Origin of the sequence: Xanthobacter autotrophicus ATCC 700552, from assembly GCF_043194565.1 — a bacterium.
In the GTDB taxonomy this organism is placed as follows: Bacteria; Pseudomonadota; Alphaproteobacteria; order Rhizobiales; family Xanthobacteraceae; genus Xanthobacter; species Xanthobacter autotrophicus_F.
Genome location: NZ_JBAFVS010000009.1, coordinates 110412 through 168082, shown reverse-complemented (window position 1 = coordinate 168082; position 57671 = coordinate 110412). Strand labels below are relative to the sequence as shown.

The following is a 57671-nucleotide window of genomic DNA, read 5'->3' as shown; positions in this document are numbered from 1 at the left end:
TCGGCCGCGGCCGCATAGTCGGCGATGCGATCGGACTGGCGGAAGGCGAGGTCGGGGGCGATGCCCAGCCATGCGAGATCCGCCGCGATGGCATCGGCATATTCCGTGCGGGAGCGGGCGGCATCGGTATCGTCGAAGCGCAGGATGAACGTGCCGCCGGCGCGCCGGGCGAGGAGCGCGTTGAGGAGGGCCGTGCGGGCATTGCCCACATGGATGAGGCCCGTGGGCGATGGCGCGAAGCGCAGGACGGGAGGGGATGGCACGGGGCTGGATGGAACAGGGCTGGATAGAACAGGGCTGGACATGGGGAGCCCATAGCCCGACGCGGCCGGCCCGTCGATAGGGGGCCTCGGGGGAGACGGGGTTTCGGGGGAGGATGAGTCTCGGCGTGTGGCCGAAAGAAAGAAGCCCGGCCGTGATGGCCGGGCTTCGGTTGGTTCAGCGGGGCGGCGGGCAATCCGGCCCGCGGCAGTCGGGCCGTCCGCCCTGGGGCCGCTGCTGAGGCTGGCCCTGAGGCTGCCGCTGCGGCTGTCCCTGAGGCGGCTGAGCCTGGGGCTGGCGTTGCGGCTGGCCCTGGGGCTGGCCCTGCTGCTGCGGCGGACGCTGCTGCTGAGGCGGGCGCTGCTGCTGGAACTGCTGCGGCGGACGCTCCTGACGCTGCTGCTGCTGCTGTTGCGGCCGCTGCTGCTGGTACTGCTCCGGCGGGCGCTGCGGGCGCTGCTCCGGCGGGCGCTGTTGCTGTTGCTGACGCTGCAGCTGTTGCTGCTGACGCTGCTGGTTCTGCTCCTGCTGACGCTGCTGCTGTTGCTGACGCTGCTGCATCTGTTCCTGCTGGCGCTGCTGCTGTTGCTGGCGCTGCTGGATTTGCTGCTGCTGGCGCTGTTGCTGCTGCAACTGCTGGCGCTCCTGTGACGTCGGCGGGCGGTTCGGCAGGCCGTTCGGTCCGGGGCCACCGGGGCGACCCGGCTGGCCAGGAACGACGCCGGGCTGTCCCCCAGGCTGGCCGGGGCCACCCTGCTGACCGGGCTGGCCGGGGCCACCGGGACGACCGGGGCCACCGGGACCACCCGGCTGGCCGGGAACGACGCCGGGCTGGCCAGGACCACCGGGACCGCCCGGCTGACCGGGCTGACCGGGGCCACCCGGACGACCGGGACCACCGGGGCCACCCGGCTGGCCGGGAACGACGCCGGGCTGACCGGGGCCACCGGGACCGCCGGGCTGGCCGGGACCACCGGGACCACCCGGCTGGCCGGGCTGACCGGGGCCACCCGGACGACCGGGGCCACCGGGGCCACCAGGACCACCGGGACCACCCGGCTGGCCGGGAACGACGCCGGGCTGGCCCGGGCCACCGGGACCTCCCGGCTGGCCGGGACCACCGGGACCACCGGGGCCACCAGGGCCGAAGTCACCCGGTCCACCGGGACGGCCAGGACCACCGGGACCTCCCGGCTGACCGGGACCACCGGGACGGCCAGGGCCGCCGGGATAGCCGGGCCCACCGGGACGGTTCCAGCCAGGCGGAGGCATCGGGGCAACGGGCGGGGGCGGCTGCATGCCGGGGGGAGCGATATAATTGTTGCGCCACCAGCCGGGCTGGCGCGGCCCGGGAGGCGGGGCATACCAGCCGGGCCGCGGCCGCGGCGCATAGCCTTCCCAGCGGTACCGGTCGGCGTACCAGGGCTGGTTCACATAATAGGGCCGGCCCACATAATACTGGTTCCAGTACTGGGAGGCGGCAAACGCCACGACGGGCACGCCGACGGCCGCCACGCCCCAGTCGGGAAGCACGGCAGTGCGGCCCTGCTGCTCGGAGCCGAGATATTCACTGTAGACCCAGCCGCGGTAATCCTGCCAGATCACGTCGCACCAAGATTCATCCTCCAGGCAGCCCTCGATTTCGAGCGGCGAGCCTTCGGGGATGACGCCCAGGCTGGGAAATTCGGTATCCGGGCCGGTGCGGATATTCACGTTCGCGGTGGAAAAGGCCGGTGCCGCTTGGGCCGCCGACACCATTCCTGCCATAGCCAGGCCTGCGACCCAGCCAGCCAGTCTGAGCACCCTCATGGATCACTCCCATTCGACTCGATAGAGAGTCGATGTTCTTAGTGTATCTCCGCCCTCATGGCGTTTCATGTGCCAAGGCAGGGTCATTCCTAAGCGGCAGGAAGGCGCAATTGCGTCAGGAGATGGTAAACGGAACGATATCCCGCACGTTCTCGTCGATGCGGATCTCCCGATCCAGCGGCGGGAAGGCCCGCAGGTCGCAATCGCGCCTCGGGCAGATGCGGCAGGAGACGCCAAGCTTGGCCACCGGCGCGGCCTTGAGGTCCAGCCCGTCCGCATAGACGATGTCGTGGGCGAAGGCGACCTCGCAGCCGAGCCCGAAGGCATAGGCTCGCGAGGGCTGGCCGTGACGCAGGGAGGGGCTGACCACGGCGCGGGCGAGGCAGATGTAGCGCGCCCCGTCGGGCATCTCGCCCACCTGCACCAGCGTGCGCCCCGGCATCTCGAACGCCTCGTGCACATTCCAGGCGGCACAGGCCCCGCCGTGGCGGGCGAACTGGAAACGCGTCGCCGAATGACGCTTGGTGATGTTGCCGGCGCGGTCCACCTTGGCGAAATAGAACGGCACGCCCTTGGCTCCCGGCCGCTGGAGCGTGGACAGGCGATGGCACACCTGCTCCAGGCTGGCGCCGGTCTCCAGCACGATGCGGTCGATGTCATGCCGCAGCCGCCGGGCCAGATCGTGGAAGTGGCGATAGGGCAGCATGAGCGCGCCAGCGAAATAATTGTGCAGCGCCAGCCGGCAGATTTCCGCTGCCGTCTGGCTGCGGAAGGCGCCGGAGGCCACCGTATCCTCCACCAGCGCGCCATGCTCCAGCTGGGCGATGGTGGCGGCGATGCGGAACGCCCGCGTCGGCGCCGACAAGACCCCCGACAGCACCAGCCGCCGCAGGCGCGGATCGAAGCGCGACAGCGGCGCATCCGGGTCCGCCGGCCCCACCTCCACCTGCACGCCGTGGTGGCGCGCGAGATGGGCGGCGAAGGCGGCGGCGGGGTCCGCGCCTTCCAGGATGCCGAGGCTGGCGGCGGCCTGTTCCGCGGCCCGGTCGAGGGGGTCCACGTAATTGTCGATATAGTGGAAGAAGTCCCGCACTTCCTCGTAGGGGATCAGCTTGGCCTCGTCCGCCCCCGGCGTGACGCCGGCGGTGAGCATGTCGTCGAGGGAGGCGCGCCACTCCGCCGTGCGCCGCAGCGCCACGTGCATGCGCAGGAAGGCATGGGCGAAGGCGGGGGAGAGATTGGCCACCGCCTTCATGTCCTGAAGGCCGAGGTCGAGATCCTTGAACAGCGGGTCGGCCGCCGTCTCGCGCAGGTCCGCCACCAGCCGGTCCAGGTCCTCCGCGCCAAAGGAGGTGATGTCCACCGCGAATGTGCGCGAGATGGCGATGAGAATCGAGGCCGTGAGCGGGCGCTGGTTGCTCTCGATCTGGTTGATGTAGGACGGCGAGACGGCGAGGCGCTGGGCCAGCTCGCTCTGCTTGAGCCCCAGCTTTTCCCGCAGCCGCCGTACCGCATGACCGGCATAGATCTTCTGACGCATGGGCGGCCCCGACTTCGGGATTGCAAATTCTTCACAATAAACAACGTGAATTTTTCACATATTCCCAAAGCCCGCAACTCCTGTTAGCCGACAGCAGCGTTCGGGAGCAGAGGCAGCGCAAAGCTTGGGCTTTCGCCACCTTTGAAGCCTCGATAGTCTCGTTTCACAAACACAGTTCCAAGCACGTACCTGGGGAGCGCTCGGCATGAAGGACATCCTCGAAGAGCTCGAAAGCCGGCGCTCGGTCGCCCGGCTCGGCGGCGGGGCACGGCGCATCGAGGCCCAGCACGCCCGCGGCAAGCTCACTGCCCGCGAGCGCATCGAGCTTTTGCTCGACCGCGGCACGTTCGAGGAATACGATACCTTCGTGCAGCACCGCTGCGTGGACTTCGGCATGACCGACCAGAAGGTCCCCGGCGACGGCGTCGTCACCGGCTGGGGCACGGTCAACGGCCGCAAGGTGTTCGTCTTCGCCAAGGACTTCACCGTGTTCGGCGGCTCCCTCTCCGAGGAGCACGCGCGCAAGATCACCAAGATCCAGGATATGGCGCTGAAGACCCGCGCCCCCATCATCGGCCTGTTCGATGCCGGCGGCGCCCGCATCCAGGAAGGCGTGGCGGCGCTGGGCGGCTACGGCGAGGTGTTCAAGCGCAACGTCATAGCCTCCGGCGTCATCCCGCAGATCTCGCTGATCATGGGCCCCTGCGCCGGCGGCGACGTCTATTCCCCGGCCATGACCGACTTCATCTTCATGGTCCGCGACACCTCCTACATGTTCGTGACCGGCCCCGAGGTGGTGAAGACCGTCACCAACGAGACCGTCACCTCCGAGGAACTGGGCGGCGCCAAGGTGCACACCACCAAGTCCTCGGTGGCCGACGGCTCCTACGAGAACGACGTGGAGATGCTGCTGGAGACCCGGCGGCTCATCGACTTCCTGCCCTCCAACAACCAGGAGGGCGCGCCCGAGTGGCCGTCCTTCGACGATCCGGGCCGCTACGACGAGAGCCTCGACACCCTGGTCCCGGACAATCCCAACAAGCCCTACGACATCAAGGAGCTGATCCTGAAGGTCGTGGACGAGGGCGACTTCTTCGAGATCCAGGCCGCCTACGCCCGCAACATGGTGACCGGCTTCGGCCGCATCGAGGGGCGCACGGTGGGCTTCGTCGCCAACCAGCCCATGGTGCTGGCCGGCGTGCTCGACAGTGACGCCTCCCGCAAGGCGGCGCGCTTCGTGCGCTTCTGCGACGCCTTCGAGATCCCCATCGTGACCTTCGTGGACGTGCCCGGCTTCCTGCCCGGCACGGCGCAGGAATACGGCGGCCTCATCAAGCACGGCGCCAAGCTGCTGTTCGCCTATTCGCAGGCGACCGTCCCGCTGGTCACCGTCATCACCCGCAAGGCCTTCGGCGGCGCCTATGACGTGATGGCCTCCAAGCATGTGGGCGCAGACGTGAACTACGCCTGGCCCACCGCCCAGATCGCGGTGATGGGCGCCAAGGGCGCGGTGGAAATCATCTTCCGGGCCGACATGGGCGACCCGGAGAAGATCGCCGCCCAGACCAAGAATTACGAGGAGCGCTTCCTCTCGCCCTTCGTGGCGGCGGAGCGGGGCTATGTGGATGAGGTGATCATGCCGCATTCGACCCGCCGGCGCCTCGCCCGCGCCCTCGCCATGCTGCGCACCAAGAAGCTCGAGCAGCCCTCGCGCAAGCACGACAACATGCCGCTTTAAGCGGCTTCCAAGCGGCACCGACGCTCCCCCTCTCCCCTTGCGGGAGAGGGTTGGGGTGAGGGGTGTGGCGCCAGTGGACCCGGCGCCGGGCAGACCCCTCACCCGCCTTCGCTTCGCTCCGGCACCCTCTCCCGCAAGGGGAGAGGGGTAAGGGGCCACACCGCACCTATCTCCGCGCCGATGGCGCCCAAGGAACCCGCACCATGTTCACGAAGATCCTGATCGCGAACCGGGGTGAGATCGCCTGCCGCGTCATCAAGACGGCGCGCAAGATGGGCATCAAGACCGTCGCCGTCTATTCCGACGCCGACAAGGACGCCCTCCATGTGGAGATGGCCGACGAGGCGGTGCATATCGGCCCGCCCCAGGCCGCCCAGTCCTACCTGATCGCCGAGAAGATCGTGGAGGCCTGCAAGCTCACGGGCGCCGAAGCGGTGCATCCCGGCTACGGCTTCCTCTCCGAGCGCGCCTCCTTCCCCAAGCTTTTGGCCGAGCACGGCATCGTCTTCATCGGTCCCAACCCCCACGCCATCGAGGCCATGGGCGACAAGATCGAGTCCAAGAAGGCGGCGGCGGCGGCCCATGTCTCCACCGTGCCCGGCTATCTGGGCGTGCTGGAGAACGGGGTCGAGGCGGCCCGCATCGCCGACGAGATCGGCTATCCGGTGATGATCAAGGCCTCCGCCGGCGGCGGCGGCAAGGGCATGCGCATCGCCTATTCCCGCGATGAGGTTCAGGACGGCTTCGACCGCGCCAAGAGCGAGGCCAAGTCCTCCTTCGGCGACGACCGCGTGTTCGTGGAAAAGTTCATCGTCGATCCGCGCCACATCGAGATCCAGGTGCTGGGCGACAAGCACGGCAACGTCATCTACCTGGGCGAGCGCGAATGCTCCATCCAGCGCCGCAACCAGAAGGTGGTGGAGGAAGCCCCCTCCCCGCTGCTGGACGAGGCCACCCGCCGGAAGATGGGCGAGCAGGCCGTGGCCCTCGCCAAGGCCGTGGGCTACGACAGCGCCGGCACGGTGGAATTCGTGGCCGGGCAGGACAAGAGCTTCTACTTCCTGGAGATGAACACCCGCCTGCAGGTGGAGCATCCGGTCACCGAGCTGATCACCGGCATCGACCTGGTGGAGCAGATGATCCGCGTCGCCGCAGGCGAGCCCCTCACCATCACCCAGGACGACGTGAAGCTCACCGGCTGGGCGGTGGAAAGCCGCATCTACGCGGAAGACCCCTACCGCAACTTCCTGCCCTCCACCGGCCGCCTGGTGCGCTACCGTCCGCCGGCGGAAGGCAAGGACGGCCCCATTACCGTGCGCAACGACACCGGCGTCTATGAGGGCGGGGAAATCTCCATCTTCTACGATCCCATGATCGCCAAGCTGGTGACCCACGCCCCCACCCGCGCCATCGCCATCGAGGCGCAGGCGGACGCTCTGGACGCCTTCGCCATCGACGGCATCGGCCACAACATCCCGTTCCTGTCGGCGCTCATGTCCCATCCGCGCTGGCGCGAGGGCAATCTCTCCACCGGCTTCATCGCCGAGGAATATCCCGACGGCTTCCATGCCCGCGCGCCGGAAGGCGAGCTGGTCCATACCCTGTCGGCCGTGGCGGCGGTGATCGACCACATCCACAATGCCCGCAAGCGGCACATTTCCGGCCAGACCTCCGGCGTGCCGGTGGCCTTCGCCAAGCGCCGCATCGTGCACCTCTCCGCCGCCGAGGAGACCCTTTCCACCCCGTGCGAGGTGGAAGCGGTGGACGGCGGCTACAAGGTGCAGATCTTCGACGCCGACGGCACCGCCGGCCACACCCACCTGCTGCGCTCCACCTGGAAGCCGGGCGACGTGGTGTGGACGGGCACCATCGACGCCGACCAGGTGGCGGTGCAGGTGCGCACCATCCCCAACGGCTACCTTTTGGCCCATCGCGGCATCGCCACCAAGGCGCGGGTCTACACCGAGCTGTCGGCCTCGCTTGCGGCGCTGATGCCGAAGAAGGAAACCGCCGGCGGCGGCAAGGAGCTTTTGTGCCCCATGCCGGGGCTGGTTGTCTCCATCGCCGTCACCCCCGGCCAGGAGGTGAAGAACGGCGAGATCCTCGCCATCGTGGAAGCCATGAAGATGGAGAACGTGCTGCGCGCCGAGCGCGACGGCGTCATCAAGGCGGTCCACGCCAAGGCCGGCGACAGCCTCGCCGTGGATGCGGTGATCCTGGAATTCGCGTGATGGGTGCGGCGCGGCTTGTTCCTTCTGGCCTTGAGGGGCTACCAAGAGGGGGCGGCAGCCGCGCCGCATTCTTTGCGGCCGGGGGCGGGGCCATGGCTCGCGGGCTCAGGATGGGGCGTAGGGCATACGGCGTGTTCATCGCGGTGTACGTGCTCGTGTGGGGCGGACTTATCGTGTGGGGCGTTGGCCAGATTCCCACCGTCGCGCTATTGAGCCTGCCACTTCTTCATTTCATTGCCTCTGCAGCCCGGCTAGCGGACACGGGTTTAAATTTCTGGTTCAGCCTACTTGTACTTCCCCTTGTTAACTTCGGAGCCCCGATAGGCATCTTGTGCATTTTGGTGGTAATTAGTAATTCTCATCCACCCTCGGGAGAGGCGATATTATACTTAATAATAATCGGCATCCCTCTTTTCGTTTTGTTCAACTTACTCATTTCAATCTTCTGCGCCGAGTTTCGACGACCTCAGCCCGTCCGGGGTGCCCAGCCAGCTGTCGTTCCGCAGACGCCGCAACCACGGCAAGGACCCACATGGGTTGACACCGGGGACGGTCAGCGTCTTTGGGTCGATACGTCAAACGAACCGTGAGCCCATTGATGCGCCTCCTCTCGCACCTCCTGAACCGCTTCGTGGAGAAGGGCAGCCTCACGGTGATCACCGCCGACGGGCAGCGCCATGCCTTCGGCTCGGGGGTGGATGGGCCCTCCGTCACCGTGCGCATGCATGACAGGAAGCTGGAGCGCGACCTGTTCTTCAATCCGGAGCTGGTGGCGGCGGAGGCCTATATGGACGGCCGCCTCTCGTTCGAGGACGGGGCGGGGGCGTTCGAGCTGCTGTCCCTGTTCTCGGTGAACCGCAAGGGGCTGGGCAGCCACCCGGTGCAGCAGGCGCTGCGCAAGGCGTGGCGCTCGGTGCGGCGGTTCCAGCAGGCCAACCCGGTCGCCAAGGCGAAGGAGAACGTCTCCTCCCACTACGACCACCCGGCCGCCTTCTACCGGCTGTGGCTGGACGAGACCATGGCCTACAGCTGCGCCTACTTTCACGAGCCGGACCAGCCGCTGGTGGAGGCGCAGCGCAACAAGTTCCGCCACATCGCCGCCAAGCTGAATGTCGCCCCCGGCATGCGGGTGGCGGAGATCGGCTCCGGCTGGGGCGGGCTTGCCATCTACATGGCGAAGGAATGCGGCGCGCAGGTCACCGCCATCAACGTCTCGCCGGAGCAGCTGGCCGAAAGCCGGCGGCTCGCGGAGGCGGCGGGCGTCGCCGGCTCCATCGACTTCCGCGAGGTGGATTATCGCAACCTGAAGGGCAAGTTCGACCGCGTGGTCTCCATCGGCATGATGGAGCATGTGGGCGTCTCGCACTTCGACGACTACTTCACCACCATCCGCAACCTGCTGGATGAGGGCGGCTTCGCGCTGGTGCACGCCATCGGCCGCATGTCGCCGCCCGGCACCACGGCGCCGTTCATCCGCAAGTATATCTTCCCCGGCGGCTATGTGCCGGCGCTGTCGGAGGTGTTCGCCTCCACCGAGCGCACGCACCTGTGGGTGGATGATTGCGAGGTGCTGCGCCTGCACTATTACTGGACCATCCGGGCGTGGCGGCGGAACTTCATGGCCCGCCGCGCCGAGGTGGACGCCATGATGGGCGAGCGCTTCGGCCGCATGTGGGAATTCTACCTCGCCGCGGTGGAGCTGGGCTTCCTGCACGGCTCCAACATGGTGTTCCAGCTGCTGCTCTCCGAGAAGCGCGACGACGTGCCGGTGCTGCGCGACTACATGTTCGACGCCGAGCGCGCGCTGGCGGCCCGGGAGGGGCGGTGATGGGCGCCTGTTTCGCCGATCCCCGGCACAGCGCGGCTCCCCTCTCCCCTTGCCGGAGAGGGGGTGGGGGTGAGGGGCCGCTGACCTCTCGTCCGGCGCTCGCGTCGACCCCTTGCGCATCCCCTCACCCCGGCCCTCTCCCGCTAGGGGAGAGGGGGCGCAAAGCCCAAGGCCGGTGCACGGCGCCCCGATCTCGCTCCCGGCGGCGGGTTGCGGATGCCCGGCATGACGCTGCCTCGAAGCGCAACATTTCTCTCCTGTTCCCTCTCCCGGAGGTCCGCTCATGACCGCCCTGCCCTTCGCGACCAACCTTGCCCCCGTCACCCGCGAGGACTGGCTGAAGCTGGTCGAGGGCGTGCTGAAGGGCGCGCCCTACGACAAGCGCCTCGTGACCCGCACCCTTGAGGGCCTTGCCCTCGACGCCCTGCCCGAGCGCAAGCCGAACGCCCCCATCGTGGCAGGACGGCCGGCGGGCGCGCCGTGGATCATCAGCGCGCGGGTGGACCAGAGCGACCTTGCCGCCGCCCACGCGCAGGCGCTGGAGGATCTGGACGGCGGCGCCTCCGGCCTCGCCCTGGTCTATGCCTCCGCGCCTTCGGCCTACGGCTTCGGCCTGCCGGACGGCGCCGACCTGAAGGTGGTGCTGAAGGACGTGCTGCTCGATCTCATCGAGACGCGCATCGAAAGCGGCGCGTTCCAGGGCCGCGGCGACGACCTCGCCTTCGCCGACCATGCCGAGGCGGCGGGCTTCGATCCCAAGGGCCTCGCCGTCTCCTTCGGCCTGAACCCGCTGGGCGACTTCGCCGCCGCCGGCACCCTGCCCATGGCGTGGCCGCTGCTGGCCAAGCGCTTCGCCGAGACCTCCGCCATCCTCGCCGCGCGCGGCTTTGCCGGCCCGTTCGCGCGGGCGGACGGCGGCGTGTTCCATGCCGCCGGCGCATCCGACGCGCAGGAGCTGGCGGCCGTGCTGGCCACCGCCGTGGCTTACCTGAAAGCCTATGGCGAGGCAGGCATCGCCCTGTCGGAGGCGGCGGCGCGCATCGAGGTCGCCCTGGTGGCGGACCTGAACCAGACCGCCACCATCGCCAAGTTCCGCGCCATCCGCCTGCTGTGGGGCGCGGTGCTGCGCGAGTGCGGCCTGCCGGAGACGGCGCTGAAGGTGCACGCCACCACCGCATGGCGCTCCCTGACCCGGCGCGACCCTTATGTGAACCTGCTGCGTAATACGGTAGCGGCGTTCGCGGCCGGCGTGGGCGGGGCGGACAGCCTCACAGTGCTGCCCTTCACCCAGGCCTTGGGCCTGCCCGACGCCTTCGCCCGGCGCCTCGCCCGCAACACGCAGGTGATGCTGCTGGAGGAGAGCAACGTCCACCGCGTGGCCGATCCCGGCGCCGGCGCCGGCGCGGTGGAGGCCCACACGGACGGGCTCGCCGAAAAGGCCTGGGACCTGTTCCGCACCATCGAGAAGCGCGGCGGCATGGCCGACGTGCTGGAAGACCGCTGGCTGAAGGCCGAGATCACCGAGGTAAAGGCCCGCCGCGACAAGGATGTGGCCACCCGCAAGGCGCCCATTACCGGCACCTCGGAATTTCCCATCCTGGTGCAGCAGGCGCCGGAAGTGCTGGCGCCCCTGCCCGCCACCTTCGAGCCCGTGGCCGACGGCGCGCTGACGCCCCATCGCACCTCGGAGCCGTTCGAGGCCCTGCGCGACAAGGCGGAAGCCGCCGCGAAGGCCCCGGCCGTCTTCCTTGCCACGCTTGGTCCCGTCGCCGCATTCACCGCGCGGGCGGGCTTCGCGCGGAACTTCTTCGAGGCCGGCGGCATTGCCGCTCCAGTACCGGACGGCTTCGCCGACCGCGACGCGTTGCTCGCCGCCTTCAAGGCTTCGGCCACGCCCTTCGCCTGCCTCGTCTCCTCCGACGAGGTCTATGCAGCGGAGGGGGCAGCCACCGCCGAGGCCCTGACGGCCGGCGGCGCCAGCACCGTCTGGCTCGCCGGCAAGCCGGCCGAGCTGGAAACGGCGCTCAGGGCAGCCGGCGTCTCCGGCTTCATCTTCGCCGGCTGCGACGTGCTGGAGACGCTGGCGCGGGCGCAGAGCGCGGCGGGACTGGACTGAACCGAAGGACGGGAACGAGCCATGCTGCACAAAATTGCTGGCCTCACCGCCATGGCGCTGCTCGGCGCGGCGATGGCGGCTGTTCCCGCCCGCGCCGACAACGCGAAGCGCTTCGACGGCAGCTGGGTGGTGCGCACCTCCGCCGAGGAGGGCAAGTGCAACAAGAATTTCGACTTCAAGCTTGCCGTGAAGAATGGCAAGGTCACTTACGCGGGCTATTGGCCGGTGAAGGCCGCCGGTGGCATCAGCAAGCTTGGCTTGGTGCGGATGACCTTGATCCACGGGCAGCGCAAAGTCACCGCCACCGGGCTCGCCGAAGGCGATCAGGCCTCGGGTGACTGGTCCTCGCCCCAGCCCAAATGCAACGGCTCCTGGTTGGCCCGGCGCGCCTGAGCCAGAACCCGCCAAAGCCAGAACCCGCCAAAGTCACGTCCCGCCCATGCCACCGCGGCCGATTTCGAGGGAACAGAAGATGAGCCGGATCCCCAACTTCGCCGACATCGATTGGCGCGCGCCGGAGCTGGTCGCCCCCTGTGCGGCCGCCGCCCCCTGGACCACGCCCGAGGGCATCCCGGTGAAGCCGCTCTACGGCCCGGCGGATATCGAGGGGCTCGGCTATATCGATACCTACCCCGGCATCGCGCCCTTCCTGCGCGGGCCCTATGCCCCCATGTACGCCACCCAGCCGTGGACCATCCGGCAATATGCCGGCTTCTCCACGGCGGAGGATTCCAACGCCTTCTACCGCCGCAACCTCGCGGCCGGACAGAAGGGCCTCTCGGTGGCCTTCGACCTTGCCACCCATCGCGGCTATGACAGTGACCACCCCCGCGTCGCCGGTGACGTGGGCATGGCCGGCGTCGCCATCGATAGCATCTACGACATGCGCACCCTGTTCTCCGGCATCCCGCTGGACCAGATGAGCGTGTCCATGACCATGAACGGCGCGGTACTGCCCGTGCTGGCGCTCTATGTGGTAGCGGCGGAAGAGCAGGGCGTCGCCTCGGCCAAGCTTTCCGGCACCATCCAGAACGATATCTTAAAAGAATTCATGGTGCGGAACACCTATATCTATCCGCCCACCCCTTCCATGCGCATCATCTCGGACATCTTCGCCTTCACGTCCAAGGAGATGCCGCGCTACAACTCCATCTCCATTTCCGGCTACCACATGCAGGAAGCCGGCGCGACGCAGGACCTGGAACTGGCCTACACGCTGGCGGACGGCGTGGAATATGGCCGCGCCGGTGCAGCGGCGGGCCTGCCCATCGACGTATTCGCGCCGCGCCTCAGCTTCTTCTGGGCCATCGGCATGAACTTCTACATGGAGGTGGCCAAGCTGCGCGCCGCCCGCCTCCTGTGGACGCGGCTGATGACCGACCTCGGGGCCAAGAACCCCAAGTCTTTGCCCCTGCGCACCCATTCGCAGACCTCCGGCTGGTCGCTCACTGCGCAGGATGTGTTCAACAACGTCATGCGCACCGCCATCGAGGCCATGGCGGCGACCCAGGGCCAGACCCAGTCGCTGCACACCAATGCGCTGGACGAGGCGCTGGCCCTGCCCACCGACTTCTCCGCCCGCATCGCCCGCAACACCCAGATCCTGCTGCAGCAGGAGAGCGGCACCACCCGCCAGATCGACCTGTGGGGCGGCTCCTACTTCGTGGAGAAGCTCACCGCCGATCTCGCCGCCAAGGCCTGGGCGCACATCCAGGAGGTGGAGGCGCTGGGCGGCATGGCCAAGGCCATCGAGGCCGGCATCCCCAAGCTGCGCATCGAGGAAGCCGCCGCCACCACACAAGCCCGCATCGACGGCGGGGCGCAGACCGTGGTGGGCGTCAACAAGTTCAAGCCCGAGCGCGACCGCATGATCGACGTGCTGAAGGTGGAGAACGCCACCGTGCGCGCCGCCCAGATCGACAAGCTCAACCGCCTGCGCGCCGAGCGCGACCAGCATGAGGTGGACGGCAAGCTCGAAGCCCTCACCAACGGTGCGGCCGGCAACGGCAACCTTTTGGCGCTGGCCATCGACGCGGCGCGGGCCAAGGCCACGGTGGGCGAGATTTCCGACGCGCTGGAGAAGGTGTTCGGCCGCCACCGCGCCGAAATCCGCGCCATCTCCGGCGTCTACAAGCGCGAGGCGACGGCCATGACCGACAAGGTGGGCAAGCTGCAGAAGCTGGTGGAAGCATTCGAGCAGGCGGAAGGCCGCCGGCCGCGCATCCTCGTCGCCAAGGTCGGCCAGGACGGCCACGACCGCGGCCAGAAGGTGATCGCCTCCGCCTTCGCCGACCTCGGCTTCGACGTGGACATCGGCCCCCTCTTCGCCACCCCGGAGGAAGCCGCCCGGCAGGCGGTGGAGAATGACGTGCACGTGGTGGGCATCTCCTCGCTGGCCGCCGGCCACCTCACCCTCGTGCCGGCGCTGAAGGCGGCGCTGGAGGCGGAAGGCCGGGGCGACATCATGGTGGTGGTGGGCGGCGTGGTGCCCCCGCAGGACTATGACGCCCTGAAGGCCGCCGGCGCCGAGGCCATCTTCCCCCCCGGCACGGTCATCGCCGATGCGGCGAAGGAGCTGCTGCATACGCTCTCGCACCGCCTCGGCCACACCCTCGAAGCGGCAGAGTGAGCGCGGGCGCGGAGGTGACTCCGGCGCCCCTCGGCTCCACGCTCCGCGTGTTGGAGCCGGCCCCGCATGTGCTCGCCTTTTATGACGGGCGCGTGCCGGGGGTGCGGCTGCACGGCGCCCATGAAAACTGGCTGGATGACGGCGCCTATGCCCTGGGCATCGCCTCCTATGCGGTGCGGGATGGCGACGAGGCGCTGGTCTACGACACCCACATCTCGCTGGCCCACGCCCGCATCATCCGCCACACATTGGAACAGCGCGGCGCCCGGCGCATCCGCGTGGTGCTGAGCCACTGGCACGACGACCATGTAGCCGGCAACGAAGTGTTCGCCGATTGCGAGATCATCGCCAACCGCGAGACGGCCGCCCTGCTCGCCCTCCACAAGGAGCGCCTGGAGGCGAGCGACCCGCCCATCCGCCCGCTGATCCCACCCAACCTTCTGTTTGAAGAGCGACTTCAGCTGAACATCGGTTCGGTTCCGGTGACGCTTGTCCACATGGATATCCACAGCCGGGACGGCACGGTCGCGCTGCTGCCCGACGGGCTGCTGCTGGCCGGCGACACGCTGGAAGACCCCGTCACTTACGTGGACGAGCCCGACCGCCTCGCCGTCCACCTCGCCGGACTGGAGCGGCTCGCGGCACTGGGGGCGACGCGCATCCTGCCCAACCATGGGGCGGAGGATGTGATCGCCGCCGGCGGCTACGGGCCGGAGCTCATCACAGCCACCCGGCTTTACGTGGAGCAGTTGTTGCGGCTGAAGGACGAGCCGGAGCTGGCGCGGCTGGACTTGCGGACGTTCGCGGCAAAGGCGTTCGCGACCGGGGCGGTGACGTATTTCGCCCCCTATGAGGCGGTGCACCGGCGGAATGTGGAAGCGGTCGCTGGGGTAGAATTGATACACTTTTGACGTGTATTCATGCCAATTCTTGTGCAGGCAAGATGCGCACGGAGAGCACGTCCAATGCGATGGTTGAAATCCCTGTTCGGACAGCGCAAGCCCACCGAAGACCCACAGGTGGCCGCTCGCATTCGGCAGGAGGCCGATTGGCAGAGGCTGCTCGCGGACTGGCCCTATCCGCTGCGCCTCGTCCCCGGAGCGCAGGCGGCGGCGGTATGGCAGGACGAGGCCGCGATCGGGGCGCGCGAGGGCTTCTCCCCGATCATCATCACCCCCGGGACACCGCAGCTGCCCAAAGAGCCGGCTGATGAGGCCGACACTCCGATCGAGGCGCCGGATGCCATCGTGGATGCCTATGTCCGCAGCCTGATCTACGAGAATTGGGCCTTGAAACGGCCCGGCGTGACATCCCAGTTTCGCAATGCCTTGCCGGAAGAGGTCGCTGCGGCACTGGCGTCGAATGCGGACTATGCAAACGGCGGCGCCTACGCTTATGAGGCAGCAGCATTCGAAAATACCACCGAGATACCTCCACCCCCGGCCGAGCATCTGACCTTCGAATCTCTGAGGTCACATGAGCTGAACGGGCCATTCCCTCAGCTGGCGATCACCCGGCTGCCCGTTGCCGAAAGCTGGCGGGCGGCTCTCCTGTTCCAGTTTGGCGGCTGGAATTCGGCTCCTGGCCCGAAGGAGGTCGCGGCCTTTGCCCGGCGCTGGAAACAGCTTCACGGCGCCAACATTGCCTGCATCACCGATGACACGCTGGAATTGGCCGTCGAGCACCCGCCGACGACCTTCGAAGCAGCAAAACGCCTGGCGCAGGAGCACATGCTTCTCTGCGGCGAGGGTTTGGCCGATGTCGATTTAAATTATTATATCGCCACGCTGCGCTCCCGGCGCAGCTGGTTCTTCTGGTGGGACTGAGAGCCGCCCCTCACCCCGCCCGGTGCAGCCCCAGCCCGGCCTTCGCCTTGCCCATCAGTCCCTCCACCTTGGCCACGATGGCGGCGGCGTCGAGGCCGGCGGCGGCCAGCTGGCGGGCTTGGGTTTCCTGGTCGATATAGATGTCCGGCAGGACCATGGCGCGCACCTTCACCGTGCCGCGGTCCAGCAGGCCCTCGTCGGTGACGAGCTGGAGCACATGGCTGCCGAAGCCGCCCACCGAGCCCTCTTCCACCGTGACCAGCGCGCCATGGCCGGCGGCGAGCTTCAGCACCAGGTCGCGATCGAGGGGCTTGGCGAAGCGGGCGTCGGCCACGGTGACGGCAAAGCCCGCCGCCTCCAGCCGCTCGGCCGCGTCAAGGCAGGCGGCAAGGCGGGTGCCGAGGGAGAGCAGGGCCACATCACCGCGCGGATCTGCGCCCTCCCCGGTTCCATGCACGATCCGGCCCTTGCCGATGGGCAACACCTCGCCCCGGTCGGGCCGCTCCACGCCCACGCCTTCGCCCCGGGGGAAGCGCACGGCGATGGGGCCATCATCATAAGCCACGGCAGTGGCCATCATGTGCACCAGCTCCGCCTCGTCGGCCGGGGCCATCACGGCCATGCCGGGCAGGCAGGCGAGGAAAGCGATGTCGAAGGCACCCGCGTGGGTCGCCCCGTCCGCGCCCACGAGGCCGGCGCGGTCGATGACGAAGCGCACCGGCAGGCCCTGCAGCGCCACGTCGTGCACCACCTGGTCATAGGCCCGCTGGAGAAAGGTGGAATAGAGCGCGCAGAACGGCTTGAAGCCTTCCGCCGCGAGCCCGGCGGCGAACGTCACCGCATGCTGCTCGGCGATGCCCACGTCGAAGGTGCGCTCGGGATAGACCTGCCCGAACAGGTCCAGCCCCGTTCCCGAGGGCATGGCGGCGGTGATGGCGACGATCTTGGGGTCGCGCCGCGCCTCCGAAATCAGGCTCTCCGCGAACACGCGGGTGTAGGAGGGGGCGTTGGACTTCGCCTTCATCTGGGCGCCGGTCACCACGTCGAACTTGACCACGCCGTGGTACTTGTCGGCACTGGCCTCGGCGGGGGCGTAGCCCTTGCCCTTCTGGGTCACCACATGGACCAGGATGGGGCCGGTCTTGGCGTCCCGCACGTTCTTCAGCACCGGCAGCAGGTGGTCGAGATTGTGCCCGTCGATGGGGCCCACATAATAGAAGCCCAGCTCCTCGAACAGGGTGCCCCCGGTCCAGAAGCCGCGGGCGAATTCCTCGGCCCGCGCCGCGCCGCGCTCCACGAACTTGGGCAGGTGGCCGGCGATCTGCTTGCCGATCTCCCGCAGCGAGCGGTAGGTCTGCCCGGAAATCAGCCGCGCCAGGTAGGCCGACATGGCCCCCGTGGGCGGGGCGATGGACATGTCGTTGTCGTTGAGGATGACGATGAGCCGGCTATCCATGGCGCCGGCATTGTTCATGGCCTCATAGGCCATGCCCGCCGACATGGCGCCGTCGCCGATCACGCACACGATGTTGCGCTCCTCCCCCGAGAGGTCGCGAGCCACCGCCATGCCAAGACCGGCGGAGATGGAGGTAGATGAATGCGCCGCCCCGAACGGGTCGTATGCGCTCTCCGCCCGGCGGGTGAAGCCCGAGAGGCCGCCGCCCTGCCGCAGGGTGCGGATGCGGTCGCGCCGGCCGGTGAGGATCTTGTGGGGGTAGCACTGGTGGCCGACATCCCAGATCAGGCGATCGTGGGGGGTGTTGAACACATGGTGCAGAGCCACCGTCAGCTCGACCACGCCCAGCCCCGCACCCAGATGCCCGCCGGTCACGGAGACGGCATCGATGGTCTCCGCGCGCAGTTCGGCGGCGAGCTGGGCCAGTCTGTCCTGGGGCAGGCGCCGCACGTCGGCGGCATCGCGGATGGTATCGAGCAGCGGGGTCTTCAGCAAAGTCACGGACAACTCCGTCCGGAACGAACCGGGAAAATGAGCCTTACACACGCGCGCGGCAGCACGCAACGGACAAGGCCGAGGGGCGGGCCGTCAGCAGGCGGCCCCTCCCCCGGCGATGCGAGCGTCCGCCTCTGCCTCATACGTGCGCGGGCGGCGTTCGGCGCACCTCATCAAAACATCCCGCCATTTTTCCGGTCCGGATGGCGAACCGATGCAGATCAAGGCACGCCAGCGCCAGCACGCACCCTCCGGCCAGCCTGGCGATCTGCGGCAGGGTCGCGCGCGAGCGGCCGTACTTTTCCAGCACGTAGCGCTCCGACTGCATCTTGGCGCGATTGACCCGGAAGGTCTGGCCGAACGACGGCGCGCTGGAGCGCCCGCCCGCGTGCAGCACCCGCGCCCCTGTCACCACGATGATGGGAATGCGCCGGGCGATGGCGCGCAGGGAGAGGTCGTCGTCCTCATGGTAGAGGAAGATGGCCTCGTCGAAGCCGCCGAGGGCAAAGAAGGCGTCCCGCGCCATCATGAAAGCGGCGCCGTGGACGAAGCGGGTGCAATAATCCCCCGCGATCTCGCCGGGCGACAGGCGCAGGCGGCGCGGCACCTTCTCCAGGATGGAGCCTTCCTTGCGCATCAGCCGGCCGTTCTCGCCCACGATGGCCGGCATCAGGATGGCCGGGTCGCCATAGCAGCCGGCGGCGGCCAGCAGCGCCGGCAGGGTATCGGCGGCCAGCACCGCGTCGGGATTGAGGAACAGCACATAGGGCGTGGCCGCCCGCCGCGCGCCGGCATTGCAGGCGGTGCCGAAGCCCAGATTGGCCGGCATGTCGAGGAGGTCCACCGGCCGCGACAGGCCGGCCCGCCAGGATGTCCCATCGGGGCTCGCATTGTCCACGATCACCACCGGGCAGGACGCCGGCACGCTTGCCACCGCCCGGCCGATCACCGCGCCGCTGTTGTAGGTGACGAACACCACGGTGACGGCGGCCAGGGGGGAACCGGTGGACAGATCGGCGGACACGAGACCCTCGCAACCAGAGCAAATCCAGCAAAAGTGCGAAGCGGTTTTGCGTCCGGATTTGCGCGTTAACAAGAAGGTAGAGCGTTTTCGAGCGAAGTGGATACCGGTTCGCGTGAAGAAAACGCGTCAACACAAAATTCAAGATCGATTGCCGTGAGCGATGGCGAACGGAAATCGATCTTGCGGGCGGGTTGTCGCCCGCCCGGCTTTCCTGCCTTCAGGAGGCCGCGAACACAAGCTCCGGCTGTGGCGCGGCGCGCAGGCGCTTCAGCTCGGGATGGACGGCGACACCGGACATGGCAGAGAGCACCGCCTCGGGATCGATCACGCTCATGCACCGGCGCTGGTAGGGGCACAGGGCCTCGGTCGGCAGCCCGCACGGCGCGCAGCCGGCAGCGGCGTGCAGCACCACCGTGGCCGGCCCCACCGGCGCCCAGACGCGGATATCGGCAAAGCCCGAGAAGAGGGCGACGGTGGGCAGGCCGATGGATGCGGCAAGATGGGTGGTGCCCGTATCCACCCCGACGAAGGCGGCGGCGGGGCGCATCAGCGCCGGCAGGTCGGCAAGGTCCACCTGGCCCACGAAATCCCGCAGCCGCCCCGGTGGCAGCAGCTTGGCCATCTGTGCCGCCGTCTCGGCCTCCTCGCCGCGGCCGATGACGGCGATGTCGAGATTTGTGCGCTCCACAATGGCGGAGGCGAGGCCCATCCAGCCCTTGGCCGTCCAGCCCTTGATGCCGAGCCGCGTTCCCGGCGCGAGGATCACGCAATTCTGCGTCTCCCCCACCGGAACGGCGCCGGCCACGAACCGTGCCGTCTCGCCCCGCATGTCACGGGCATGCACCAGCGCTTCCACCAGCAGCACCAGCCGGGTGGAGGCATGGGTCATGGCCGGCCACGGCTTGCGGCGCATGCAACGCTCCATCTCCGGCAGCGCGATGTCGAGGGGGAAGGGATTGGACGGGTCGGCAAAGCCGGCGCGGACCTTGGCGTCGAGGCCCCACAGCAGCGCCCGCGCCTCGTCCTCCTGCCTCAGGTCGATGACGATGTCGTGGGCCGGCAGCCCCATGGCCCTGAGCTCGCTCACGTCGTCCGCGTTGGCGAAGCGTGGCTCCTGCATGCGGGCGCCGAAGAAATCGAAGCTGTAGACCGCGGCGAACAGGCCGGTGGAGCGCGCCAGCTCCACCACGAACGGCGCGCACAGCAGCGAGACGGTCGAGGTGGGAAACGCCGCCCGCAACCGCTCCACGGCGGGCAGGGCGGTGATGAAATCGCCGATATGGTCGAGCTTCACCACCAGAATGGACGGCGACGGACCAAGGGCGCGAAGCGTGTTGGAAGGGCTGGTCCACACCTGTGCCGCCGGCGCGCCCAAGGGAGCGACCCGGGGCTTCCTGGGTTTGCCTCCGCGGAAAATATCACGCAGCTTCATGACGGCGGTCCGGGGTGAAGATCACAGGTGGTACGAGTAACGGTAACCGCGTCTTAGCCCGAAAATTCTACCGCCGGCCAGTATGACATTGTTTCAAAGTGTGCAAATGCCATCATACAATCAAAATGTGCAGGCCTCTGCCTTGCCCTTGCGTTGAGCGCACAGGACCGCCCGGCGGCATCACCCGCGTCAGGGTCAGCGTGGCTGTCTTTTCTTGGGGTCACAAGGCGATTTGCCGCCGCGGCTGTTTCAACCTTGGCGAGCCCCTTCCGCGTCGGCACGGGCGGCACTGGCCATACGTGCGGCTTTTCGCTAGAAGGCGCCCCCATGCGGGAGGTGCCAGCAACGCGCGTCGGCCGGCGCCACGTGTTCTTCGTGGCCGGGTACGATCCCATGACGGTGGAAGGCCACCATCGCATCTTCCTGCGCGAAATGAAGCGCTTCGGCACGGTGTGGCAGGCGGCGACGCGCTGCCGCGACGCCGCTCCGGTGCCAACGCCCACCGGCGCGCTCTGGCGATCCGAGGCGGAAGGCCCGGGCTGGCACACCTCAACCACCTTCGAGATCCTGGCCTGGGACGACCTCGCCCGCGCGGACATGGGGCGGCCGGTGCGCTCCCACCTGCGCGGCTCCGTGCGGGCGATCATCGACATGGTGACCAGCGGCACGCTGCTCGCCTATTTCCGCACCAGCCGGCGCTATGGCGTCTTCTTCCTGTTCACCTATTTGCTGCTCCTGGCCTTCTGGGCGGCGGCGCTTGCGGTGGGCATCGGCGCGGCGCAATGGCTGGCGCCCCATTTGGGCGCTGTCGCCGCGGGGCTCTGCGGCATCGCCCTGGCGCTCGCCAGCGGCCTGCTGCTGATGCGCTGGCCGGGGCGGCGCTTTCGCCTGAGGCAGTCCCTCGACCTGGCGGAATTCTCTGTGGATTTCGCCCACGGCCGCCATCCCGAGGTGGATGCGCGGGTGATCGCGTTCGCCGACCGGCTGCGCGCCGTGGAGGACGAAGCCGGGCGCGAAGGCGTGGACGAGATCGTGATCGCCGGCCACAGCCTCGGCGCCATGCATGCGGTATCGACGGTGGCCGCCGCGCTCGATGAGGACCCGTCCTTCGGCACAAGGGTGCCGGTGCGCATCCTCACCCTCGGCAGCACCACGGCCAAGTTCGCGCTGCATCCCGCCGGCACGCGGCTGCGGGCGGCGGCGCAGCGGGTGGCCGACGCGCCGCAGATCGGCTGGATGGAGGTGCAGTCGCGGGACGACATCGTCTCCTTCTACAAGGTCAATCCGGTGACCCTCGACCGCGCCACCTTCGCCGAGCCGCAACTGGCGGTGGGGGATTTCGCGCAGCGTCCGCTGCTGCGGCATGTGCCGGTGCGCGACATGGTCTCCAGCGCCACCTACCGGCGCTTCTTCTTCGACGTGATGCGGCGCCACTGCCAGTGCTTCCTGGCCAGCGACATCCGCGCCCCGCACGATTTCTACGCCTATGTGTGCGGCCCGTTCGCCTTCGACGTGCTGGCCGCCCACCTCCACGCGCTTTGTGCCTATATGGCGCCGGACGGCGCCCCCCTGCCCACCTCCCTCGACGCGGGCGGGCGCCTGATGGCCCTTCCCGACCATGCCCCTTCCTCACCAAGCGAGCCCTGAATGAGCCTCGTCACCTTCGCCAAGATCGCCTGGGCGGTCGGCGTCGTCTCCTGGTACGTGCTGCGCATCCCCTTCCAGCGGAAAGCCAAGCGCCAGCAGGTGGCCGACGCGCGCCACCGCACCGCCCGCGACATGACGCTGCTCACCATCTCCACCCTCGGCCTCGGGGTGCTGCCGGCCATCTACGCCCTCACCTCCTTCCCGCGCTTCGCCTCCTACACGCCGGTGGCGGCGCAGGTGGTGGCGGGGGTGCTGGTGTTCGCGGCGGCGCTGTGGCTGTTCTGGCGCACCCACAGGCAGCTCGGGCGCAACTGGTCGGTGACGCTGGAGATCAAGGACAAGCACAAGCTCATCACCTCCGGCGTCTATGAGCGGGTGCGCCACCCCATGTATTCGGCCTTCTTCCTGTGGGCGCTGGCGCAGGCGCTGCTGCTGCCGAACCTGGTCGCCGGGCCGGCGGGGCTGGTGGGCTTCGGCACGCTGTTCTTCTTCCGGGTGGGACGGGAGGAGAAGATGATGCGCGAAGCCTTCGGTGCCGAATACGAGGCCTATGAAAAGCGCACCAAGCGCGTCATTCCCGGCCTCTACTGAGGCGCCGGGAGGGAGCGCGAAAATGCGCCCGCCGCTGTCCTGCCCTACCCGTCCGCGTCCAGTGGCGCGGTGCCGGAGGGGCGTCCATCCGCATCGCGGGTGATGGTCTCGACGCGGGCTTCCGCCGCCCGCAGCAGGGTGTCGCAGCGCATCTTCAGCGCCTCGCCCCGCTCATACATGGCGATGGACTCCTCCAGCGGCACGCTGCCCCGCTCCAGATTGCCGACAATGGCCTCCAGCTCCGCCAGCGCCTGCTCGAAGCTGAGCTTGTCCACCCCCGCCGCGGGTCCTGCGGTCTGGCCAGCGGTCTGGCCGCCCTTGGCGCTTGTTGCCTTTGCTGCTTCGGCCATGGCCGCCTCCGCTGATTCCCTTTGCGCCACCTTATACCGATCCGGAACCGGCTCACCTATGCCCCCAAATTTCGGGCGGTAACCCGGAGGCCAAAGGCGCGTCCTCGCGCCCTCAGACACCACCCGCAATCAGCCGGGGTGGCCCCGGCGCCCGCCCTTTGGTAGAAGCCGGCCAGAAATCTCAGGAAAACACCCTCATGTTGCCCGCGGCGTCCGCGCCCCTTCCGCCCCGCGATCCCTCAAGCCTCGAAGATGCGCTCATCGCGTGCTTCGAGACGGCCGGCTTCTCGCGCCACGATCCGCCCATCCTCCATCCGGCGGACGCCTTCCTCGACCTGTCGGGGGAATCCATCCGCCGCCGCATGTATCTGACGGCGGATGCGGACGGCCGCGAACTGTGCCTGCGCCCCGATATCACCATCCCGGTGGCCCGCGCCGTCATCGCCGAGCGCATGCCGCTGCCGGCGCGCGTGAGCTATCTCGGCCCGGTGTTCCGCTTCCGTGGCGAGGGATCGGGCGAGTTCCGGCAGGCCGGCGTCGAATCCTTCGGCCGCACCGACACCGAGGCGGCGGACGCGGAAATGGTCGCCCTCGGCCTGAACGCCTGCGCGCTTTACGGCGTCCCGCAGCCGGAAATCCGGCTCGGCGACGTGGGCCTGTTCGCCGCCCTGCTGGAGGCGCTGCCCCTCGCCCCGGCCCTGCGCCGGCGGCTGCTGAAGGATTTCGGCCAGAGCCGGCTCGATGCCGATCTCGGCCACCAGAAGGCGCGCCCGCAGGAAAGCGCCTCCGCCCACGCCGGCGTGCTGGCCGCCCTCACCGGCGCCGATCCCGAGGCGGCGCGGGCGCTGATCACCGATCTTTTGTCCATCGCCGGCATCTCCACCGTGGGCGGGCGCACCGTGTCCGAAATCGCCGAACGTTTCCTGGAGCAATCGTCGCTTGAGGCCGGCGCCGGCCTGTCCGGCGAGACCGGGGAAATCCTCTCCCGCTACCTTGCCATCTCCGGCACACCGGACGAGGCCTCCACCCGCATGCGGGCGCTGGCGGCGGAGGCGGGCATCGATCTGTCCGCCGCACTCGATACCTTCGACCGGCGCACCGGCTTCCTCACCGCCTATGCGGTGAACCTCTCCGACGTGCGCTTTTCCAGCGCCTTCGGGCGACCGCTGGACTATTACAGCGGCATGGTCTTCGAGCTGCACGACACCCTGGGGCGCACCGAGGGTCCGCTGGTGGCCGGTGGGCGCTACGACAAGCTGCTGGCCCGCCTCGGCGCCGAGACCAGCGTGCCCGGCGTCGGCCTCGCGGTGTGGGTGGAACGCCTCGCCGCCCTCGCCCTCCCCCTTGCCTCTGCCCCCGTCCTTGCTGCCGTGGAGGGCGCCCGATGACCAGCCCGCTCATTCTCGCCGTGCCCTCCAAGGGCCGGCTCCAGGAGAATGTCCACGCCTTCTTCTCCCGCGCCGGCATGCCGCTGATGCAGGCGCGCGGCGCCCGCGACTATCGCGGCGCCCTCGGCGGCGTGGAAGGGGTGGAGGTGGCCTATCTCTCCGCCTCCGAGATCGCGGCGGCGCTGGCCTCCGGTGCCGCCCATATCGGGGTGACGGGCGAGGACCTGGTGCGCGAGAACATCCTGGAGGCGGACAGCCGCGTCGCGCTGCTCGAAAAGCTCGGCTTCGGCCATGCCAACGTGGTGGTGGCGGTGCCGCAGGCCTGGATCGACGTGCGCACCATGGACGATCTCGACGACGTGGCGAGCCACTTCCACGGCCGCACCGGCCGGCGCATCCGCGTCGCCACCAAATATGTGAACCTGACCCGCGGCTTCTTCGCCCGCTACGGCATTGTGGATTACCGCATCGTCGAGAGCGCGGGCGCCACCGAAGGCACGCCCGCTTCCGGCTCGGCCGAACTCATCGTGGACATCACCACCACCGGCGCGACGCTGGCCGCCAACGCCCTGAAGGTGGTGGACGACGGCGTCATCCTGAAATCGGAAGCCAATCTCGTCGCCTCGCTCACCGCCAGCTGGAGCGGCTGCGCCCTTTCGGCGGCGCGGGCCATGTTCGACCGGCTGGGGGCGGAAAAGCGCGCGCGGACCATGCGCGAGGTGCGCACCCGCTTCGCGAGCTGCGACGCCACCCTGGTGGAGCAGGCGGTGGCGCGCTATCGCTGCGTCGCCCCGTTTGGCGGCCCCACCTCCTCCGGCATGCTGACCCTGCATTGCCCGCCGGACACGCTGCACCGGCTCGCCACCTTCCTGCGCGCGCAGGGAGCGAGCATGGTGACCGTGGGGCCCATCGAATATGTGTTCGCCGCGGACAACCCCCTCTTTGAGGCACTGGAAGCGCGGCTCGGCTGAAACCGCAACACCGCCGGCACCCCGCTGCGCCGACGGTGCGGACTGCTACTCGTTGCCGAGGCCGCGATCGCCCTGGTCGATGAACTGCTGATCGCCCCGCCAGGGTGCAGGCTCGATCACGATCACCCGCATCTGGGTGAACGGATCCGCTTGCAGCTCGACGCCCCGGGCATAGCCGAGGTCCCGGTACCGCATGGCCGGCTCCATGTAATAGGTGCCTGCCTCGGCTTCCGCGTCCGCTTGTGCTCGCGACCGCTCGTCGGCCGCCATGGCGGCGCCGGCGGTGAAAGCGATGGTGGCGAGGACGGTGGTGGCAAGGACGGTGGTGGCGAGAGCGATAGCTCCATGGGTTTGATGGCGCATCTTGATCTCCATCGGTTCGAAACGGGCGGGGTCCCGTTCCGGTAGATGGTCAACTGGGATGCAGCTCTTTCTGAATAAGAGGCTTTTCGCGCAACAGTGTGGGCCGGATTTCGGGTCAATCAGCGCCCCTGCCGGACCGGTGCGGATGCCGGTACGGCAAGCAGGGAGCCCGGTGCCGCCGTGCGGTACCAAGGGGATCGCGCCCATTGGCATCGGTATTCAAGGCCGGCGCCGCCTCCACCGCCTTCCCTCGCGGGTCCGGGGGCTTTAATCTCCCTGGCTGATTGAATGCGCCCCTGCGCCGCGGGATCGAGTCGGATCTGCCTGGACTGAAGGGTCCGGACGGGAAAGGCCGTCTCTGTCGAGGTCGCGTGCGATCCGTCTGGACGGAACGCACGTCAGGCCGCAGCGCCCGCGGCGGTGCCCGAGGAGTTCCTGATGCGTGATGCCGAGCCCAAAGCCATCCACCTCTCCGACTACCGCCCGCCGGACTGGCTGGTGGACAAGGTGGAGCTGGACTTCGCGCTCCACCCCTCCCAGAGCCGCGTCACCTCCCGCCTCGCGCTGCGCCGCAATCCTGAAGGAACCGCCGGCGCGCCGGTGGTGCTGGAGGGGGACGGCCTGACCCTGGTGCGCCTCGCCATCGACGGCAAGCCGCTGGCCGGCCCGAGCTTCGAGGCGAGCCCCGGGCGCCTGACCCTCGCCCACCCACCGGCCGATGCCTTCACGCTGGAGGTGGAGACGCTGGTGGACCCCACCGCCAACACCCAGCTCATGGGCCTCTACCGCACCTCCGGCAATTACTGCACCCAGTGCGAGCCCGAGGGCTTCCGCCGCATCACCTATTATCCCGACCGGCCGGACGTGCTCTCGGTCTTCACCACCCGCATCGAGGCGGAAAAGGCCGAGGCGCCGATCCTGCTCGGCAACGGCAATCTGGTGGAAAGCGGCGACATTCCCGGCACGTCGCGCCATTTCGCCATCTGGCACGACCCGTGGCCGAAGCCCTCCTATCTGTTCGCCCTGGTGGGCGGGAAGCTCGCCAAGGTGGCCGACCGCTTCGTCACCGCCTCCGGCCGCACCGTGGAGCTGGGCATCTATGTGGAGGAGGGCAAGGAAGCCCGCGCCGGCTATGCCATGGACGCGCTGAAGCGCTCCATGCGCTGGGACGAGGAAGCCTTCGGCCGCGAGTACGATCTCGACGTGTTCAATATCGTGGCCGTCTCCGACTTCAACATGGGGGCCATGGAGAACAAGGGCCTCAACGTCTTCAACGACAAATACGTGCTGGCCACCCCCGAGACCGCCACCGACGCCGATTATTCCGGCATCGAGGGCGTCATCGCCCACGAATACTTCCACAACTGGACCGGCAACCGCATCACCTGCCGCGACTGGTTCCAGCTGTGCCTCAAGGAAGGCCTCACCGTCTTCCGCGACCAGGAATTCTCCTCCGACCAGCGCTCGCGCCCGGTGAAGCGCATCGCCGACGTGCGCATGCTCAAGGCGGCCCAGTTCACCGAGGATTCCGGCCCCCTCGCCCATCCGGTCCGGCCGGAAACCTATCGCGAGATCAACAACTTCTATACCGCGACCGTCTATGAGAAGGGCGCCGAGGTGGTGCGCATGCTGAAAACCCTCCTGGGGGAGGAGGGGTTCCGCAAGGGCATGGACCTCTATTTCGAGCGCCACGACGGGGAAGCCGCCACCATTGAGGATTTCGTCGCCGCCTTCGCCGATGCCACCGGCCGCGACCTCACCCAGTTCGCCCTGTGGTACGCCCAGTCGGGCACGCCGCTCCTCTCTGTGAGCGGCAGCTATGACAAGGAGGCCGGCACCTTCCGCCTCGACGTGAAGCAGTCCGTGCCGCCCACGCCGGGCCAGACCGACAAGAAGCCCATGCTGATCCCGCTGGCCCTCGGCCTCGTGGGGCCGGACGGGCTCGACATGCCGCTGACGCTCGGCAACACCCCGGTGGAGCATGGCGTGATCGAGGTGAAGGAAGCCGCGCAAAGCTTCCTCTTCACCGGCCTGGACGCGCGGCCCGTGCCTTCCCTGAACCGGGGCTTCTCGGCGCCGGTGAACCTCGTCAGCGACCTCACCGAGGCGGACCGGGTGTTTCTTGCCGCCCATGATGGCGATCCGTTCAACCGCTTCGATTCGCTCCAGCGCATCGCCCTTGAGCTGTTGAAGACCGGTGCCCGCACCGGCACCCTGCCGGCGCCGGACGCGCTGGTCACCGCCGCCGGTGCCGTCGTGGCCGACGCCGCGCTCGATGCCGCCTTCAAGGCACAGGCGCTCGCCCTCCCCGGCGAGAGCGAGGTGGCCCGCGAACTCGGCAGCGATGTCAATCCCGACGCCGTCTTTGCCGCCCGCAAGGCGCTGCGGACCGCGGTGGGAACCGCCCTCGCCGCGGACTTCGCCCGCACCTACGACAGCGCGGGCGCCGGCGGGGCTTTCGCGCCCGACGCAGCTTCCGCCGGGCGGCGGGCGCTGCGGAACCTCGCCCTCGACTATCTCGCCGTGACCGGCGCGGCGGAGGGCATCGCCCGCGCCAAGGCCCAGTTCGCCGCGGCAGACAACATGACCGATCGCATCGCCGCCCTCGCCGTGCTGGCCCAGCATGACGTGCCGGAGCGCGAAGAGGCCCTCGACGCCTTCTATCGCCGCTTCGAGAGCGACGCGCTGGTCATCGACAAGTGGTTCGTGCTGCAGGCGCAGATCCCGTCCGAGGGGACGCTGGACCGGGTGAAGGGCCTGATGCTGCATCCGGCCTTCTCGCTTTCCAACCCCAACCGGGTGCGCTCCCTCATCGGCGCCTTCGCCGCCGCCAATCCCACCCAGTTCAACCGGGCGGACGGGGCCGGCCACGCCTTCGTGGCCGATACGGTGCTCAGCCTCGACGGCAAGAATCCGCAGGTGGCGGCACGGCTGCTGGCGTCGTTCAAGACGTTCCGCCAGCTGGAGCCGGTGCGGCGCGCCAGCGCCGAAGCCGCGCTGCGGCGCGTGGCGCAGACCCCCGGCCTGTCGCCGGACGTCGCCGACATCGCCACCCGCTCGCTGGGGTGAGGTGGAACATGGAACCGGCGCCTGGGCATAAGCCCCGGCGCCGGCCTCACTCCGCCGCCAGCTCCAGCATCCGCTCGAAGATGGCGCGCACTTTCGCCTGGGTATCGGCGAGGTCGGCGTCCAGGGTGGCGAAGTCCGGCATCTCGCCGGCGCGGGCCAGCAGCGCCCGCAGCGCCGGGCTCGCGTCCGCCGGCACGATATGGGCGTCCACCGCCAGCCGCAGCACCTGCGTGAGGTTCTGGTAGAGCCGGCAGGCGCGCTGGAGAACGTGCGCATCTTCCGGCGACAACAGCCCCAGCCGCGCGGCGGTGGCGAGCACGCGGGCGGTGGCCGTGTCCACGATCTGCGCATGGGCATGGGCATGCGCCAGCACGAGATACTGGGCGAGGAACTCCACATCCACCTGGCCGCCGGCGGCGTGCTTCAGGTTCCACATGTCGCCCTCTCCCTTCTCGGCGGCGATGGAGCGACGCATGTCGAGGATGTCGCCGGCCAGCCGGCGGGGCTCGCGCGGCTGGCCCATGACGGCGCAGATCACCTCCCGCACCTGCGCCGCAAACGCGGGCTCGGCCGCGATCACGCGGGCGCGGGTCAGCGCCATATGCTCCCAGGTCCAGGCCTCCTCCCGCTGGTAGGTGGCAAACGACGCAAGCCGCGTGGCCACCGGGCCGGAGCGGCCCGAGGGACGCAGCCGCAGGTCCACGTCGTAGAGCTTGCCGGCATTGGTGAGCGAGGTCAGCGCGGTGACGAGGCGCTGGGTGAAGCGGGCGAAATATTGCGCGCCGGTGAGCGGGCGCGGGCCGTCCGAGGTGGGATCGGCATCGGCATCGAAATCATAGAGCACGATGAGGTCGAGGTCGGACCCCGCCGTCATCTCCCGCCCGCCGAGCTTGCCCATGGCGAGCACCGCCGTCTGTGCGCCGCCGATGGTGCCGTGGGCCTCGTTGAAGCGGGCCCAGACCCGGCGGTGCAGGGCGCGGATGATCACCTCGGCCAGCGTCGCATAGGCCTCGCCCGCCCGCGCCGCCTCCAGCGTACCGGAGGCGATGCGCACGCCGATCAGCACATGCTGTTCCTGCCGGAACCGCCGCGCGCGGTCGAGCTGCTCCTCGTCGGTGTCCGCGGTGTCGAGCAGGTGCTCCAGATGGGCGGCGAGGCCCGCCTCGTCCGGCAGCACGTCGAAGAACTCGGGATCGAGCAGCGCGTCGGTGAGGGACGGCCGGCGCGCCAGTGTCTCGCCGAGGCGTGGCGCGGCGGTGAGGATGGTGGCCAGCAGCCGGACCAGGTCCGGGTGCCGGTCGAGGGCGGCCAGAAGCTGCGGGCCGGGCAGGTCGCTCAGGAAGCGGTCGGCCGCCGCCAGCGCCCCGTCGGGATCGCCGCCACGGGCGAGCGCCTCCAGCATCAGGGGAACGATGCGGGCCAGGTGAGCGCGCGCGGTCTCGCCCCTCAGCGCGCGCGGCCCGCCGGACAGCCAGCGCCGGACCATGCCGCTGGCCGCTGCCGGATCGCGAAAGCCGAGGCGGGACAAGGCGGCCAGCGTCTTGCGGTCGTTCTCCTCGGGCGCGAAGACCAGATCGGCGTCGAGCACCGCCGGCGGCGCGGCGTCCTCGAACAGGTTGGCGTAGTGGGTCTGCACCGCCTGGAGGCGCGTCACCAGCGCCGCCGCGAAGGCGTCGCGGTCGGCGTATCCCATGAAGCGCGCGAAGCCCTCCATGGCGGCGCGGCTCTCGGGCAGGGAATGGGTCTGGGCGTCCGCCACCATCTGGATGCGGTGCTCCACCCGGCGCAGGAACACATAGGCCTCGGCGAGCACGTCGCGCACATCCGGCTCGATCCAGCGGCGCGTGGTCAGGGCATCGAGCGCGTCCAGCGTCCGGGAATTGCGCAGCAGCCCGTCGCGCCCGCCGGCGATGAGCTGCTGGGTCTGGACGAAGAATTCCACCTCGCGGATGCCGCCGCGCCCGAGCTTCACATTGTGGCCTTCCACCGCCACCACGTCGTGGCCCCGGAAGGCGTGGATCTCCCGCTTCATGGCGTGCACGTCGGCGATGGCCTGGAAATCCAGCCCGCGCCGCCAGACGAAGGGGGACAGGTCGGCAAGGAACGTCCGCCCCACCGCCATGTCCCCGGCCACCGGACGGGCCTTGATATAGGCAGCGCGTTCCCAGGTGGCGCCCTCGCGCTCGTAGTAATCGAGGGCGGCGGTGGTGGAGAGGGCCACGGCCGTCGAGCCCGGATCGGGCCGCAGGCGCAGGTCCACGCGCAGCACATAGCCGTCCGCGGTGCGCTCCTGGAGCAGGCGCACGAGGCCCTGCGTGATCTTCACGAAGAAGGGGGAGGCGGACACGGCCTCGCTCAGGGGCGCCTTGTCCCGGTCGAACACCACCACGAGGTCGACGTCGCTGGAATAATTGAGTTCGCGCGCGCCATGCTTGCCCATGGCGATCACCGCGAGGCCGCAGCCGAAGGACGGGGCGGCGGGATCGGGCGGCAGCAGGCGGCCGGCGCGCGCCGCCTCGCCCAGCAGGAAGGCGAGGGCCGCGCGCACCGCCGCGTCGGCCACATCGGTCAGCGCCGCCGTCACCGCGATCAGGTCGAAGGCGCCGCCCATGTCGGCAAGCGCGATCAGAAGCGCCGCCTCGCTGCGCATGCGGCGCAGGGCGCGCATCACCTCGGCCTCGCCCCCCGTGGCGGCGGTCGCCGCGCAGTCGGCCATGAGGGCGGCAAGGTGGGCATGGGGTTCGCGCGACAGCACGCGCAGCAGCCGCGCCGGTTCCGCGCGCACCAGATCGAGCAGGAAGGGCGAGCCCTCCGCCATGCCGAGGCACACCTGGTGCGCCATGGGCGCGCACGAAAACAGCCCGTCGAGCACTGCCCGTTCCGCAGGGGCCAGACTCTCCGTGGCTTGGGAAAGCTTAATCTTTGCCGTCTCTCCATCGCCGAGGACGGGGGCTTCCCGCATCAGGACGGCGAGGGATGGCCGGTCGGCCGAATCCGGTTCGAGGGGCCCGCGCATGGTTTTCATCAAAAGCATTAGGACCTTGCGTTGCGCAAGCCCTCTTCGACAATTGCAACGCTCCGGAGCGGCGGAAAGCTGCATGGTAAACAGCAAATTATCGCAGGTGCGAAATGCTTAAGGCCACGCGCGACGCCATCGGCGCCGGCACACAATTATTTCGCCGGCAAATTAAGCGTCGCGACCAGCCCCGGCGCCCCATCGGTGAAGCTTAGGTTGCCGCCATGCAGGCGCGCCACCGCGCCCACCAGCGCGAGGCCGAGCCCGGACCCTGGCCGGGTGCGGCTCGCCTCCAGCCGCACGAAGCGTTCCACCACCCGCTCGCGATCCGCCTCCGGAATGCCCGGCCCGGTATCGGCCACGGCGAGCACCGCATCGCCGCCCGCCCGCGTGAGGCTGACCGTGATGCGCCCCCTGCTCCCGTCCACGGGGCGGCCATACTTGATGGCGTTGTCGATGAGGTTGGAGACCGCCTGCGCCAGCAGTTCCTTCACCCCGTGGATGGTCACCGGCGTCACCGTGACCACGAGGTCCAGGCCCTGCTCGTCGGCCAGCGGCTCGTAAAGCTCGGAGACATTCTCGGCGATCTCGGCGAGATCGAGGTCGCTCATGATGGCGCGGGCCTGCCCGGCCTCGGCGCGGGCGATCATGAGCAAGGCGTCGAAGGTGCGGATGAGGCCGTCGCTCTCCTCGATGGTGCCCTCCAGCGCCCCGCGCCAGTCCTCCTCCGTTCGCGCCGTGCGCAACGCCTCCTCGGAGCGGTTGCGCAGGCGGGTGAGCGGGGTCTTCAGGTCGTGGGCGATGTTGTCGGAGACCTCCTTGAGGCCCTGCATCAGGCCCTCGATGCGGTCCAGCATGGCATTCAGCGAATGGGCCAGCCGATCGAACTCGTCCTCGGTCCCGGTCATGGCGAGGCGACCGGAGAGGTTGCCCGCCATGATGGTCTCGGCGGTGGCGGTCATGGAATCGATGCGCTTGAGCACCCGCCGCGTCACGAACACGCCGCCGGCAAGCCCCAGCACCACGATGAGCAGCACCGCCCATTGCGCCGGCCGGGCCACGAGGTCGCGCAGGGTGTCGCGCTCCTCGATGTCGCGGCCCACCAGCATGCGGTAGCCGCCGGGCAGGATCTGGGTCTGCACGAAGGCCACATGGCTCTTCACGCCGGCATCGTCTGGCCGGTTGTAGGTGGTGAAGCGCGTGCCCGGCTTGTCCAGGAGGCCGATCGCCAGATCGGAGACGTTGGTGGCCAGCACCTCGCCCTGGAAATTGGTGATCATGTAGATGGAGGAGCCGGGCCGCCGTGTCCGCCGATCAATGACGTAGACCAGGCGCTGGATGCCGCCGATGCGGTATTGGTCGGCGAGGAAGCGCACCTCCCGGTCGAGGTCCTCCGCCACCTGCCCCTGGATCAGCTCGCGGGTGTGCCACGCCGTGTAGACGATGACCGATACCGCGAACACGGCGAACACCAGCAGATAGGCCGCCAGCAGCTTGAACGCCGTGGTGCGCACCAGCCGCGCGAGGTGGGCGAGGAACTTCATGTACAAAGGGTTTTCATGGGCAAAGGGTTTTCATGGGCGCCGGCCGTTCCCCGGCCCAGCGACGGCGCAGCCGGAGCGCCGAGCCGGGGGCCAGCGCAAGGCTCCTGCGCAGCAGGCAAGACCCGCCAGCGTACCAGCCGGCGTCAGATCCTGCAGCGCCTTCGGCGGACTCTTGCGCTGGGTCCCGGCTCTCCTTCCACTGCGCTGCGCTGCGTTCCCGTCGGCCGGGACACGTGCGCGGCGGCTGTCCTGCCGACGGTAATCCGCCCGCGCCGGGCCGCGGTGCTCCCTCACGCCGCACCCGCCCGCACCATGTAGCCGGCGCCGCGCACGGTGTGGATCAGCGGTACGTCAAACCCCTTGTCAATCTTGGAGCGCAGGCGGGAGACATGCACGTCGATGACATTGGTCTGCGGGTCGAAATGGTAGTCCCACACGTTTTCCAGCAGCATGGTGCGGGTCACCACCTGCCCGGCATGGCGCAGGAGATATTCCAATAGCCGGAACTCGCGCGGCTGGAGCGGGATCTCCTTGCCGGAGCGGGTGACCCGATGGGCAAGGCGGTCCAGCTCCAGGTCCGACACCTTGTACACCGTTTCCGCCCCCTGGGAGACGCCGCGCCGCGACAGGGCTTCCACCCGGGCCAAAAGCTCGGTGAAGGCGTAGGGCTTGGGCAGGTAGTCGTCGCCGCCGGCACGCAGGCCCTGCACCCGGTCGTCCACCTGGCCGAGGGCGGAGAGGATGAGTACCGGCGTGGTATGCCCGCGCCCGCGCAGCTCGGTGACGAGGGAGAGCCCGTCGCGCACGGGCAGCATGCGGTCCACCACCATCACGTCGTACTTGCCGTCGAGGGCGAGGGCGAGCCCCACCTCCCCGTCGGCAGCAAGGTCCACCACGTGCCCAGCCTCGCGGAAGGCCTTGCGCAGATATTCGGCGGCGTCGCGGTCGTCCTCGACAAGGAGGAGGCGCATGGCGGTGAGGGGATCCGGATCGAGATTCGCTGTCATCACTCTAGCTCACCTTGCCGGCAGGTCCATCGGGCAGGTCCATGCCGGCAAGTCCATGCGGGGTGTCGCTGCGCGCAACGCCCGCGCGCTCCCAACCGGGGAAAAAGGGGGAGGTGCCGGGCTTGCTCAAAAACATGGCGCGGGACGCCCTTGCGAGCATCCCGCGCCTTCGGAGCCGAAGCGTCATCAGGGGGGCGATGCTAACCCGCCTCGGGGTCCGAAAGACCTGCTCCGGCGGCACCCTGCCGCCGGAGCATTCAGGTTCAGCCTGAGGCTCAGCCTGAGGCTCAGCGCAGGGTTCAGCCCTTGGCCTTGGCGTCGAGCGCGATGGCGACGAAGCGCACGCCCTGCTCGCTCTTCACCTGGATCAACACCGCCTTGCGGTTCTCGGCCTTGGCGGCGGCGAGGCCGTCGCGCACATCCTTGGGGGTGGAGACGAGCTTGTCGCCCACCTTCAGGATAACGTCGCCGGTCTTGAAGCCGCGCTGGGCGGCAGCGCCGTTGGGATCGACGCCGGTCACCACCACGCCCTCGCCGCCGGCGCCCTGCACGCTCTTGGACGGAGCGAGCTGGAGGCCGAGACGCGGCAGGTCCTTGTTGCCGCCGGTCGCGTCATCCTCGCTCTGCGGCGCGCCGGGGCGCGAAGCCATCTGCTGCTCGGTCGGCAACTGATCGAGGGTCAGCGACAGGGTCATGGGCTTGGCGTCGCGGATCAGCGAGAGCTTGATCTCGGTGCCCGGCTTCATCAGGCCCACCTTGCGGGTGAGGTCGCGCGCCTCCTTGATGGCCTCTTCGTTCACCTTCACGATCACGTCGCCGGCCTTCAGGCCCGCCTTGGCGCCGGGGGTGTTCGGCTGCACCTGCGCCACCAGCGCGCCCTCGGCCTCCTTGATGCCGAGGCCGGAGGCGAGGTCCTCGGTCACCGGCTGGATCTGCACGCCGATGTAGCCGCGGGCCACCGATCCCTTGTCGCGCAGCTGGGCCACCACCGTCTTCACGGTCTCGGAGGGAATGGCGAAGGCGATGCCCACGTTGCCGCCCGAGGGGGACACGATGGCGGTGTTCATGCCGATCACCTCGCCGTTCAGCGAGAAGGTCGGGCCGCCCGAATTGCCCCGGTTGATGGGGGCGTCGATCTGGATGAAGTCGTCATAGGGACCCGAGCCGATGTCGCGGCCGCGGGCCGAGACGATGCCGGCGGTCACCGTGCCGCCGAGGCCGAACGGATTGCCCACCGCGATCACCCAGTCGCCGACGCGCGGGGCGCCGTCCGCGAGCTTCACCCACGGCAGGTTGGTGACGTTCTCGATCTTCAGCAGGGCCACGTCGGTGCGCGGATCGGTGCCGATCACCTTGGCCACGTATTCCTTGCCGTCGGTGGTGGTCACATCCACCTCGTCGGCGCCGTCCACCACATGGTTGTTGGTCACCACATAGCCGTCGGCGGAGATGATGAAGCCGGAGCCCTGGCCCACCACCGGGCGCCCACCACGGGATTCGCCCTTGGGGCCATTGCCGCCGCGCGGACCCATGCCCGGGCCGCCGGGACCCTGGCCGTCGCCGAAGCCGAAGCGCTTCAGGAACTGTTCGATCTGGGGCGGGACATTGCCGCCGAACTGGCCGCCGAGATCGCCGCCCATGGCCATCTGGTCGTTGCCGGCGTCCTTCTTCACCTTCACCGAGACGACGGCGGGCGAGACCTTCTCGACGATGTCGGCGAAGGAGAAGGAACCGGCGGGCTGGCTGGTGGTGATCTGCGCGGCGGCGGGCGCGTTCAGCGGCGGGACGAACTGGCCGGCCACGACGCCGGCGAGCGCGAGACCGACGACGCCGGCCAGGAGAGCCTTGCGGTGGCGCTTCGTCACGGAGGGGGTGTTGTCGGAGCGGGTCATGGGCGTCGCATCTCTCTGTTGTCTGCCTTGGGAGCAGGTTCGAGAGGCAAGCTAAGGCGGCGAGCGTTACGGCAGTCTGGCTGCGGAATTAAGGATCGGTAATGTGGCTCACGCGTGCGTGACGGTGCGCGCACCCTCGCCCGGCACCTCCGGCCGAACGCAAAAGGGCGGCCCGAAGGCCGCCCCTGTCGTCTGTTGCCCGCTCACTCCTGTCCCGCTCACTCCGCGGCGGCGGGCGGCGGCTCGGCCACCTCGGGCGCCGGGGTATAGATGAGGCCGCCACCGTCGCGGAACTTCTGCGCCATCTCCGCCATGCCCGCCGAGGCGAGGTTGTCGGCCTGGGCGCGGGCGATGTCGCCGGCTTCCAGCTTCAGCTCCTGCGAGATCTTCATGGAGCAGAATTTCGGCCCGCACATGGAGCAGAAATGCGCCACCTTGGCGCCCTCGGCGGGGAGCGTCTCGTCGTGGAAGCGCTCGGCCGTCTCCGGGTCCAGCGACAGCGCGAACTGGTCGCGCCAGCGGAAGGAGAAGCGCGCCCGGGACAGGGCATCGTCGCGGATGCGCGCCGCCGGATGGCCCTTGGCCAGGTCGGCTGCGTGGGCGGCGATCTTGTAGGAGATGACGCCGGTCTTCACGTCGTCGCGGTCGGGCAGGCCCAGATGCTCCTTCGGCGTCACGTAGCAGAGCATGGCGGTGCCGAACCAGCCGATCATGGCCGCGCCGATGGCCGACGAGATGTGGTCGTAGCCGGGGGAGATGTCGGTCACCAGCGGGCCGAGGGTGTAGAACGGCGCCTCGTGGCAGATCTTCAGCTGCTTTTCCACATTCTCGCGAATGAGGTGGAGCGGCACATGGCCGGGGCCCTCGATCATCACCTGGCAATCGTATTTCCAGGCGATCTCGGTCAGTTCGCCCAAGGTCTCCAGCTCGGCGAACTGGGCGGCGTCGTTGGCGTCGGCGATGGAGCCGGGGCGCAGGCCGTCGCCCAGCGAGAAGGCCACGTCATACTGGGCGAGGATTTCGCAGAGTTCCTCGAAATTCTCGTAGAGGAAGCTCTCCTTGTGGTGGGCAAGGCACCACTTGGCCATGATGGAGCCGCCGCGCGAGACGATGCCGGTGACGCGGTTGGCGGTGAGCGGCACGTAGGGCAGGCGCACGCCGGCATGGACCGTCATGTAGTCCACGCCCTGCTCGGCCTGCTCGATCACCGTGTCGCGGAAGACCTCCCAGGTCAGGTCCTCGGCGACGCCGTTCACCTTCTCCAGTGCCTGGTACATGGGCACGGTGCCGATGGGCACCGGCGAATTGCGCATGATCCATTCGCGGATGGTGTGGATGTTCTTGCCGGTGCTGAGGTCCATGACCGTGTCGGCCCCCCAGCGGGTGGCCCACACCAGCTTGTCCACCTCCTCGGCGACGCCCGAGGTGACGGCGGAATTGCCGATGTTCGCGTTGATCTTCACCAGGAAGTTCCGGCCGATGGCCATCGGCTCGGTTTCGGGGTGGTTGATGTTGTTGGGGATGATGGCGCGGCCGCGCGCCACTTCCTGCCGCACGAATTCCGGCGTGATGTCGGCGGGGATCGCCGCGCCGAGGCCCATGGCCTGATGATGCGGGTGGACACCGCCATTGGCGCGGGCGAGATTCTCGCGCGCCGCCACATATTCCATCTCGGCGGTGATGATGCCGGCCCGCGCATAGGCCATCTGGGTCGGGCGCTTGCCCGCCTTGGCGCGCAGGGGCCGGCGGCCGGTGAGGTCGAACTGGGGCAGGGTCGAGGACTGGCCGTCTTTGAGGCCATTGTCCTCGGGCTTGACCTGCCGGCCCTCCACCTCCTCCACGTCGCCGCGCTCGCGGATCCACTGGGCGCGCAGCAGCGGCAGGCCCTTGGTGAGGTCGATGACGGCTTGCGGATCGGTGTAGGGGCCCGAGGTGTCGTAGACCCGGACCGGCCGCTCTTCCGGCGTGGACAGGGTGATCTCGCGCATGGCGACGCGCACGTCCGGCCGTGTGGCGGAAACGAACACCTTGTGCGAGTGCGGCAGGGCGCCGGTGGTGACCTTGAGGGAGGACGTCGAGGCTTCGTCCAGCATGCGGTTCTCCTTTAAGCTTGCGCTTTCAACGAGAGCCGGGGTTAGAGCTAGGAGACGGGTACGATACGGCCGTAACGTGCCGTACGCACGGGTTCCGATCCCTTCGCCGGTATGACCCGGATCAGGTTCGAAGGGTCATCGCGGCACCGAAGAGCCTGAGGCGGCCGACGGACTTGCGAAATCTCAGCCCCTTCCGGGACCCCCCTTGGAACAGTCCGAGTGTGTGTATACGAAAGCCCAATGTCAACGCTGCACCGCAGCATGACGCCGGGCAGCCGGTCGATCAAAGCTCTGGATGGGCGGTGATGGGCCATTTGCCTGCCGGCCGGCATGCCCTACATCTATGGCCTCGAACCCCGGACGGTGGAGGCGCGCATGCAGCAGTATCACGACCTTCTCCGCCGCATCCTGAACGAGGGCGTGCGCAAGGACGACCGCACCGGCACCGGAACGCTCTCCGTGTTCGGGCACCAGATGCGATTCGATCTGGCGGCCGGCTTTCCCCTCGTCACCACCAAGAAGCTGCACCTGAAATCCATCGTGCACGAGCTTCTGTGGTTCCTCGCCGGCGACACCAACGTGCGCTACCTGAAGGACAACGGCGTCTCCATCTGGGACGAGTGGGCCGATGCGAAGGGCGATCTGGGGCCGGTCTATGGCCATCAATGGCGCTCCTGGCCGACGCCTGAGGGCGGCGTCATCGACCAGATCGCGCAGGTGGTCTCGGACATCCGCCGCAATCCCGATTCGCGCCGCCTCATCGTCACCGCCTGGAATCCGGCGGACGTGTCGAAGATGGCGCTGCCGCCCTGCCACTGCCTGTTCCAGTTCTATGTGCTGGAGGGCAAGCTTTCCTGCCAGCTCTACCAGCGCTCGGCGGACGTGTTCCTGGGCGTGCCATTCAACATCGCTTCCTATGCGCTCCTCACCCATATGGTGGCGCAGGTGACCGGACTCGGGGTCGGCGATTTCGTCCATACGCTGGGGGATGCACACCTTTACGTGAACCATCTGGAGCAGGCCCGCGCGCAGCTGGAACGCGCGCCCCGCACGCTGCCGCGACTGGCGCTCGATCCGGCGGTCACCGACCTCTTCGCCTTCCGTTACGAGGATGTGGAAATTGTGGGCTATGATCCCCACCCGGCCATCAAGGCGCCGGTGGCGGTCTGATCCCCAGCGCCGGAGCGCGCGTTCGTCCCTGTTCGCATTTCGGCGCGTACTACCGCTCGTTCCATTCAAACTGGTCCTGTCGGGACATCCTGGTCGGGACAGCCGTCTCCACACTCAAGACAAAGCACGTTCGTTCGCTTGCGAGGCAACTGGATCGCGACGGGCTTCAGGGAGGGTCTCATGGCGGATGCAGGAAGTCTTCTGGGGCAGCTCATCGGGGCTGCACTCGGCAACGGCAGCGTACGCGGCGGCGGGGGTGCCGGCGGCGGCGGCCTCGACCAGATCCTCAAGAGCGTGCTGGAAGGCGCCGGACAGGGCGGGCAAGCCCAGGGCGGTGCCGGCGGTGGCCTGCCCGGCGGGCTCGGCGATATCCTGGGCCAGGTCCTGGGGGGCGGTGCGGGCGGCGGCGGCCGCGCCCAGGGCGGAACCTCCGGCCTGCCGGGCGGGCTTGGCGACATCCTCGGCCAGGTGCTGGGCGGCGGCGGCCAGCGTCCCGGTGGAACGAGCGCCAGCGGCGGCGCGCCGGCCGGCCTTCCCGGCGGGCTCGGTGACATCCTCGGCCAGATCCTCGGCGGTGGTAGCGCTCCGGCGGGCGGCGGCATGTCCGGCGGCAGCACCAGCGGCTCGCTCGGCGATCTCGCACAGGCTTCCCTCGGAGGCCCGGCCACGACCTCGGCTCCGAACCCCTACCCCATCCCGGCGCCTGCGCCCGCTCCTGCCCCCTCCCCTGCCCCCTCGTCCCCTGCCCCGCAGTCCGGCAGCGGCGATCTGGTGAAATACGGCGGCATGGCCGTCATCGGCATGCTGGCCTGGAACGCCTTCCGCAAGTGGCAGGGCCAGTCGGCCGGCCGGTCGGCCTTCACCTCCGGCGCGCCGGACGCGGCCGGATTCACACCGGCCGCCGCACCCGGCGGGGCGGATGCCTTCTCCGGCGTCCTGCTTTCGGCCATGGCCGCCGCGGCCCAGGCGGACGGGCAGATCGACCAGGAAGAGCTGGAGCGCATCACCGGCGGCCTGGCCCGCATGGGGGCGCCGACGCCGGAGCGCGACGCGTTGATCTCCGTCCTCACCACCCCGGTGGACCCCCAGCAGGTGGTGGATGCGGCCACCAGCCCCGAAGCGGCGCTGCAGATCTACGCCGCCTCGGCCATCGCAATCCGTCCCGACAGCGCGGCCGAGAAGCAGTATCTCGCCAGCCTCGCCTCGGCGCTCGGCATCGATCCGGGCCTGAAGGCGCAGGTGGACGCGGACCTGAACGCCTGAGAGGCGGTCTGGACCTTCGGCCGGAGCGGCGCCCGCGCCCCTCCGGCACGTTGCTCACGCCATCGTGCGCGGCGGGGCCGTAACCGCGCCCTACCGCCGGGCGTATTGGGAAGCGGAGCGGCCGGCAGTGGCCGTTCCCTATGGGGCGGGCATGACCCGCCCCATAGGCCCTGCTTCCCATGCGCAGCGAAGGACACGAGCGAACACCCCATGCCCCTCTTCCATGAACGGTCCGGCACCTTCAGCCCCGAGAAGACGGCGTTCCTCGTCGCCTCCATGCTGCCTGCGGTCTGGCTCGCGGGCCTTGCCGCCAACGGCATGCTCGGCGCGCGGCCGTGGACCGAGGCCATCCACTTCACCGGGCTGTGGGCCATCCGCCTCCTCGCCGTGACCCTCGCCATCACGCCCCTGCGCAAGCTCCTGTCCTATCCCAAGCTCTATTTCGGACGGCGCATCTTCGGCCTTGCGGCGCTGTTCTACGCCGCCTTCCACCTGCTGCTGTTCGTCGTGGACCAGGGTGCCGGCCGGGCGCTGAGCGAAATCGCGCTGCGCATCTACCTCACCATCGGCGCGGTGGCGCTGGCGCTGCTCATCGCGCTGGGAGCGACCTCGTTCGACAGCGCCATCCGGCGGCTCGGAACGCAGCGGTGGAACCGGCTGCACATGGCGGTCTACGCCATCGCCATCCTGGGGGCGGTCCATTTCTTCCTGCAGTCGAAGCTGGACGTGACCCAGCCGGTACTGATGGCCGGCCTGTTCGTCTTCCTGTTCGCCTATCGCATCGGCGTGCGCCTTGCCGGCGAAGTGACGCCGCTGGGCGTCGCCGGCCTCGCCGTGCTGTCCGCGCTGCTGACGGCGGGGGTGGAAGTGCTGTGGTATGGCCTCGCCACGCGGGTGGACCCGTGGCTGGTGGCCGAGGCCAACCTCTCCTTCGATCTCGGCCCGCGCCCGGCCTGGTGGGTGCTGGGGGCGGGGCTTGCCTTGGCCCTGCTCGCCGCCCAGCGCCGGCAGGCTGCACCGACGCGGGGGCGGCGCCGGGCGGTTTCGGCGGGTCCCAATCCGGCGACGCGGACGGGAATCAAGGCCTCCTGAGGGGCCGGCCGCACAAAAGGGGGCGGCTGCCCGCCCCCTTCTGCGCCTGTATCCGATCGGATCAGGCGTCGGCCCGCTCCGGCACGGGCAGGCCGAGCCACTCCTGGTAGAAGCCTTCGATATCCGGCGAGAAATCGTGGATCACCGGATACCAGGGGGTGGGCGCCTCCACGTCGTGGAGGGTGCCGCACTCCGGGCAGAAATACTCGCGGATCACCTGCCAGGACGGCGTCGGCGCCATGAGGCGGGGATAGATCTCCTCCATCTTCTGCGGCGTGTCGCGGACATGGACGCGGGCGTGCAGCTTCCAATTGTCCTTCCAGTCACAGAAATCATGGCCGCATTCGCAGCGCACGGTCCACTTTTTGGAGACCTTCTGCTGCACGATGAAGAGTTTTGGACCGAGCGGCAGGACGATCTTGTCGTCCCACGGCATGCGTTCCTGCAAAATCTCCACATAGGTCACGAACCGCTCCGGGTCCTTGGGGGTGGAGAGCATCTGGTGGAGCGTGTCGGGATCGATCTTGCCATCCACGAGATCGACGATCTTCGAGCGGGTATAGGCCATCGGGTGTTCCTCCTGATTGTTGGATTGCTCCCCTCTCCCCTTGCGGGAGAGGGGTTGGGGGTGAGGGGGGCTGGGTCCGCGCACCGGGACAATGGGCGGCGGCCCCCTCACCCCGGCCCTCTCCCGCAAGGGGAGAGGGAGGGACGCGGCTGGCACGACGGGGACGCCTCACTCCTCCACGAACTGCACGGTGTGCACGTCCGGCAGTTCGGAGACGTCCATGGAATAGCGCGAGCCGTAGGTGGGCACGCCGATCTCTTCCTCCGGCAGGGTCCAGCTGTCGGGCAGGGTCCAGAAGGCGCGGAACTCCTGCTCGAAGCGCGGGCCGAGCTTGAAGGAGGCGGCGAACATCTGCCGCACCTGCGTGCCCGCGTCCTTGGCGAGGATCTTCTCGCGCTCGCCCTTCATCCATTCGGAGACCGGCACCGACTTGGCCAGGCGCTCCTTGCGGATCTGCGCGCGGGCGGTGGAGGTGGCGACCTCGTCCACCACGCACTGCCCGCCCTCGCCCTTGCGCACCACGACGCCATAGACGTCGCCGGCGAAGCGCTCCAGCACATAGCCGCCGTTGATGTCGTCGGCCACCGCCTGCGGGTCGCGGTCCAGCGGATCGCCGAAGCCGGGGCCGCCGCGCATGTAGTTGAGGTAGAGGTCGTAGTCGGAGAACATCTCCTCGGTGGTGATGGCCTGCTTGTCGCGCTTGATGACGGCGTCGGGCAGCATGGCGTCCCAGGTGGGGTTCTCCGGGTCGGTGTCGCCGCCGAGCGGGATCTCGGCGCCGGTGGCGATCAGCTCCTTGAGGTTGGTCTTGTGGGCGGCGAAGCGATAGCCGGAGGCCGCCGGATAACCGCCCATCAGCCCCCAGTCGGAAGAGATGTGGCCGTTGCCCATGAAGAACATGGTCCAGTCCTTGGCGTTCCAGACCATGCGCAGGCTCTCGAAGCCGCAGCCGCCGCGATACTTGCCGGAGCCGCCCGAGGACGCCTTGATCTGCCGGCCGAGATAGATCAGCGGCTCGGCCAGTTCCCAGATCTCCATGTCGCCCATGTCGCCTTCCGGGTTCCAGATGGCGGCGGCATGGCTGAGGCCGTCCTGCACCGCGGTGGCCCCGGTGCCGTTGGCGGCGCACTCGAACGAGTTCACGGCGTGGATCTCGTCATACTGGTTGAAGCCGCCGCCCTGCAGCCAGTTGGAGGTGTTGGCGTTGCCGGCGTTCACCTCCTCTAGGTAGCCGCGCCCGAAATAGGAGCGCGACAGGCCGCGCCACAGCGCCGTCCAGGCCGAGACCAGGAAGTGCCAGCTGTAGGAGAAGGCGACGCGGCGGTCGTCCGGGTTCATCCAGGTGCCCTTGGGCAGGCGGAACTCGGTGCCGTAGGCGGCGCCGTCGTTGATCATCTCGGAGGGGATGAGGGTCTGGGTCATCATCACCCAGATGCCCGAGGTGAAGCTCACCTGATGGGCGTTGTAGGTGTGCCAGCCCCAGCGGCTCGCGCCCTCGAAATCCAGCCGCCACGTGCCGTCCCGGCGGATGGTCATCTCGCAGGGGGCATGCATGATGGTGTCGAGCTTGGCGAAGTCGGAGGGCACCCGCACGTCCTCGTGGGCGTAGGGCACGTCCACGAAGCCCACCTGCCGGTAGGTGCCGGGGATGGTCATGGCCTTGATGCGGGCCTGAAGGCCGAGCCGGCCATGCTCCACCGCCTCATAGGCGAACTTCCAATAGGCCTCGATGCCCTCTTCCGCCACCACCTCCTCCACCAGCCGGCGGATCATGTGGCAGCCGGCGATGCGGGTGCGCTCATCCAGCATCCAGTAGCGGGTGGTGCGCACCATGCGCTGGCTCTCGTGCAGCCAGTCGCGGAACAGGGTGTCGTTGGCGCCCACCTTGCGGCAGGTGATCTGGTAGCCGTCGCCGAAGCGCTGCACCTGCCCCGTAGACATGGAGCCCGGCCCCACCGAGCCGGTATCGATGACGTGGGTGACGCCGCCCACCCAGCCGATCAGTTCACCCTGCCAGAAGATGGGCACGATGGTGTGGATGTCGCACGGGTGCACGTTGCCGATGAGGCAATCGTTGTTGCAGAAGATGTCCTTGTCATGGACGCCGGGATTGGCCTCCCAATTGTTCTCGATCATGTATTTGATGGCCGCGCCCATGGTTCCCACATGGATGATGATGCCGGTGGAGGTGAGGATGCTGTCGCCCGCCGCGTTATAGAGGGTGAAGCACAATTCGCCCTCCTGCTCCACGATGGGGGAGGCGGCGATCTTCTTCGCGGTCTCGCGGGCATCCACCACGCCGGCCCGCAGGCGCGAGAACAGCTTGTTGTAGAGGATGGGTTCCGCTGCGCGCAGCTCCATCGTCTTCAGGCCGGCATAGTGGCCGGTGGCCTTGGTGGCGGTCATGAGGCGGTCGCGATGTTCTTTCAGCGTCTCGCCGCCGCGCACGATGCCGCGCGCCGCACCCTCAAGGGTGCTCTGGTTCACAGTGACGTTCATGGGGTCGTTTCCTTTGAGTTCTTTTGAGTTGGCGTCCTTGGAAGTCCAATCTTGAGACGTGAGATCTTGAAAGCCGGCAGTTGTCGTGCGTCGCCGCTCAAGGCCCTCTCCCGCTTGCGGGGGAGGGTTGGGAGGGGGACGAGGGCGCGGGGATCAGGAGAGGCCGGCGGGCGTGGTTGCTGCCCGTCCAGCCCCCTCCCCACCCCTCCCCCGCAAGCGGGAGAGGGAGCGTCGTCGCGTCCTCACACCTCGCGCAGGTGGAACAGGCGGTGGCCGTCGAGCCAGGTCTCGAAGCCGTTCGGCACCACGAAGGTGGTGGCGTCGGATTCGATCACGGCGGGACCCATCACCCGGTTGCCGGGGCGCAGCGATTCCATGCGGTAAAGCTGCGCATCCACCCACTTCTTCTTGCGATAGAACTTGCGGGTGCCGATCTTGGCCTCTTCCGGCGGGGTCTCGCCTTCCTCCGGCTCCTTCGGGATCTTCGGCTTGGGGATCGGCACCATGCCGCGCATGATGGCGCCGGTGACCGAATAGCCCAGCTCCGGCGAGCGGGCCGAGGCGGCATAAACCCGGCCATAGGTGGCGTTGAAGGCCTCGGTCAGCTGGTCCCAGTCCGCCGCGGTGTGCGCCTGCGCCAGCGGGCTCTCGATCTCCAGATCGTTGAGCTGCCCGCGATACTGCATGCGGTAGCCGGGCTGGAGCGTCACCTGCTCCGGCGCATAGCCGTTCAGCTTGAACTCTTCGAGCACGTTGTGGGTCAGTTCCTCCCACGCCGCCTGGAGGGTGGCGGCGGCCTTCAGCTTGTCGGCATCGGGGGTTTCCGTCGGCATATTGATGTCGAGGGACTTGTCGTAGCGATATTCGAAATCCGCCGCCGCGCAGCCGAAGGCGGAGAAGCCCGCCGCCCAGGCCGGCACGATCACATCCTCGAAGCCGAGGCCTTCCGTATAGCCATAGGTGTGCACCGGCCCCGCACCGCCATAGGAGAAGCACACGAAGCTCGCCGGCGAATAGCCCTTGCCGGAGATCATGGCGCGCAGGTAGTCGCGCAGGTCGCTGTCGAGCAGCTCAATGACGCCGGCGGCGGCATCCTCCACCGACAGGCCGAGCGGATCGGCGATCTGCACCTTGATGGCATCCACCGAGCGCTGCCGGTCGAGCTTCACCGCCCCGCCGAGGAAGTTGTCGGGGTTGAGATAGCCCAGCACCATGTGGCAGTCGGAGATGGTCACGGTCTCGATGCCGCTCTCCTTCCAGCACACGCCCACCCGGTAGCCGGCCGAATCCGGCCCGAGCTTGATGGCGCGGGTATAGGGATCGAGCCGGATGAAGGAGCCGGCGCCGGCGCCCACCGAATCCATGGCCACCAGCGGCAGGGACAGGACGAGGCGCGCCATGTCCGGGTCGTTCTTGATGGTCATCTCGCCTTGCGTGATCAGCGCCACGTCGAACGAGGTGCCGCCGATGTCCGAGCAGGCGATGTTCTTGTAGCCCAGCACTTCGCCCAGATACTTGGCGCCGATCACCCCGCCGATGGGGCCGGAGACGATAGTGCGCGCCAGCTCCTTCGCCTTCCAGGAGATGGTGCCGCCATGGGTCGCCATCACGCGGAAGTCGAACTTGGTGCCGCGCTCCTTGAAGGCATCGGAGATCTTCGACAGCGTCTGCCGCGAGGGCTCGGCCGCATAGCCTTCGAGGATGGTGGTGTTGGTGCGATGGGTTTCCTTGCGCACCGGATAGTAATCGGCGGAGGCGAAGACCGGGATGGTCTTGCCGCTCTTTGCCACTTCTTCCAGCACGATGTCGCGCACGCGGCGCTCGTTGACCGGGTTCTTGTAGGAATGCAGCAGCGAGATGACGATGCCTTCCGCATCGGCGGCGATCAGGTCGCGGGCGGCGGCGCGGGCGCTGTCCTCCCGCAGGGGGATCACCTGCGTGCCCATCATGTCGGTGCGCTCCACCACGCCGCGGGTCAGGTGGCGCGGCACCAGCGGCGGGTCGTAGCGGTGGGTGTTGAGGTGGATGCGGTCCTCATAGGCGTAGCCCAGGTGGCTCTGCACCGCGCGGCCCATGCGGTGGAAATCCTCCATGCCGCGATTGACGATGAGGCCGCATTTCAGCCCCTTGCGCTGGACCACGCGATTGAGCATCGCGGTGCCGGAATAGACGCCGGTCTGGAGCTGGGCGAGGGCGTCGTGGAGCGACATGCCCCAGTTGGCGAGCCCGTCTTCAGAGGAGGCGATGAGGCCGAGGGCCTCGTTCTGGGGCGTGGACTGGGCCTTGCCGACGACAAAGTCGCCATCCTGGTCCACGAAAAAGGTATCCGTCATGGTGCCGCCGGCATCGATGCCGAGCACCTGGACGTTGCGCAGGTGTCCCACGGGAACGTTCACGCCTTTGTCCTCCCTTTGGTGCCGGCCTCACTTTTCGGTGCCGGCTCGCCATGGGAGTGGCAGGATGCGTGCCAGAGGCGTTCGACTGTAGAAAATGACGCGCTCACCTGAATATTGTGCAATGCATCATGTAATATGGAAGAATTCGACTGTCCGGTTTCCGGACACTTGTTGTCCGGAGCGCGGGCAACAATCCCGAACGACTGGGACGGCACCCCGCGCGGGCCTTGCCGATGGCACGAACTTGCGCTTATCTTGCCGACCAAAGCCGCCGCCGACGGTGAACAACCGGCGGATAGAATGCGGCATGAAAGGGAGTGAACCCGCCATCGGGCGCGGCGCCGGCCCATCAGCCGAGCGGACGCGCACGCTGGCCAACGGCTTAGGCGGCGCCTTTCGGGAACGCCGCGCCGCCCGGCCCGGAGGGCAGAGCTGGTGCCATATCGCGAGATTGCCCGTGCCTGGGAGGCGTTTCACCAGGACGGCATCGCCTCACCCAACGTCCGCCCCGCGGTGCTGGCCTCCTGGCAGCGCTCGCGCCAGCACGCCATCACGGCGAACCTCTCCGAAGCCCCCCTTGTGAGCGAGGCGGAGCTGCATCGCCGCCGGCAGCAGAACATGCGCCTCATCGCCGCCGCCCGCCCGGCCATGGACGAGGCGCGCCATCTGCTCTCCGACGCGCGCTCCATGCTCATCCTCACCGATACCGAGGGCACGATCCTCGAAACCGAGGGCGACGCGCGAGCGGTGGATACCGGCCAGGAAGTGAAGCTCCAGCGCGGCGGCCTGTGGTGCGAAGCGCAGATCGGCACCAACGCCATCGGCACCGCGCTCGCCTCCGGACGGCCGGTGCAGATCCACGCCGCCGAGCATTTCTGCGCCAGCGTGCAGCGCTGGACCTGCGCCGCCGCCCCGGTGCGCCATCCCGGCCATGGCGCGGTGATCGGCGCGGTGGATGTCTCCGGCTCCACCGACACCTTCAACCCGCAGAACCTCGCCCATGCGGTGGCTCTCGCCCAGCAGATCGAGGCGGTGCTGGGCCGGCGCATGGAGATGGAGCACGAGCAGGTGCTGCGGCACTTCCTCTCCAAGCGCTCGCTCTGGCTGTCGGAGGAAATTCTCGCCTTCGGACGCTCCGGCGCCCTCATCTATTCCACCGACAAGGCCCTGAAAGAGGTGGCCCGCCGCAACCACCGCTTCATCGCCGATGGCCGGCTGGAAGCCCTCAACGATGTCGCCCCGGCGGCCTGGGCCGAGCGCGTCGCGGCGCTGCTGCCGGGCGCCAGCGTGGAGATCGTGCGCGAGGACGGCGAGGAGATCGGCGGCGTGGTGGTGCTGCACGCTCCCCGCAAGTCCCGCCCGGTGATGCGCGAGGCGGCGCGGGAGCTGGAGGCCCTGCCCTTCGAGGCCATCGTGGGCGACAGCCCGGTGATGCGCGAGGTGCGGGAGAAGGCCCGGCGCATGGCCGAGAGCGGCCTTCCCATCCTGCTGGAAGGCGAGACCGGGGTGGGCAAGGAGGTGTTCGCCCGCGCCATCCATGGCGGGCGCGCGCCCTGCGGCCCGTTCGTGCCGCTTAATTGCGGCGGCCTGCCGCGGGACCTCATCGCCAGCGAGCTGTTCGGCTACGAGAAGGGCGCCTTCACCGGCGCCGACGCCTCCGGCAAGCAGGGCAAGGTGGAGGCGGCGGACGGCGGCCTGCTCTGCCTCGACGAGATCGGCGAGATGCCGCTGGAACTGCAATCCTACCTGCTGCGGGTGCTGGAGGATGGCGTCGTCTACCGCGTCGGCGGGCATAATGGGCGGCGGGTCAATCTGCGGCTCGTCTCCATGACCAACCGCGACCTCTCCGGCGAGGTGGCGGCGGGGCGCTTCCGCAAGGACCTGTTCTATCGCATCGCGGCGCTTCGCCTGCGCATCCCGCCGTTGCGCGAGCGGGGCGAGGATGTGGCGTTGCTGCTCGATCATTTCGGCCGCGCCGCCGCTGCCCGCGCCGGGCTGCCCCCGCCCCGCTTCTCGCCGGCCGCCCATGCGGCGCTCATGGCCTATGCCTGGCCCGGCAATGTGCGCGAGCTGCGCAATGTGGTGGACATGCTGGTGGCCATGGGCGGCACGGGTGGCGGGGCGGGTGGCGGCGACGGCGCGGTGATCGACATCGCCGACCTGCCGCAGGAGATCCGCGAGGAAACCCTCGAGACGGCACGGGCCACCGACCTCAAGGCGGTGGAGGAAGCGGCGATCCGCGCGGCGGTGGATGCCTGCGGCGGCAACCTCTCCCGCGCCGCCCGCCGCCTCGGCATCGCCCGCTCCACCCTCTACATGCGCCTCTCCGCGCTGGAGCGCTGAGCCTGACCGAGTTTCCGGGGGGCGCCTCAGTTCGAGACAATGCGCGGTCTTGCCCCCTCTCCCGCTTGCGGGGGAGGGTTGGGGAGGGGGCAGAGCCGTACCAAATGGAACCGGCGGTTCCTCGGAAACGCACCGGCAGCCCCCTCCCTGCCCTCGGTGCGCCCCGTCGGTGCGGCAGATTTTCAAACTGAGAAACCATTCGCCCCCGGCGGGGGCGCGGCTGCGCGCCTCCTCGGCGCGGTCCGGGCACCGTGCTAGCCTGCGCGCCGACGTAACTCATCCCGGCAGGATCTTATGCCCCAGGCACTGTTCGACATCCCCCTGAAACGCATCGACGGCACCCCGGCGACCCTCGGCGATTTCGGGGGCAAGGTTCTCCTCGTGGTCAACGTGGCCTCCAAATGCGGGCTCACCCCGCAATATGCGGCGCTCGAAAAGCTGTATGCGGCGCGCCACGGCGACGGGCTCGAAATCCTCGGCTTCCCGGCCAATGATTTCGGCGCCCAGGAGCCCGGCACCGAAAGCGAGATCGCCAGCTTCTGCAGCCTGACCTATGGCGTCACCTTCCCCATGTTCGAGAAGATCTCGGTGGTGGGCGCCACCCGCCATCCGCTTTACGACGCGCTGGTGGCCGCCCGGCCAGAGACCACGGACGAGGAAGGCCGGCGCCCGTCCGGCCGCAGCGCTTCCCCCTCCGACGTCTCGTGGAACTTCGAGAAGTTCGTGGTGGGGCGCGACGGGCATGTCATCGCCCGCTTCTCGCCGCGGGTGACGCCGGACGACCCCCGGCTCATCCAGGCGCTCGACGCCGCGCTCGAAGCGAAAGCCTGACATCCGCGCGATGCCCTCCCCGCTAGGGGGGAGGGCATCCGCCGCCTCAGTCGGCCACCGGTTCGGTCGCCACCAGTTCCGCCGCCACCAGATCCTCCAGCGCCGCGCCCACGGACTTGAAGAGCGTCACGCTCTGCCCTTCCGTTCGCCCCTCCTTCAGGCCGGCGCACAATTCGTGGAGGTCCGCCCGCACCAGATCCTTCGACCAGCGCCCCGAGGCCACGGGCTGGAGCAGGTCGCCGGCTTCCGCCAGCGCGCCGCCATAGGTGTCCACATAAACGGCGCTGTTGGCCACCAGATCGTCGTCGCTCTCGCGCATGGTCGGGGTGAAGGCGCCCACCAGGTCCACATGGGTGCCGGGCCTCACGTCCCGCCCCAGCACCAGCGGCTCCACCGAGGTGGTGGCGCAGGTGACGATATCCGCCGCCCGCACCGCCGCCGACAGGTCTTCCGCCGGCTCGGCGGGAAGCCCCAGCGCCTTCAGCCGCGCGGCCATGTCCTGCGCCCGCGCCAGCGAGCGGCCCCACACCAGCACCCGGCCGATGGGCCGCACGAAGCAATGGCCCTGGGCAAGGTGGAAGGCGAGATGGCCGGTGCCCACCACGGTCAGCGTCTCGCTGTCCATGCGCGACAGGAAGGAGGACGCGAGCGCGGAGGTGGCGGCGGTGCGCCGGTTGGTGAGGGCCTCGGCGTCCAGAATCGCCTTCGGCACCCCGGTTGAGCCATCGAACAGGACATAGAGGCCGTGCACCGAGCCCATGTTCCGCGCCGCATTGGCGGGAAAGATGTTGACGATCTTCACCCCCAGCGCCGCGCCCCGGCGCCACGCCGGCATGGCGAGGAGATGGGCCGGAGCGCCCGCCTGCCCTACCTCGTAGGACTGGCGCACCGGCGCCTCCACCCGCGCCTCCGCGAAGGCCGCGCCAAGGGCCGGCACCAGCCGCTCATAGCCCAGCGCCGCCTCCACCTCCGCCGCCTCATACACCCGAACCATGGCTTCCTCCCGCCTGCGCTTTTGCCAGACCGTAGAGCATGGGGCGCCTGTGCCCGCAACGGGCGCGGGAACCAATTGGGTCCGCTGCCACTTGGATCTGTAACAGGAGATCCACCATGCAATACGAGCACCCGACGATCCAAAGCGTGAGGCGTTTCTTTCCCCGCTTCTTGCCCCATGAGGGCGAAATCTTTCAGGCGGACCGGCATGACGACCCATTGCTCGAATGGAGCACGGCAGAAGACGGTGTCGAGCTGCTCGGGTGCAACGGAACGACTCTCGTCCGCCTCGACTGCCGCGACGGGCGCTGGTTCTTCAGCCTGATCGGCTCGAATGCGGAGCCCATCCGGTCCGGCTCGCGGGCCGAGGCCCGCCTCCTCGCCGAATGCTATGCGTATCGCATGGTCCAGGCCTGAAGACTGTCCATCGTGAAGACTATGCTTGCCTGCCGCGCCGTGCGGGTATGCCATCGGCGAATGGAGCCGGATCGAAGTGACAACGAGGGTGACAACGAGGTCGACCCATGGCGCCGCGTGCAAGCTGGAAAGGCTTCCTGACCATTGGCGCCGTGAGCTGCGGCGTCGCGCTCCATGCCGCGGCGTCGACCGCCGAGCGCATCGCGCTGCACATGGTCAGCCGCAAGAGCGGCCACCGCCTGCGCCGCCAGTTGGTGGACGAGGAGACCGGGCGCCCGGTGGAGCCTGACGACCAGGTGAAGGGCTACGAGGTGGCCAAGGGCGACTACGTCACGCTGGAAGCGGACGAGGTCGCGGCCGTGGTGCCGGAGAGCGACAAGACCATCGCCATCACCGCCTTCGTGCCCTGCGCCGACATCGATACCGTCTATCTCGACCGCCCCTATTTCCTTGCGCCGGTGGACAAGCCGAGCGCCGAGGCCTTCGCCCTGATCGCCGCCGGCATGGCCGCCGCCAAAGTGGCGGCCCTGGGCGAGGCGGTGCTGTTCCGCCGCGTGCGCAAGCTGCTGATCCGGCCGGACACGGAAGGCGGCGCGCTGATCGCCGACACCCTGAGCTTCGATTACGAGGTGCGCCCGGCCGAGGAGGCCTTCGCCGACGTTCCCGACGTGAAAGTGACGGGCGATATGCTGGACCTCGCCACCCATATCATCCGCTCCAGGGCCGGCGCCTTCGATCCGGCCGCCTTCGACGACCGCTACGAGAGCGCCCTCGCCGAGCTGGTGCGGGCGAAGATGGAGGGCAAGCCCTTGCCCAAGGCCGCCCCGCGCCGCGAAGAAAAGGTCGTGGACCTGCTGGAGGCTCTGCGTGCCAGCGCAGGTGAAGGGGTCAAGGACGGCAAGGGTGGAAATGATGGAAATGATGGAAATGATGGAAATGATGGAAATGATGGAAATGATGGCAAGATGAAACCCGCCGGCCGCAAGGCTTCAGCGAAGAAGACTGCGGCAAAGACGGGTGCGGCGAAGAAGCCGGCCGCTCCACGCAAGGCGGGCTGAGGAGGCGCTCCATGGCCGAACTCGACCTCTACCGCGCCAAGCGGAATTTCACGACCACGCCCGAGCCTGAAGGCCGCAAGGGCCGCTCCGCGAAGGCGCCGGAAGGCGTGTTCGTGATCCAGAAGCACGCGGCGCGACGGCTGCATTATGATTTCCGGCTGGCGATGGACGGTGTGCTGAAAAGCTGGGCCGTCACCCGCGGGCCGAGCCTTGTCGCCGGCGAGAAGCGGCTGGCGGTGCATGTGGAGGACCATCCCCTCGACTATGGATCCTTCGAGGGCACCATCCCGAAAGGCCAGTATGGCGGCGGCAGCGTCATCATCTGGGATCGTGGCACCTGGACGCCCGTGGGCGATCCCCATGTCGGCTATGCCAAGGGCCACCTGGAATTCACCCTCCACGGGGACAAGTTGACGGGCCGCTGGCATCTGGTGCGCATGGCCGACCGCAAGGGCGAGAAGAGGGACAACTGGCTGCTCATCAAGGCCGAGGACGCTGCCGCCCGGCCCGCGGGCGCCCCCGACATCCTCAAGGAAGAGCCCAACTCCGTCGTCTCCGGCCCCGACGTGGGCGACCTCTCCTCCGGCGACGCGCCCCGACGCAAGGCGGCAACGGCCCGCAACGGTGCGGCCAGGAAGACCACTCCGGCGCCGCGCCCGGCCCCCTCCTCCGACCTGCCCATGCCCAAGGGGGCGAAGACCGCGCCATTGCCCGACTTCATTCCCCCTGCCCTCGCAACCCTTTCATCGCGTCCGCCGGCGGGGCGGCGCTATGTCCACGAGATCAAGTTCGACGGCTACCGCATGGAGGCGCGGATCGACGGCGGAAAGGTCCGCCTATTGACCCGCACCGGCCTCGACTGGACCGACCGCTTCGGCCCGAAGCTTGTCGCCGCCCTCGCCCGCCTGCCCGTCGCCGACGCGCTCGTCGACGGCGAGATTGTGGTGGAGGGCGGCAACGGCGCCTCCGATTTCTCCGCCCTCCAGGCGGATCTCAGCGAAGGGCGCACCGACCGCTTCACGTATTTCGCCTTCGACCTTCTCCATTTGAACGGCCACGATCTGCGCGGCGCGCCGCTGCTCGCCCGCAAGGCGCTGCTGGAGAGGATCATTCCCAAGGAGGACGGGCGGCTGCGCTTCAGCGCCCATTTCGAGGATGACGGCGCGTTGGTGCTGGAACATGCCTGCCGCCTCAGCCTGGAAGGCGTCGTCTCCAAGCTCGGGGATGCGCCCTACCACTCCGGCCGCTCGCGCGACTGGATCAAGTCCAAGTGCTCGGAGCGGCAGGAATTCGTCATCGGCGGCTTCGTGCCGTCCACCACGGCGCGCCGGGCCATCGGCTCGCTGGTGCTGGGGGTGTTCGAGGCGGGCGGGCTTGTTCCGTTGGGGCGCGTCGGCACCGGCTTCACCCACAAGATGGCGGCCGAGCTTCATGCGCTGCTCGCGCCCGACGCGGTTGAGAAAAATCCGTTCGCTGGCCCGCTGAAGGCCGAGGCGGCGCGCGGCGTGGTCTTCGTCACGCCGAAGCATGTGGCGGAGGTGGAGTTCCGCGCCTGGACCGGTGACGGCCATCTGCGCCACGCGTCCTTCCGGGGCCTGCGCGACGACAAGCCGGCCGCCGACGTGGTGCGCGAAGCGCCCGCCGCGACTGCCGACCCGGAGCCGCCGCCGGCACGACGCGTGCGCCTCACCCATCCCGATCGGGTCTACTGGCCGGACGTGGGCCTGACCAAGGAGGGGCTGGCCGATTATTACGCCGAGGTCTGGCGGCACATGGCCCCCTTCGTGGCCGGACGTCCCCTCGCGCTGCTGCGCTGTCCCGAGGGCATCGACGGCCCCCACTTCTTCCAGAAGCACCCGTGGAAGGGGCTTGACCGCAACATCCTGCAGGTCCCGGACCCGCAGGAGACGGGCGAAGCGCCCTATCTCGCCATCCGCGACCTCGATGGGCTCACCGCCCTGGTGCAGGGCGCGGCACTGGAAATCCATCCCTTCGGCGCGACCGTGGCCGACTGGGAGCGGCCCGATACGCTGATCATGGACCTCGACCCCGGCGAGGGCGTCATCTGGCCGGATGTGATCGCCTGCGCCCAAGAGGTCCGCGCGCGGCTGAACGCCGTGGGGCTCGCCGCCTTCGTGAAGACCTCCGGCGGCAAGGGCCTGCATGTCTGCGCGCCGCTCAAGCCCGAGGCGGACTGGACAGTGCTGAAGGCCTTCACCAAGGAGATGGCGCAGGCCATGGCCGCCGACAGCCCCGAGCTTTATGTGGCGACCATCGCCAAGGCGAAGCGCAAGGGGCGCATCCTCATCGACTATCTGCGCAACCAGCGCGGCGCCACCGCCGTGGCGCCCTATTCCACCCGGGCGCGGCCGGGGGCGGCGGTCTCCATGCCCCTGTCATGGGACGAGTTGACGCCGCAGATCGGCCCGCAACACTTCACCGCCTTGAACGCGCCCACCCGGCTCGCGCATCTGGCGCACGACCCCTGGGGCGACTTTCGCAAGGCGGCAGTGCCGCTGCCCAAGGGGTGAGCATCGGTCAAGGGTCACCCCACGTCGAACGTCACGCCCTGGGCGAGCGGCAGGGTCGAGCCGTAATTGATGGTGTTGGTGGCGCGCCGCATATAGGCCTTCCAGCTGTCGGAGCCGGCCTCGCGCCCGCCGCCGGTCTCCTTCTCGCCGCCGAAGGCGCCGCCGATCTCCGCGCCGGAGGGGCCGATATTCACGTTGGCGATGCCGCAATCCGAGCCGGTGGCGGACAGGAAGCGCTCCGCCTCGCGCAGGTCGGTGGTGAAGATGGAGGAGGCGAGGCCCTGCGGCACCGCGTTCTGGAGCGCGATCGCCTCGTCGAGATTGGCATAGCGCATCACATAGAGGATGGGCGCGAAGGTCTCCACAGCCACGCAATCGGCCTGGAACGGCATCTCCACCAGAGCGGGGCGCACATAATAGGCGTCGAGCGCGTCTTCCGCGCCCAGGCGCTCGCCGCCGGTAACGACACCGCCGGCCGCGCGGGCATCCTCCAGGGCCGACTGCATGGCGGTGTAGGCGTCTTCATCGATGAGCGGCCCCACCAGCGTGCCCGCCGCCCGCGGATCGCCCACCGGCACCGAGCCATAGGCCTGATGAAGCCGAGGCACGAGCGCGTCATGGACGTTCTCGTGCACGAACAGGCGGCGCAGGCTGGTGCAGCGCTGGCCGGCCGTGCCCATGGCAGCGAAGGCCACCGCCCGCAAGGTCAGGTCCAGATCGGCGGAGGGGCAGACGATGGCGGCATTGTTGCCGCCCAGCTCCAGGATGGCCCGGCCGAACCGCCGCGCGATGCGGGGTGCCACCGCCCGGCCCATGGCGGTGGAACCGGTGGCCGAGACCACCCTCACGCGGGGGTCGTCCACCAGCGCCTCGCCGGCGTCGCGCCCGCCGAGCAGGAGGGTTGCGAGCCCCTCCGGCACGCCGCCGAAGCGGGCGGCGGCGCGGGCGAAGATGGCGTCCACCGCCAGCGCGGTCAGCGGGGTCTTCTCCGATGGCTTCCACACCACCGCATTGCCGCAGACCAGGGCCAGCGCCGCATTCCACGACCACACCGCCACCGGGAAGTTGAAGGCGGAGATGACGCCCACGACCCCCATGGGGTGCCAGGTCTCCATCATGCGATGGTCGGGCCGCTCGGTGGCGATGGTGAGGCCGTGGAGCTGGCGCGACAGGCCGGTGGCAAAATCGCAGATGTCGATCATCTCCTGCACCTCCCCGGCGCCCTCGGAGGTGATCTTGCCCGCCTCCAGCGTCACCAGGGCGGCAAGGTCGGCCTTGGCGGCGCGCAATTCCTCACCCAGCAGGCGCACCAGTTCGCCCCGGCGCGGCGCCGGCACGCTGCGCCAGTGCAGGGAGGCGGCATGTGCCTGGCCGATGGCGGCCTCCACCGGATCGGCGCCGGCATCGGCGTCGGCGCGGTCGGCTGCAGCGCCCGTGAGAGCACCCCAATAGGCCACCACCTCGCCGGTGAGGGGCGAATGCGCGGCGTTCGGGCCCGACAGGCGCTCCTGCGAAACCCCCAGCCGCTCCAGGACCGCCTTGACCTCGGCCGCGATCTCGCCGGTGCGGGGGAAGCTCGCCATTACCGTCTCCTCCTTGTGATTCATTCCCTTGTAGCCGCGGCGGCCACGACCGGGAACCGGCCGCGACGCAGGTCGTTGGTCTGGCGCAGGGCACGCCGCCGCGTGCCTGAAATCCAGACCCCTGGAGGACCACATGCCCCACACCAGCGCACCCAAGCCCGAGCCCCCTGCCCATCCCTCTGCCGCTGCCCCAGACGCCGCAGCGCAGGGCCTGACTGCCACCGAGCGTGAGCAAATCGGCCGCCGCGCCCGCGCCCTCTGGCAGGAGGAAGGCTGCCCCCAGGGCCGCGACCGCGAGCTGTGGGCACAGGCGGAGCTTCAGGTGCTGAAGAGCCGCACGGCTCTCCGGGATGGCCGGTGAAGGATCGGCATTCCGGCTTGAACGGTGCCTGAACCGACCCGTTCGGCTCGGTCACGGACTGATGCCGCTTTCACAAGGAGACACTGATGCCGGCAAAATCCAAGGCCCAGCAGATGGCTGCGGGCGCGGCCCTGGCAGCCAAGCGCGGCGAACGCAAGACGAGCGAGCTGAAGGGCGCCTCGCGGGAGATGGTGAAAACCATGACGGAGAAGGAATTGTCCGAGCTTGCCTCCACTAGGCGCAAGGGCAA

Annotated in this window: 41 protein-coding genes, 1 pseudogene and 1 riboswitch (2 of these 43 cut by a window edge); of the genes and pseudogenes, 24 read left to right on the top strand and 18 right to left on the bottom strand. The window is 68.9% G+C overall.

Annotated features, from left to right (window positions below):
* Positions 1-263 carry the 5' end (the start) of a glutamate--tRNA ligase gene (locus tag V5F48_RS12185; protein WP_394258950.1) on the bottom strand. The gene continues 1087 nt to the left of window position 1, outside the view, so 263 of the gene's 1350 nt are visible here — the first part of the coding sequence; the start codon lies at positions 261-263; its stop codon lies beyond the left edge, outside the window.
* Between the two features lie 127 nt (positions 264-390).
* On the opposite strand from V5F48_RS12185, the gene V5F48_RS12180 reads away from it, so the two are divergent.
* Complete coding sequence (locus V5F48_RS12180) at positions 391-912, top strand: hypothetical protein (protein ID WP_394258951.1); 522 nt, start codon at positions 391-393, stop codon at positions 910-912.
* A gap of 921 nt (positions 913-1833) precedes the next feature.
* Here the strand turns inward: V5F48_RS12180 and V5F48_RS12175 are convergent.
* A pseudogene (locus V5F48_RS12175) lies at positions 1834-2019 on the bottom strand (SH3 domain-containing protein); the annotation flags it as partial.
* Between the two features lie 166 nt (positions 2020-2185).
* Complete coding sequence (locus V5F48_RS12170) at positions 2186-3610, bottom strand: helix-turn-helix domain-containing protein (RefSeq protein WP_394258931.1); 1425 nt, start codon at positions 3608-3610, stop codon at positions 2186-2188.
* 205 nt (positions 3611-3815) lie between these two features.
* Here V5F48_RS12170 and V5F48_RS12165 point away from each other — a divergent pair, with 205 nt between their 5' ends.
* The 8 genes from V5F48_RS12165 to V5F48_RS12130 all read left to right on the top strand — a co-directional run bounded on the left by V5F48_RS12165 (position 3816) and on the right by V5F48_RS12130 (position 15978).
* Positions 3816-5348 carry an acyl-CoA carboxylase subunit beta gene (locus V5F48_RS12165; protein WP_394258930.1) on the top strand — a complete coding sequence of 511 codons (1533 nt, stop codon included), beginning with the start codon at positions 3816-3818 and terminating at the stop codon, positions 5346-5348.
* A 203-nt stretch (positions 5349-5551) separates the two neighbouring features.
* Positions 5552-7579, top strand: coding sequence for an acetyl-CoA carboxylase biotin carboxylase subunit (locus tag V5F48_RS12160; RefSeq protein WP_394258929.1), 2028 nt, complete (start codon positions 5552-5554; stop codon positions 7577-7579).
* Positions 7580-8177: 598 nt separating this feature from the next.
* The gene (locus V5F48_RS12155) at positions 8178-9407 is read left to right on the top strand and encodes a class I SAM-dependent methyltransferase (protein ID WP_394258928.1); all 1230 of its coding nucleotides are present in this window, start codon (positions 8178-8180) and stop codon (positions 9405-9407) included.
* A gap of 283 nt (positions 9408-9690) precedes the next feature.
* Complete coding sequence (locus tag V5F48_RS12150) at positions 9691-11523, top strand: methylmalonyl-CoA mutase subunit beta (protein WP_394258927.1); 1833 nt, start codon at positions 9691-9693, stop codon at positions 11521-11523.
* A 21-nt stretch (positions 11524-11544) separates the two neighbouring features.
* Positions 11545-11916 carry a hypothetical protein gene (locus tag V5F48_RS12145; protein WP_394258926.1) on the top strand — a complete coding sequence of 124 codons (372 nt, stop codon included), beginning with the start codon at positions 11545-11547 and terminating at the stop codon, positions 11914-11916.
* Positions 11917-11995: 79 nt separating this feature from the next.
* Entirely contained in the window at positions 11996-14152 is a 2157-nt protein-coding gene (gene scpA / locus V5F48_RS12140) for a methylmalonyl-CoA mutase (RefSeq protein ID WP_394107706.1), read from the top strand.
* Positions 14149-15063 carry an MBL fold metallo-hydrolase gene (locus V5F48_RS12135; protein WP_394258925.1) on the top strand — a complete coding sequence of 305 codons (915 nt, stop codon included), beginning with the start codon at positions 14149-14151 and terminating at the stop codon, positions 15061-15063. Before scpA ends, V5F48_RS12135 begins: the two co-directional genes overlap by 4 nt.
* A 54-nt stretch (positions 15064-15117) precedes the next feature.
* Complete coding sequence (locus V5F48_RS12130; protein ID WP_394258924.1) at positions 15118-15978, top strand: DUF4253 domain-containing protein; 861 nt, start codon at positions 15118-15120, stop codon at positions 15976-15978.
* Between the two features lie 10 nt (positions 15979-15988).
* Here the strand turns inward: V5F48_RS12130 and dxs are convergent, their stop codons facing one another.
* The 3 genes from dxs to V5F48_RS12115 all read right to left on the bottom strand — a co-directional run bounded on the left by dxs (position 15989) and on the right by V5F48_RS12115 (position 20307).
* A complete protein-coding gene (gene dxs / locus V5F48_RS12125; protein ID WP_394258923.1) occupies positions 15989-17935 on the bottom strand; it encodes a 1-deoxy-D-xylulose-5-phosphate synthase in 1947 nt (648 codons plus the stop codon).
* A gap of 133 nt (positions 17936-18068) precedes the next feature.
* Positions 18069-18953, bottom strand: coding sequence for a glycosyltransferase family 2 protein (locus V5F48_RS12120; RefSeq protein WP_394258922.1), 885 nt, complete (start codon positions 18951-18953; stop codon positions 18069-18071).
* 217 nt (positions 18954-19170) lie between these two features.
* Positions 19171-20307, bottom strand: coding sequence for a glycosyltransferase family 9 protein (locus V5F48_RS12115; protein WP_394258921.1), 1137 nt, complete (start codon positions 20305-20307; stop codon positions 19171-19173).
* 405 nt (positions 20308-20712) lie between these two features.
* Between V5F48_RS12115 and V5F48_RS12110 the strand changes: the two genes are divergently transcribed.
* Both V5F48_RS12110 and V5F48_RS12105 read left to right on the top strand, forming a co-directional pair.
* Positions 20713-22032, top strand: coding sequence for a hypothetical protein (locus tag V5F48_RS12110; RefSeq protein WP_394258920.1), 1320 nt, complete (start codon positions 20713-20715; stop codon positions 22030-22032).
* Positions 22033-22623, top strand: coding sequence for a protein-S-isoprenylcysteine O-methyltransferase (locus V5F48_RS12105; RefSeq protein ID WP_394258919.1), 591 nt, complete (start codon positions 22033-22035; stop codon positions 22621-22623).
* A gap of 44 nt (positions 22624-22667) precedes the next feature.
* On the opposite strand, the gene V5F48_RS12100 is transcribed toward V5F48_RS12105, so the two are convergent.
* Complete coding sequence (locus V5F48_RS12100; protein WP_394258918.1) at positions 22668-22973, bottom strand: exodeoxyribonuclease VII small subunit; 306 nt, start codon at positions 22971-22973, stop codon at positions 22668-22670.
* Positions 22974-23170: 197 nt separating this feature from the next.
* Here V5F48_RS12100 and V5F48_RS12095 point away from each other — a divergent pair, with 197 nt between their 5' ends.
* A complete protein-coding gene (locus V5F48_RS12095; protein WP_394258917.1) occupies positions 23171-24361 on the top strand; it encodes an ATP phosphoribosyltransferase regulatory subunit in 1191 nt (396 codons plus the stop codon).
* A complete protein-coding gene (gene hisG, locus V5F48_RS12090) occupies positions 24358-25332 on the top strand; it encodes an ATP phosphoribosyltransferase (protein WP_394258916.1) in 975 nt (324 codons plus the stop codon). Before V5F48_RS12095 ends, hisG begins: the two co-directional genes overlap by 4 nt.
* A gap of 45 nt (positions 25333-25377) precedes the next feature.
* Here hisG and V5F48_RS12085 read toward each other — a convergent pair whose 3' ends face one another.
* The gene (locus tag V5F48_RS12085) at positions 25378-25695 is read right to left on the bottom strand and encodes a hypothetical protein (protein WP_394258915.1); all 318 of its coding nucleotides are present in this window, start codon (positions 25693-25695) and stop codon (positions 25378-25380) included.
* Positions 25696-26133: 438 nt separating this feature from the next.
* On the opposite strand from V5F48_RS12085, the gene pepN reads away from it, so the two are divergent.
* Complete coding sequence (gene pepN, locus V5F48_RS12080) at positions 26134-28764, top strand: aminopeptidase N (protein ID WP_394258914.1); 2631 nt, start codon at positions 26134-26136, stop codon at positions 28762-28764.
* Between the two features lie 46 nt (positions 28765-28810).
* On the opposite strand, the gene V5F48_RS12075 is transcribed toward pepN, so the two are convergent.
* The 5 genes from V5F48_RS12075 to thiC all read right to left on the bottom strand — a co-directional run bounded on the left by V5F48_RS12075 (position 28811) and on the right by thiC (position 38316).
* Positions 28811-31780, bottom strand: coding sequence for a bifunctional [glutamine synthetase] adenylyltransferase/[glutamine synthetase]-adenylyl-L-tyrosine phosphorylase (locus V5F48_RS12075; RefSeq protein ID WP_394258913.1), 2970 nt, complete (start codon positions 31778-31780; stop codon positions 28811-28813).
* Positions 31781-31935: 155 nt separating this feature from the next.
* Positions 31936-33324: an ATP-binding protein gene (locus V5F48_RS12070; RefSeq protein ID WP_394258912.1), complete on the bottom strand. Its 1389-nt coding sequence runs from the start codon at positions 33322-33324 to the stop codon at positions 31936-31938.
* Between the two features lie 290 nt (positions 33325-33614).
* Positions 33615-34331: a winged helix-turn-helix domain-containing protein gene (locus tag V5F48_RS12065; RefSeq protein ID WP_269149869.1), complete on the bottom strand. Its 717-nt coding sequence runs from the start codon at positions 34329-34331 to the stop codon at positions 33615-33617.
* A 299-nt stretch (positions 34332-34630) separates the two neighbouring features.
* Positions 34631-36223 carry a Do family serine endopeptidase gene (locus V5F48_RS12060; protein WP_394258911.1) on the bottom strand — a complete coding sequence of 531 codons (1593 nt, stop codon included), beginning with the start codon at positions 36221-36223 and terminating at the stop codon, positions 34631-34633.
* 218 nt (positions 36224-36441) lie between these two features.
* Positions 36442-38316: a phosphomethylpyrimidine synthase ThiC gene (thiC, locus tag V5F48_RS12055; protein WP_394107722.1), complete on the bottom strand. Its 1875-nt coding sequence runs from the start codon at positions 38314-38316 to the stop codon at positions 36442-36444.
* Positions 38317-38396: 80 nt separating this feature from the next.
* Positions 38397-38532: riboswitch (TPP riboswitch) on the bottom strand.
* Positions 38533-38691: 159 nt separating this feature from the next.
* Here thiC and V5F48_RS12050 point away from each other — a divergent pair.
* The 3 genes from V5F48_RS12050 (at position 38692) to V5F48_RS12040 (ending at position 41841) form a co-directional block, all read left to right on the top strand.
* Entirely contained in the window at positions 38692-39486 is a 795-nt protein-coding gene (locus tag V5F48_RS12050; protein ID WP_394258949.1) for a thymidylate synthase, read from the top strand.
* Between the two features lie 180 nt (positions 39487-39666).
* Complete coding sequence (locus V5F48_RS12045; RefSeq protein WP_394258910.1) at positions 39667-40749, top strand: tellurite resistance TerB family protein; 1083 nt, start codon at positions 39667-39669, stop codon at positions 40747-40749.
* A 210-nt stretch (positions 40750-40959) separates the two neighbouring features.
* Entirely contained in the window at positions 40960-41841 is an 882-nt protein-coding gene (locus V5F48_RS12040; protein WP_394258909.1) for a protein-methionine-sulfoxide reductase heme-binding subunit MsrQ, read from the top strand.
* A 61-nt stretch (positions 41842-41902) separates the two neighbouring features.
* Here the strand turns inward: V5F48_RS12040 and V5F48_RS12035 are convergent, their stop codons facing one another.
* The 3 genes from V5F48_RS12035 to V5F48_RS12025 form a co-directional block, all read right to left on the bottom strand.
* Entirely contained in the window at positions 41903-42409 is a 507-nt protein-coding gene (locus V5F48_RS12035) for an acetone carboxylase subunit gamma (RefSeq protein ID WP_394258908.1), read from the bottom strand.
* Between the two features lie 168 nt (positions 42410-42577).
* A complete protein-coding gene (locus tag V5F48_RS12030) occupies positions 42578-44908 on the bottom strand; it encodes a hydantoinase B/oxoprolinase family protein (protein ID WP_394258907.1) in 2331 nt (776 codons plus the stop codon).
* A 242-nt stretch (positions 44909-45150) separates the two neighbouring features.
* Positions 45151-47304, bottom strand: a complete 2154-nt coding sequence (locus V5F48_RS12025; RefSeq protein ID WP_394107728.1) for a hydantoinase/oxoprolinase family protein — start codon at positions 47302-47304, stop codon at positions 45151-45153.
* Positions 47305-47739: 435 nt separating this feature from the next.
* On the opposite strand from V5F48_RS12025, the gene V5F48_RS12020 reads away from it, so the two are divergent.
* Positions 47740-49647 carry a sigma-54-dependent Fis family transcriptional regulator gene (locus tag V5F48_RS12020; protein ID WP_394258906.1) on the top strand — a complete coding sequence of 636 codons (1908 nt, stop codon included), beginning with the start codon at positions 47740-47742 and terminating at the stop codon, positions 49645-49647.
* A gap of 294 nt (positions 49648-49941) precedes the next feature.
* A complete protein-coding gene (locus V5F48_RS12015; RefSeq protein ID WP_394258905.1) occupies positions 49942-50478 on the top strand; it encodes a glutathione peroxidase in 537 nt (178 codons plus the stop codon).
* A gap of 46 nt (positions 50479-50524) precedes the next feature.
* Here V5F48_RS12015 and lhpI read toward each other — a convergent pair whose 3' ends face one another.
* On the bottom strand, positions 50525-51472 hold the full coding sequence (lhpI, locus tag V5F48_RS12010; RefSeq protein ID WP_394258904.1) for a bifunctional Delta(1)-pyrroline-2-carboxylate/Delta(1)-piperideine-2-carboxylate reductase: 948 nt from the start codon (positions 51470-51472) through the stop codon (positions 50525-50527).
* Positions 51473-51618: 146 nt separating this feature from the next.
* Between lhpI and V5F48_RS12005 the strand changes: the two genes are divergently transcribed.
* The 3 genes from V5F48_RS12005 (at position 51619) to ligD (ending at position 55477) form a co-directional block, all read left to right on the top strand.
* Positions 51619-51888: a hypothetical protein gene (locus tag V5F48_RS12005; protein WP_394258903.1), complete on the top strand. Its 270-nt coding sequence runs from the start codon at positions 51619-51621 to the stop codon at positions 51886-51888.
* A gap of 107 nt (positions 51889-51995) precedes the next feature.
* Entirely contained in the window at positions 51996-52946 is a 951-nt protein-coding gene (gene ku, locus V5F48_RS12000) for a non-homologous end joining protein Ku (RefSeq protein ID WP_394258902.1), read from the top strand.
* Positions 52947-52957: 11 nt separating this feature from the next.
* Positions 52958-55477 (top strand): DNA ligase D, encoded by a 2520-nt coding sequence (ligD, locus tag V5F48_RS11995; protein ID WP_394258901.1) that lies wholly within the window; start codon positions 52958-52960, stop codon positions 55475-55477.
* 14 nt (positions 55478-55491) lie between these two features.
* On the opposite strand, the gene amaB is transcribed toward ligD, so the two are convergent.
* Complete coding sequence (gene amaB, locus V5F48_RS11990) at positions 55492-57060, bottom strand: L-piperidine-6-carboxylate dehydrogenase (RefSeq protein WP_394258900.1); 1569 nt, start codon at positions 57058-57060, stop codon at positions 55492-55494.
* A gap of 133 nt (positions 57061-57193) precedes the next feature.
* On the opposite strand from amaB, the gene V5F48_RS11985 reads away from it, so the two are divergent.
* The gene (locus V5F48_RS11985; RefSeq protein WP_394258899.1) at positions 57194-57421 is read left to right on the top strand and encodes a DUF2934 domain-containing protein; all 228 of its coding nucleotides are present in this window, start codon (positions 57194-57196) and stop codon (positions 57419-57421) included.
* A gap of 86 nt (positions 57422-57507) precedes the next feature.
* Positions 57508-57671 carry the 5' portion of a DUF3008 family protein gene (locus tag V5F48_RS11980; RefSeq protein WP_394107737.1) on the top strand. 25 nt of this gene lie beyond the right edge of the window, so 164 of the gene's 189 nt are visible here — the first part of the coding sequence; its start codon is at positions 57508-57510; its stop codon lies beyond the right edge, outside the window.

What these genes read in the sequence shown, in the direction of transcription:
- V5F48_RS12170 (WP_394258931.1), bottom strand. Translation starts at nt 3,610, where the DNA reads ATGCGTCAGAAGATCTATGCCGGTCATGCGGTACGGCGGCTGCGGGAA.
- V5F48_RS12165 (WP_394258930.1), top strand. Translation starts at nt 3,816, where the DNA reads ATGAAGGACATCCTCGAAGAGCTCGAAAGCCGGCGCTCGGTCGCCCGG.
- V5F48_RS12160 (WP_394258929.1), top strand. Translation starts at nt 5,552, where the DNA reads ATGTTCACGAAGATCCTGATCGCGAACCGGGGTGAGATCGCCTGCCGC.
- V5F48_RS12155 (WP_394258928.1), top strand. Translation starts at nt 8,178, where the DNA reads ATGCGCCTCCTCTCGCACCTCCTGAACCGCTTCGTGGAGAAGGGCAGC.
- V5F48_RS12150 (WP_394258927.1), top strand. Translation starts at nt 9,691, where the DNA reads ATGACCGCCCTGCCCTTCGCGACCAACCTTGCCCCCGTCACCCGCGAG.
- V5F48_RS12145 (WP_394258926.1), top strand. Translation starts at nt 11,545, where the DNA reads ATGCTGCACAAAATTGCTGGCCTCACCGCCATGGCGCTGCTCGGCGCG.
- scpA (WP_394107706.1), top strand. Translation starts at nt 11,996, where the DNA reads ATGAGCCGGATCCCCAACTTCGCCGACATCGATTGGCGCGCGCCGGAG.
- V5F48_RS12130 (WP_394258924.1), top strand. Translation starts at nt 15,118, where the DNA reads ATGCGATGGTTGAAATCCCTGTTCGGACAGCGCAAGCCCACCGAAGAC.
- V5F48_RS12110 (WP_394258920.1), top strand. Translation starts at nt 20,713, where the DNA reads ATGCGGGAGGTGCCAGCAACGCGCGTCGGCCGGCGCCACGTGTTCTTC.
- V5F48_RS12105 (WP_394258919.1), top strand. Translation starts at nt 22,033, where the DNA reads ATGAGCCTCGTCACCTTCGCCAAGATCGCCTGGGCGGTCGGCGTCGTC.
- V5F48_RS12100 (WP_394258918.1), bottom strand. Translation starts at nt 22,973, where the DNA reads ATGGCCGAAGCAGCAAAGGCAACAAGCGCCAAGGGCGGCCAGACCGCT.
- V5F48_RS12095 (WP_394258917.1), top strand. Translation starts at nt 23,171, where the DNA reads ATGTTGCCCGCGGCGTCCGCGCCCCTTCCGCCCCGCGATCCCTCAAGC.
- hisG (WP_394258916.1), top strand. Translation starts at nt 24,358, where the DNA reads ATGACCAGCCCGCTCATTCTCGCCGTGCCCTCCAAGGGCCGGCTCCAG.
- V5F48_RS12085 (WP_394258915.1), bottom strand. Translation starts at nt 25,695, where the DNA reads ATGCGCCATCAAACCCATGGAGCTATCGCTCTCGCCACCACCGTCCTT.
- pepN (WP_394258914.1), top strand. Translation starts at nt 26,134, where the DNA reads ATGCGTGATGCCGAGCCCAAAGCCATCCACCTCTCCGACTACCGCCCG.
- V5F48_RS12075 (WP_394258913.1), bottom strand. Translation starts at nt 31,780, where the DNA reads ATGCGCGGGCCCCTCGAACCGGATTCGGCCGACCGGCCATCCCTCGCC.
- V5F48_RS12070 (WP_394258912.1), bottom strand. Translation starts at nt 33,324, where the DNA reads ATGAAGTTCCTCGCCCACCTCGCGCGGCTGGTGCGCACCACGGCGTTC.
- V5F48_RS12065 (WP_269149869.1), bottom strand. Translation starts at nt 34,331, where the DNA reads ATGACAGCGAATCTCGATCCGGATCCCCTCACCGCCATGCGCCTCCTC.
- V5F48_RS12060 (WP_394258911.1), bottom strand. Translation starts at nt 36,223, where the DNA reads ATGACCCGCTCCGACAACACCCCCTCCGTGACGAAGCGCCACCGCAAG.
- thiC (WP_394107722.1), bottom strand. Translation starts at nt 38,316, where the DNA reads ATGCTGGACGAAGCCTCGACGTCCTCCCTCAAGGTCACCACCGGCGCC.
- V5F48_RS12050 (WP_394258949.1), top strand. Translation starts at nt 38,692, where the DNA reads ATGCAGCAGTATCACGACCTTCTCCGCCGCATCCTGAACGAGGGCGTG.
- V5F48_RS12045 (WP_394258910.1), top strand. Translation starts at nt 39,667, where the DNA reads ATGGCGGATGCAGGAAGTCTTCTGGGGCAGCTCATCGGGGCTGCACTC.
- V5F48_RS12040 (WP_394258909.1), top strand. Translation starts at nt 40,960, where the DNA reads ATGCCCCTCTTCCATGAACGGTCCGGCACCTTCAGCCCCGAGAAGACG.
- V5F48_RS12035 (WP_394258908.1), bottom strand. Translation starts at nt 42,409, where the DNA reads ATGGCCTATACCCGCTCGAAGATCGTCGATCTCGTGGATGGCAAGATC.
- V5F48_RS12030 (WP_394258907.1), bottom strand. Translation starts at nt 44,908, where the DNA reads ATGAACGTCACTGTGAACCAGAGCACCCTTGAGGGTGCGGCGCGCGGC.
- V5F48_RS12015 (WP_394258905.1), top strand. Translation starts at nt 49,942, where the DNA reads ATGCCCCAGGCACTGTTCGACATCCCCCTGAAACGCATCGACGGCACC.
- lhpI (WP_394258904.1), bottom strand. Translation starts at nt 51,472, where the DNA reads ATGGTTCGGGTGTATGAGGCGGCGGAGGTGGAGGCGGCGCTGGGCTAT.
- ku (WP_394258902.1), top strand. Translation starts at nt 51,996, where the DNA reads ATGGCGCCGCGTGCAAGCTGGAAAGGCTTCCTGACCATTGGCGCCGTG.
- ligD (WP_394258901.1), top strand. Translation starts at nt 52,958, where the DNA reads ATGGCCGAACTCGACCTCTACCGCGCCAAGCGGAATTTCACGACCACG.
- amaB (WP_394258900.1), bottom strand. Translation starts at nt 57,060, where the DNA reads ATGGCGAGCTTCCCCCGCACCGGCGAGATCGCGGCCGAGGTCAAGGCG.
- V5F48_RS11985 (WP_394258899.1), top strand. Translation starts at nt 57,194, where the DNA reads ATGCCCCACACCAGCGCACCCAAGCCCGAGCCCCCTGCCCATCCCTCT.